The sequence below is a fragment of the Sphingobium sp. DEHP117 genome, from assembly GCF_030867385.1.
Lineage (GTDB): Bacteria > Pseudomonadota > Alphaproteobacteria > Sphingomonadales > Sphingomonadaceae > Sphingobium.
In genome coordinates this window covers 224,929-278,533 of record NZ_JAPFBJ010000003.1, presented here as the reverse complement: position 1 = coordinate 278,533, position 53,605 = coordinate 224,929, and the positions used below count along the sequence as shown (strand labels likewise).

The 53,605-nt window shown below is 60.5% G+C and carries 68 protein-coding genes and 1 pseudogene (2 of these 69 running past the window's edge); 29 read left to right on the top strand and 40 right to left on the bottom strand.

Annotation, left to right across the window (positions count from 1 at the left end; translation table 11 throughout):
* From OOT33_RS13935 to OOT33_RS13920, 4 genes are all read right to left on the bottom strand, one after another.
* Positions 1-337: the beginning of a TonB-dependent receptor domain-containing protein gene (locus tag OOT33_RS13935; RefSeq protein WP_307751004.1), read on the bottom strand. 1,949 nt of this gene lie to the left of the window's left edge; only the first 337 of its 2,286 coding nucleotides appear in the window; the start codon lies at positions 335-337; the stop codon falls past the left edge of the window.
* A gap of 99 nt (positions 338-436) precedes the next feature.
* Positions 437-2,449 carry a TonB-dependent receptor domain-containing protein gene (locus OOT33_RS13930; protein WP_307750625.1) on the bottom strand — a complete coding sequence of 671 codons (2,013 nt, stop codon included), beginning with the start codon at positions 2,447-2,449 and terminating at the stop codon, positions 437-439.
* An 87-nt stretch (positions 2,450-2,536) separates the two neighbouring features.
* Positions 2,537-3,928 carry a porin gene (locus tag OOT33_RS13925; protein ID WP_307750624.1) on the bottom strand — a complete coding sequence of 464 codons (1,392 nt, stop codon included), beginning with the start codon at positions 3,926-3,928 and terminating at the stop codon, positions 2,537-2,539.
* 133 nt (positions 3,929-4,061) lie between these two features.
* On the bottom strand, positions 4,062-5,027 hold the full coding sequence (locus OOT33_RS13920) for a PQQ-dependent catabolism-associated beta-propeller protein (protein WP_307750623.1): 966 nt from the start codon (positions 5,025-5,027) through the stop codon (positions 4,062-4,064).
* A gap of 152 nt (positions 5,028-5,179) precedes the next feature.
* Here OOT33_RS13920 and pedF point away from each other — a divergent pair, with 152 nt between their 5' ends.
* The 4 genes from pedF to OOT33_RS13900 all read left to right on the top strand — a co-directional run bounded on the left by pedF (position 5,180) and on the right by OOT33_RS13900 (position 9,077).
* On the top strand, positions 5,180-5,620 hold the full coding sequence (pedF, locus tag OOT33_RS13915; protein ID WP_307750622.1) for a cytochrome c-550 PedF: 441 nt from the start codon (positions 5,180-5,182) through the stop codon (positions 5,618-5,620).
* Positions 5,607-6,485, top strand: a complete 879-nt coding sequence (locus OOT33_RS13910; protein ID WP_307750621.1) for a transporter substrate-binding domain-containing protein — start codon at positions 5,607-5,609, stop codon at positions 6,483-6,485. Before pedF ends, OOT33_RS13910 begins: the two co-directional genes overlap by 14 nt.
* A gap of 115 nt (positions 6,486-6,600) precedes the next feature.
* Positions 6,601-8,337 (top strand): PQQ-dependent dehydrogenase, methanol/ethanol family, encoded by a 1,737-nt coding sequence (locus OOT33_RS13905; protein WP_307750620.1) that lies wholly within the window; start codon positions 6,601-6,603, stop codon positions 8,335-8,337.
* 83 nt (positions 8,338-8,420) lie between these two features.
* Positions 8,421-9,077: a response regulator gene (locus tag OOT33_RS13900; RefSeq protein WP_307750619.1), complete on the top strand. Its 657-nt coding sequence runs from the start codon at positions 8,421-8,423 to the stop codon at positions 9,075-9,077.
* An 11-nt stretch (positions 9,078-9,088) separates the two neighbouring features.
* Here the strand turns inward: OOT33_RS13900 and OOT33_RS13895 are convergent, their stop codons facing one another.
* From OOT33_RS13895 to adh, 4 genes are all read right to left on the bottom strand, one after another.
* Positions 9,089-11,335, bottom strand: a complete 2,247-nt coding sequence (locus tag OOT33_RS13895; protein ID WP_307750618.1) for a NahK/ErcS family hybrid sensor histidine kinase/response regulator — start codon at positions 11,333-11,335, stop codon at positions 9,089-9,091.
* Positions 11,332-12,474 (bottom strand): FIST N-terminal domain-containing protein, encoded by a 1,143-nt coding sequence (locus tag OOT33_RS13890; RefSeq protein WP_307750617.1) that lies wholly within the window; start codon positions 12,472-12,474, stop codon positions 11,332-11,334. Before OOT33_RS13890 ends, OOT33_RS13895 begins: the two co-directional genes overlap by 4 nt.
* 70 nt (positions 12,475-12,544) lie before the next feature.
* Positions 12,545-12,937: a DUF779 domain-containing protein gene (locus OOT33_RS13885; protein WP_307750616.1), complete on the bottom strand. Its 393-nt coding sequence runs from the start codon at positions 12,935-12,937 to the stop codon at positions 12,545-12,547.
* Positions 12,938-13,061: 124 nt separating this feature from the next.
* Positions 13,062-14,582: an aldehyde dehydrogenase gene (adh, locus tag OOT33_RS13880; RefSeq protein WP_307750615.1), complete on the bottom strand. Its 1,521-nt coding sequence runs from the start codon at positions 14,580-14,582 to the stop codon at positions 13,062-13,064.
* Between the two features lie 462 nt (positions 14,583-15,044).
* Here adh and OOT33_RS13875 point away from each other — a divergent pair, with 462 nt between their 5' ends.
* From OOT33_RS13875 to OOT33_RS13760, 24 genes and pseudogenes are all read left to right on the top strand, one after another.
* Positions 15,045-15,257 carry a hypothetical protein gene (locus OOT33_RS13875; protein WP_307750614.1) on the top strand — a complete coding sequence of 71 codons (213 nt, stop codon included), beginning with the start codon at positions 15,045-15,047 and terminating at the stop codon, positions 15,255-15,257.
* Positions 15,258-15,434: 177 nt separating this feature from the next.
* Positions 15,435-15,989 (top strand): hypothetical protein, encoded by a 555-nt coding sequence (locus OOT33_RS13870; protein WP_307750613.1) that lies wholly within the window; start codon positions 15,435-15,437, stop codon positions 15,987-15,989.
* A gap of 302 nt (positions 15,990-16,291) precedes the next feature.
* Complete coding sequence (locus OOT33_RS13865; protein WP_307750612.1) at positions 16,292-16,471, top strand: hypothetical protein; 180 nt, start codon at positions 16,292-16,294, stop codon at positions 16,469-16,471.
* A gap of 37 nt (positions 16,472-16,508) precedes the next feature.
* Entirely contained in the window at positions 16,509-16,715 is a 207-nt protein-coding gene (locus OOT33_RS13860) for a hypothetical protein (RefSeq protein WP_307750611.1), read from the top strand.
* Positions 16,712-16,933: a hypothetical protein gene (locus tag OOT33_RS13855; RefSeq protein ID WP_307750610.1), complete on the top strand. Its 222-nt coding sequence runs from the start codon at positions 16,712-16,714 to the stop codon at positions 16,931-16,933. Before OOT33_RS13860 ends, OOT33_RS13855 begins: the two co-directional genes overlap by 4 nt.
* Before the next feature lie 1,063 nt (positions 16,934-17,996).
* Positions 17,997-18,152: pseudogene (locus OOT33_RS13850) on the top strand (DfrB family trimethoprim-resistant dihydrofolate reductase); the annotation flags it as partial.
* Between the two features lie 197 nt (positions 18,153-18,349).
* Positions 18,350-18,631, top strand: coding sequence for a hypothetical protein (locus tag OOT33_RS13845; RefSeq protein ID WP_307750609.1), 282 nt, complete (start codon positions 18,350-18,352; stop codon positions 18,629-18,631).
* Positions 18,628-19,170, top strand: coding sequence for a hypothetical protein (locus OOT33_RS13840; protein WP_307750608.1), 543 nt, complete (start codon positions 18,628-18,630; stop codon positions 19,168-19,170). Before OOT33_RS13845 ends, OOT33_RS13840 begins: the two co-directional genes overlap by 4 nt.
* 175 nt (positions 19,171-19,345) lie before the next feature.
* Positions 19,346-19,570: a hypothetical protein gene (locus OOT33_RS13835; RefSeq protein ID WP_307750607.1), complete on the top strand. Its 225-nt coding sequence runs from the start codon at positions 19,346-19,348 to the stop codon at positions 19,568-19,570.
* Complete coding sequence (locus OOT33_RS13830) at positions 19,567-19,767, top strand: hypothetical protein (protein ID WP_307750606.1); 201 nt, start codon at positions 19,567-19,569, stop codon at positions 19,765-19,767. Before OOT33_RS13835 ends, OOT33_RS13830 begins: the two co-directional genes overlap by 4 nt.
* On the top strand, positions 19,764-20,084 hold the full coding sequence (locus OOT33_RS13825; protein ID WP_307750605.1) for a hypothetical protein: 321 nt from the start codon (positions 19,764-19,766) through the stop codon (positions 20,082-20,084). The genes OOT33_RS13830 and OOT33_RS13825 overlap by 4 nt, the downstream gene beginning before the upstream one ends.
* A 43-nt stretch (positions 20,085-20,127) precedes the next feature.
* Positions 20,128-20,427: a hypothetical protein gene (locus OOT33_RS13820; RefSeq protein ID WP_307750604.1), complete on the top strand. Its 300-nt coding sequence runs from the start codon at positions 20,128-20,130 to the stop codon at positions 20,425-20,427.
* Between the two features lie 279 nt (positions 20,428-20,706).
* Positions 20,707-20,949, top strand: coding sequence for a hypothetical protein (locus tag OOT33_RS13815; RefSeq protein ID WP_307750603.1), 243 nt, complete (start codon positions 20,707-20,709; stop codon positions 20,947-20,949).
* Complete coding sequence (locus OOT33_RS13810; protein ID WP_307750602.1) at positions 20,949-21,179, top strand: hypothetical protein; 231 nt, start codon at positions 20,949-20,951, stop codon at positions 21,177-21,179. Before OOT33_RS13815 ends, OOT33_RS13810 begins: the two co-directional genes overlap by 1 nt.
* 91 nt (positions 21,180-21,270) lie before the next feature.
* A complete protein-coding gene (locus tag OOT33_RS13805; protein ID WP_307750601.1) occupies positions 21,271-21,597 on the top strand; it encodes a hypothetical protein in 327 nt (108 codons plus the stop codon).
* Positions 21,598-21,694: 97 nt separating this feature from the next.
* Complete coding sequence (locus OOT33_RS13800; protein ID WP_307750600.1) at positions 21,695-21,901, top strand: hypothetical protein; 207 nt, start codon at positions 21,695-21,697, stop codon at positions 21,899-21,901.
* Positions 21,898-22,146, top strand: a complete 249-nt coding sequence (locus tag OOT33_RS13795; RefSeq protein ID WP_307750599.1) for a hypothetical protein — start codon at positions 21,898-21,900, stop codon at positions 22,144-22,146. The genes OOT33_RS13800 and OOT33_RS13795 overlap by 4 nt, the downstream gene beginning before the upstream one ends.
* A gap of 25 nt (positions 22,147-22,171) precedes the next feature.
* Entirely contained in the window at positions 22,172-22,399 is a 228-nt protein-coding gene (locus tag OOT33_RS13790; protein ID WP_307750598.1) for a hypothetical protein, read from the top strand.
* 97 nt (positions 22,400-22,496) lie between these two features.
* Positions 22,497-22,799, top strand: a complete 303-nt coding sequence (locus tag OOT33_RS13785; protein ID WP_307750597.1) for a hypothetical protein — start codon at positions 22,497-22,499, stop codon at positions 22,797-22,799.
* 62 nt (positions 22,800-22,861) lie between these two features.
* Complete coding sequence (locus tag OOT33_RS13780) at positions 22,862-23,395, top strand: hypothetical protein (RefSeq protein WP_307750596.1); 534 nt, start codon at positions 22,862-22,864, stop codon at positions 23,393-23,395.
* A gap of 3 nt (positions 23,396-23,398) precedes the next feature.
* Positions 23,399-23,644, top strand: a complete 246-nt coding sequence (locus OOT33_RS13775; protein WP_307750595.1) for a hypothetical protein — start codon at positions 23,399-23,401, stop codon at positions 23,642-23,644.
* 76 nt (positions 23,645-23,720) lie between these two features.
* Positions 23,721-23,906, top strand: coding sequence for a hypothetical protein (locus OOT33_RS13770; RefSeq protein ID WP_307750594.1), 186 nt, complete (start codon positions 23,721-23,723; stop codon positions 23,904-23,906).
* Complete coding sequence (locus tag OOT33_RS13765) at positions 23,903-24,580, top strand: hypothetical protein (RefSeq protein WP_307750593.1); 678 nt, start codon at positions 23,903-23,905, stop codon at positions 24,578-24,580. The genes OOT33_RS13770 and OOT33_RS13765 overlap by 4 nt, the downstream gene beginning before the upstream one ends.
* A gap of 21 nt (positions 24,581-24,601) precedes the next feature.
* Entirely contained in the window at positions 24,602-24,931 is a 330-nt protein-coding gene (locus OOT33_RS13760) for a hypothetical protein (RefSeq protein ID WP_307750592.1), read from the top strand.
* Positions 24,932-25,595: 664 nt separating this feature from the next.
* On the opposite strand, the gene OOT33_RS13755 is transcribed toward OOT33_RS13760, so the two are convergent.
* The 7 genes from OOT33_RS13755 to OOT33_RS13725 are packed head-to-tail and all read right to left on the bottom strand — an operon-like array spanning position 25,596 to position 28,481.
* Complete coding sequence (locus OOT33_RS13755) at positions 25,596-26,390, bottom strand: hypothetical protein (RefSeq protein ID WP_307750591.1); 795 nt, start codon at positions 26,388-26,390, stop codon at positions 25,596-25,598.
* 3 nt (positions 26,391-26,393) lie between these two features.
* Complete coding sequence (locus OOT33_RS13750; protein ID WP_307750590.1) at positions 26,394-26,768, bottom strand: hypothetical protein; 375 nt, start codon at positions 26,766-26,768, stop codon at positions 26,394-26,396.
* Entirely contained in the window at positions 26,768-26,899 is a 132-nt protein-coding gene (locus OOT33_RS13745) for a hypothetical protein (RefSeq protein ID WP_307750589.1), read from the bottom strand. The genes OOT33_RS13750 and OOT33_RS13745 overlap by 1 nt, the downstream gene beginning before the upstream one ends.
* Positions 26,900-26,903: 4 nt before the next feature.
* On the bottom strand, positions 26,904-27,335 hold the full coding sequence (locus tag OOT33_RS13740) for a hypothetical protein (RefSeq protein WP_307750588.1): 432 nt from the start codon (positions 27,333-27,335) through the stop codon (positions 26,904-26,906).
* Entirely contained in the window at positions 27,335-27,643 is a 309-nt protein-coding gene (locus OOT33_RS13735; RefSeq protein ID WP_307750587.1) for a DUF6527 family protein, read from the bottom strand. The genes OOT33_RS13740 and OOT33_RS13735 overlap by 1 nt, the downstream gene beginning before the upstream one ends.
* Positions 27,643-27,909 (bottom strand): hypothetical protein, encoded by a 267-nt coding sequence (locus tag OOT33_RS13730; protein WP_307750586.1) that lies wholly within the window; start codon positions 27,907-27,909, stop codon positions 27,643-27,645. The genes OOT33_RS13735 and OOT33_RS13730 overlap by 1 nt, the downstream gene beginning before the upstream one ends.
* A complete protein-coding gene (locus OOT33_RS13725) occupies positions 27,906-28,481 on the bottom strand; it encodes a hypothetical protein (RefSeq protein WP_307750585.1) in 576 nt (191 codons plus the stop codon). Before OOT33_RS13725 ends, OOT33_RS13730 begins: the two co-directional genes overlap by 4 nt.
* Before the next feature lie 90 nt (positions 28,482-28,571).
* Between OOT33_RS13725 and OOT33_RS13720 the strand changes: the two genes are divergently transcribed.
* Complete coding sequence (locus tag OOT33_RS13720; protein ID WP_307750584.1) at positions 28,572-29,084, top strand: PEPxxWA-CTERM sorting domain-containing protein; 513 nt, start codon at positions 28,572-28,574, stop codon at positions 29,082-29,084.
* On the opposite strand, the gene OOT33_RS13715 is transcribed toward OOT33_RS13720, so the two are convergent.
* From OOT33_RS13715 to OOT33_RS13595, 25 genes are all read right to left on the bottom strand, one after another.
* Entirely contained in the window at positions 29,074-31,944 is a 2,871-nt protein-coding gene (locus tag OOT33_RS13715; RefSeq protein WP_307750583.1) for a hypothetical protein, read from the bottom strand. The genes OOT33_RS13720 and OOT33_RS13715 overlap by 11 nt on opposite strands.
* The gene (locus OOT33_RS13710; protein WP_307750582.1) at positions 31,944-32,810 is read right to left on the bottom strand and encodes a cadherin repeat domain-containing protein; all 867 of its coding nucleotides are present in this window, start codon (positions 32,808-32,810) and stop codon (positions 31,944-31,946) included. The genes OOT33_RS13715 and OOT33_RS13710 overlap by 1 nt, the downstream gene beginning before the upstream one ends.
* The gene (locus tag OOT33_RS13705) at positions 32,807-33,625 is read right to left on the bottom strand and encodes a hypothetical protein (RefSeq protein WP_307750581.1); all 819 of its coding nucleotides are present in this window, start codon (positions 33,623-33,625) and stop codon (positions 32,807-32,809) included. Before OOT33_RS13705 ends, OOT33_RS13710 begins: the two co-directional genes overlap by 4 nt.
* A gap of 3 nt (positions 33,626-33,628) precedes the next feature.
* Positions 33,629-34,132: a hypothetical protein gene (locus OOT33_RS13700; protein ID WP_307750580.1), complete on the bottom strand. Its 504-nt coding sequence runs from the start codon at positions 34,130-34,132 to the stop codon at positions 33,629-33,631.
* A gap of 72 nt (positions 34,133-34,204) precedes the next feature.
* The gene (locus OOT33_RS13695; protein ID WP_307750579.1) at positions 34,205-34,636 is read right to left on the bottom strand and encodes a hypothetical protein; all 432 of its coding nucleotides are present in this window, start codon (positions 34,634-34,636) and stop codon (positions 34,205-34,207) included.
* A 28-nt stretch (positions 34,637-34,664) separates the two neighbouring features.
* Positions 34,665-34,937: a hypothetical protein gene (locus OOT33_RS13690; RefSeq protein WP_307750578.1), complete on the bottom strand. Its 273-nt coding sequence runs from the start codon at positions 34,935-34,937 to the stop codon at positions 34,665-34,667.
* Positions 34,934-35,482 (bottom strand): hypothetical protein, encoded by a 549-nt coding sequence (locus tag OOT33_RS13685; protein ID WP_307750577.1) that lies wholly within the window; start codon positions 35,480-35,482, stop codon positions 34,934-34,936. Before OOT33_RS13685 ends, OOT33_RS13690 begins: the two co-directional genes overlap by 4 nt.
* Positions 35,483-35,562: 80 nt before the next feature.
* Positions 35,563-39,003 (bottom strand): hypothetical protein, encoded by a 3,441-nt coding sequence (locus tag OOT33_RS13680; RefSeq protein ID WP_307750576.1) that lies wholly within the window; start codon positions 39,001-39,003, stop codon positions 35,563-35,565.
* Positions 39,003-42,650, bottom strand: coding sequence for a phage tail length tape measure family protein (locus OOT33_RS13675; protein WP_307750575.1), 3,648 nt, complete (start codon positions 42,648-42,650; stop codon positions 39,003-39,005). The genes OOT33_RS13680 and OOT33_RS13675 overlap by 1 nt, the downstream gene beginning before the upstream one ends.
* A gap of 3 nt (positions 42,651-42,653) precedes the next feature.
* Positions 42,654-43,358 (bottom strand): hypothetical protein, encoded by a 705-nt coding sequence (locus OOT33_RS13670; protein WP_307750574.1) that lies wholly within the window; start codon positions 43,356-43,358, stop codon positions 42,654-42,656.
* Positions 43,355-43,504 (bottom strand): hypothetical protein, encoded by a 150-nt coding sequence (locus tag OOT33_RS13665; protein ID WP_307750573.1) that lies wholly within the window; start codon positions 43,502-43,504, stop codon positions 43,355-43,357. Before OOT33_RS13665 ends, OOT33_RS13670 begins: the two co-directional genes overlap by 4 nt.
* Before the next feature lie 14 nt (positions 43,505-43,518).
* Positions 43,519-44,265, bottom strand: coding sequence for a hypothetical protein (locus tag OOT33_RS13660; RefSeq protein ID WP_307750572.1), 747 nt, complete (start codon positions 44,263-44,265; stop codon positions 43,519-43,521).
* Positions 44,266-44,321: 56 nt separating this feature from the next.
* Positions 44,322-45,509 carry a hypothetical protein gene (locus tag OOT33_RS13655; RefSeq protein WP_307750571.1) on the bottom strand — a complete coding sequence of 396 codons (1,188 nt, stop codon included), beginning with the start codon at positions 45,507-45,509 and terminating at the stop codon, positions 44,322-44,324.
* 12 nt (positions 45,510-45,521) lie between these two features.
* The gene (locus OOT33_RS13650; RefSeq protein WP_307750570.1) at positions 45,522-45,689 is read right to left on the bottom strand and encodes a hypothetical protein; all 168 of its coding nucleotides are present in this window, start codon (positions 45,687-45,689) and stop codon (positions 45,522-45,524) included.
* Between the two features lie 23 nt (positions 45,690-45,712).
* The gene (locus tag OOT33_RS13645) at positions 45,713-46,171 is read right to left on the bottom strand and encodes a hypothetical protein (RefSeq protein WP_307750569.1); all 459 of its coding nucleotides are present in this window, start codon (positions 46,169-46,171) and stop codon (positions 45,713-45,715) included.
* Positions 46,164-46,502: a hypothetical protein gene (locus OOT33_RS13640; RefSeq protein ID WP_307750568.1), complete on the bottom strand. Its 339-nt coding sequence runs from the start codon at positions 46,500-46,502 to the stop codon at positions 46,164-46,166. Before OOT33_RS13640 ends, OOT33_RS13645 begins: the two co-directional genes overlap by 8 nt.
* Complete coding sequence (locus OOT33_RS13635; protein WP_307750567.1) at positions 46,502-46,870, bottom strand: hypothetical protein; 369 nt, start codon at positions 46,868-46,870, stop codon at positions 46,502-46,504. Before OOT33_RS13635 ends, OOT33_RS13640 begins: the two co-directional genes overlap by 1 nt.
* A gap of 62 nt (positions 46,871-46,932) precedes the next feature.
* Complete coding sequence (locus OOT33_RS13630; RefSeq protein WP_307750566.1) at positions 46,933-47,943, bottom strand: major capsid protein; 1,011 nt, start codon at positions 47,941-47,943, stop codon at positions 46,933-46,935.
* 83 nt (positions 47,944-48,026) lie between these two features.
* Positions 48,027-48,689 carry a head decoration protein gene (locus OOT33_RS13625; protein WP_307750565.1) on the bottom strand — a complete coding sequence of 221 codons (663 nt, stop codon included), beginning with the start codon at positions 48,687-48,689 and terminating at the stop codon, positions 48,027-48,029.
* Between the two features lie 35 nt (positions 48,690-48,724).
* A complete protein-coding gene (locus OOT33_RS13620; RefSeq protein ID WP_307750564.1) occupies positions 48,725-49,255 on the bottom strand; it encodes a hypothetical protein in 531 nt (176 codons plus the stop codon).
* On the bottom strand, positions 49,252-50,208 hold the full coding sequence (locus OOT33_RS13615) for a S49 family peptidase (protein ID WP_307750563.1): 957 nt from the start codon (positions 50,206-50,208) through the stop codon (positions 49,252-49,254). Before OOT33_RS13615 ends, OOT33_RS13620 begins: the two co-directional genes overlap by 4 nt.
* Positions 50,205-50,780, bottom strand: coding sequence for an HNH endonuclease (locus OOT33_RS13610; RefSeq protein ID WP_307750562.1), 576 nt, complete (start codon positions 50,778-50,780; stop codon positions 50,205-50,207). Before OOT33_RS13610 ends, OOT33_RS13615 begins: the two co-directional genes overlap by 4 nt.
* Positions 50,780-52,378, bottom strand: a complete 1,599-nt coding sequence (locus OOT33_RS13605) for a phage portal protein (RefSeq protein WP_307750561.1) — start codon at positions 52,376-52,378, stop codon at positions 50,780-50,782. Before OOT33_RS13605 ends, OOT33_RS13610 begins: the two co-directional genes overlap by 1 nt.
* Position 52,379: 1 nt before the next feature.
* Complete coding sequence (locus tag OOT33_RS13600; RefSeq protein WP_307750560.1) at positions 52,380-52,622, bottom strand: hypothetical protein; 243 nt, start codon at positions 52,620-52,622, stop codon at positions 52,380-52,382.
* Between the two features lie 7 nt (positions 52,623-52,629).
* On the bottom strand, positions 52,630-53,605 hold the end of the coding sequence (locus OOT33_RS13595) for a terminase gpA endonuclease subunit (RefSeq protein WP_307750559.1). Its footprint extends 1,196 nt past the window's final position; 976 of the gene's 2,172 nt are visible here — the last part of the coding sequence; its start codon lies beyond the right edge, outside the window; it ends in the stop codon at positions 52,630-52,632.

The window sequence follows — 53,605 nt, the reverse complement described above, 5'->3', positions numbered from 1 at the left end:
ATGGCTGGTTAAAACGCCCGCCATCGAGATAGACCGCAAGTCCCTGTGCCTGACCCTGAAGCGGGGAGGCGACGAAGCCGCGATACACAAGGTTCGGCTGCCAGGGATTGCCCTGCGAGTCCTGAAGGGTGATCCCGGCGATCGAGCGCGTGAGGCTCGCTAGCAGGTCGGGCTGCCCGGTCTTCGAGATTGCTTGCGTGTCGATTTCCAATGCGTCGTCACGATCCGCGCCGCCACCCGGGGCGGTTACGATGATGGTGTCGATCTCGTCAGCGCTTGCCTTCTGCAGCGTGGCTGTTGCACCCAGAACCAGTCCAATGGGCGTAGCGCACAGCATGAAGCCTTTCACCGCTCCCTCCCTCTTTTGCTCTGTTTGAGGCAAAGCCTAAAGGCACAGGGTGGGGAGTAATATTGGACCTTAGGCCAGTGCCGTCGGTCAATGCGCGAATCGAATGCCGATCCAGAAAGTCTGGGGCGTACCGAGGTCGATGGAGCCTCCGGCATTGCGGGTGTACACTGCCTTGTCGAACAGATTTTCCACCCGTCCGACCAAGGAGGCGTGATGGCCCAGCGGTACACTTGCCGTGGCGTCCACCGTGAGAGCGTGGGGCAATGCGTCGGTCTGCAAATCGTCCTCATATTGCCTGCCGACGTAGCGCAGCGTAGTGGACAGTGACGGGCCGCCATTGGGCGCCCAAGCGAGCGTGCCGCTGGCGCTGTGACGCGGCGTTTGTGCCGGGCGGAGATGATCGAACAACTGTCCCGGCGCTTTGACCGTGCTGTCAGTATAGGCATAGCTGGCCGACAGGGTGAAATCCTGGAGCTTCGCGCTTGCGTTGAGCTCAATACCTTTGGCTACGATCGAATCGACGTTTTGGCGTTTGCGGGTGGTTGCGTTGATCGTCGCGTTGGCGATGGCGTTGCCCAGCCGATTATAGAATACGGTCGCGGAGAATGTGAGGCCCACAGCGGGCTGCAAGTCGAACCCTGCCTCCACGCCTTTGAGTTTCTCGGGCTTGAGCCCCGGATTGGCCTGCGTGGCGATCGGGAAAACAACGAACGAACGATACAGTTCATTCAACGTGGGCAGGCGGAAGCCGGTATAGGCGGCGGCGCGCAGGGCCATGCCATCATTCACCTGCAGGAGCGCGCCAGCGCGCCCCGACACCTGCCAATCAGAACGGCTCGCGCAGGCAGTAGCGGCGGCGCAGGGATTGACCGGGGCAACCCCTGAGAGAACAGTCACATGGTAGAAACCATCGCTGATCTTCCAGTGATCCGCGCGCACGCCTCCGGTCAGCACCAGCGAACCAAGAGTCCAGTCATCTTCCGCAAACAGGCCCAATGTAGTCTGCCTCGCGCCAGCATGCCGCAAATTGGTGCGCGGGTTGGTGGCGAGTGTGGCGTTGTATGCATCCTCGAACATATCACCAGTGCTAATGCGCAGATCCGAGCCGAGCCGCAGCACATGTGCATCGTTTAGCGGTGGGCGCAGCTCGATTTTGCCTCCGACGCCGGTGGATGGTGTCTTGCGCTGATCGAGAGATTTGCGAAAGGGTGGGTTGGACGAAATAACTACATTCCCGAAATCCCGCGCCTGGACATAAGCGAGCGCATCGATCTTCCACGCGCCGCGACCGATAAGGCGGATGCTGGCGTCCTCGCCTTCGCTGAAGCTGTCCGCCCCGGCGAAGCGCAAAGTGCGGTTGTCGCGAAATACCGTGGCTCGCGCCTGAATTTCCAGGTCGGAGCCGAGGGGTGCTACTGCGCGTATCGAGGTGGACCAGCTTTCATAGCGTGCCGGCACACTGGCGCTGACCCGCTGGCTCTTGGGCGTGGTCCAGAACCCGTCGCCACGATCCCATCGCCCTGAAACGGACAGGAACCCCGCCCCAAGATCGGGAGAGAATGCTGCCGAAAGCTCGCTCGAATCCCGGCTCCCGTAAAAAGCACCTGCGGATAGCAGGGGAAGATCGGCGCGGGTGGCGCTGCCCAATTCTATGGTTCCGGCAACCGCCCCGGCACCAAAAGCGCCGACGCCGCCACCGCGCGTCACACGGATCAAGGACAGCCGCTCAGGGACCAGCGCGTTGAAGGGAATATATCCGAAAAAGGGATCGGCTACCGGAACGCCGTCGAGCAGCACGAGCGTACGGCTGGAGGCATTGCCGCCCAGAGCCCGCAAAGTCGCACCCTGGGCCGACGGATTGGCCGAGCGGCTATCCGAACGCCGGAACTGCTGAAACCCCGCAACGTCGGTGAGGACATTTTCGATCCTGCCCGAGGCGCTGTCCGTCAAACGGCTGCGATCAATCGTGACCGAGCCATAAGCGGGCGTTCCCGGCGGGAGCGGCAGGACGCTGCCCAGCACCACGATCGTGTCATTTTCCTGTGCGGCGGCAGGTAGCGCGAAGCCGAGCGCGGCCAGAGTCAGCAGATGTTTTTTCATGGGAACAGCCGTCTAGGCGCAAAACAAAAGGTTGGGAAGACCGATCAGCCAATGGAGGCTGACCGGTCCTTCCTGCTCAGCTCAGGGTCAGAAGAACAATATGGCGCCTGCGGCGATCGCGTCCGACTCAGCCTTGTTGCCATTGTGTGCCTTCGCGCTGCTGCTGACATACTCGCCGATCAGCGTGACCCAGTTGTTCAGGCCATAGCGGAGCTGACCCACCCAGCTGCTGTTCTTGTCAACCAGCGCGGGGTTGGCGAGAGCGTCGGCCGCATTGGCATAATCCAGCCTGCTCTCACCATAGCTGCCGCCGACCGAAAACTTGCCGAAGGTTGCCATTGCCTGACCATAAAAGCCGTGGCTGTCGCGCTTGCCGCCCGCGCCATCGGAATCGAACAGGTTGAGCACCGTGGTCCCGAGCCCGCTGCCGTCGTAATAATAGCCGGTGAGGGTGAGGGGCCCAACGCCGATCTTGGCACCCGCATCAAAGCCGCTGCCGGTATAGCTGGTGCCCGGCGCAACGCCGTCATGCTTCTGGGTGATGCCCGAAAGCCATAGGCGCGTGCTGACGCCGCCGAGTTTTCCATCATAGGTGACTTTCGCCTGAAAGCCGGGGCTGCTGTTGTTCTCGGCGGGGCCAGTGAGCGAGCTGAGTGGCTGGAACACACCGACTGAGAGCTGCGCACCGCCAAAGTTAGGCGAAGTATAGGTGATCTGCGGCTGGAAATCGGTGTAGATATAGCCGACCCCGATGCGGCCCAGCGTCGTATTGCCCGGTGCGACATTGCCGCCCGGCGTGCCCGAGGACAGCAGGGTGATGTCGTTCAGGATACCTTCTGAGCCAAACAGGCCGATGTCGCGGCCGATCTTAAACTCGCCGAGCTTGGTCTTGCCGAAAGTCAGATAGGTCTGGCGGAAGTCGATACCAGCGGTGGCAAGAGCCGTCGGCTGCCCACCGTTGTTGGCCCCAAGAGCGCCCCACGCCGTGCTGTTGATGCCGGGATACATGCCGAAATGCGCGCCGACATCCCATCCGCCCTGTGTTGTCGTCACGTCGACCTTGAGGAAGCCGGGCAGCAGCCCGTTGCGAACGGCGGAACTGTTCTTGGTGCCTACGCTCGCCACACCGCCGACCACGGCCGTGTTGGCCCCGGGGGTGTCCGGATTGTCATGCACATAGAAGCCATTAACCGATCCGGAAAATTTGAGCGCGACGTCGCCGATTTGAAGGCCCACGCCGCTGTCGGTCATCTTGACCAGATGCTTGTCATCCAGCGCACCTTGCGCTTGTTGCATCGCAGGGGCGGGGGCCTGGGCCTGCTCCTCGCGCATCAGTTCGTTATATTCTTCGTCTGTCAGTATTCCCTTTTCGTGGAGCCGTTTAAGCAGACCCTCGGAAGTGCCGGCAAAAGCCGGAGCGGCGGATAGCGCCATAGTGGCGGCGATTGCTGAACTGAGCAGCAAACGTGCTGATTTCATTGCATCCTCCCTTATGCAGAATTCGGCCCGTTTCGGGCTCGGGGAAGAATGCGACCTGCTTTACCTGAGGGAAATTAGACTAAGGTTCTTGTACCAATGGCCGAAAATTGGCGAGGTGACGACTGCGCAACGTTCACGGAGTGACGGCAATTCCCCATGGACCTGCACCTATTCCGATGGTTTGCGTCACTTTTTCCGTAGCGAGATCAACCACGCTCACATTGTCCGAAAGTCCATTAGCCGTATAGACACGCTGGCCGTCTGCCGAGATCGCCAGGTGCCAGACGCGCCTGCCGACAGGCACGTAACCCCGCACCTTGCGGGTTGCGACATCGACCAGGGCGATGTGATCTGAACGGCCCAGCGCAACAACTGCCGTCTTGCCATCCGGCGTGAAAGCGATGCCACAAGGCAGTATTTTGTAAGCCGGAACGCCTTCGATCGAGAAACTGAGCGTCTGGACCACCGCCTTAGATGCTGATTCGACGATCTGCACCGTTCCACCTATCTCCGCAGCGACCCACAACTCCTTGCCATCCCTTGTGAACTCCACATGGCGCGGCCGCATGTCTGTCTCGGTGGTGGCTACCTCGGTCCGGCTCGATAGATCAATCCACGACAGGCGATTGTCTTCCTCAGATGTGACGACCACCATCCTGCCGTCAGGGCTTTGCGTCACGCCCTCCGGCTCTCCACCTACCGCAACCTGGAAAGCCACCGTGCCCGAGGCCAGATCGATTGCGGTCAGTGCCGCGTCATTTTCATTGGCTACGAACAGAGTTGCGCCATCGCGCGATAGAAAGAACTGTTCGGGGTCTTCCCCGGAAGGCAGCTCCTTGAGTATCTGTCCGGTCGCTCGGTCAATGATCTTCACACTATGCTCGTTGCTGACGCAGACATAGATGTAGCGGCCATCACGAGAGAGCGTGATGCCGCGGGGACGGGCTCCGACCGGCCACTGCGCGATTTCAACCCCCCGGTCCAGATCGACGACGGATATGTTGTTGCCACGCTCGTTCGATATATAGGCCGTTGCTGCATGCGCTGCTGCGACCGGGATTACGGCGCAAGTGCAGAGTGATGCGAAAAATTTTTTCATGACAGCGTCGTATACCCTGCGCGGTCTGCCATAGTCATTAGACCAATGGCCTATAGGAATAGCACGCCCGGGCAATCATTATTGATGGGGACAGGGATAAACGATCAGCGCGGCGCCGGCTGTCGGCCATGCCTGAAATCGGGATGTGCAGGATGAGGAACTTTTCAAAGGTAACGTTTGTTGTGGCTGCGGCCGCGTTTTCACTGTCGCTCGGGACCCGCCTGTCTGCTCATGGCGATGTTACGCCGCAGCCGGTCGATACGACAGCGCTTCCTGACATCCAGCCCAACAACGATACGTGGCTTGAGCACAACCCTTATCGCGGCAACGCCAAGGCCATAGAGATCGGGCAGTCGGCCTATGCCCAGAACTGTGCGCGGTGCCATGGCCTCGGTGCTGTCTCCGGCGGCATAGCTCCAGATCTTCGCTATCTTGAACTGGGTGATGAGGGGGACACATGGTATCTGGAGCGCTACCGCCATGGCTCGGTGCGGGATGGCAAAGTCTATATGCCACCGATGGCAGAGGCGCTCGGCCAGAAGGCCGGTTGGGCCATTCGCTCCTGGCTAGAGACGGTGCATGCGGACGACTGATCGTCGTGCTTTCCTCCTTGGTCTGAGCGGTGCTGCGCTCGGCGGTGCCCTTGGCGTCTGGCCCGGCGCACTCTCAGCCGCCCCGCTCGACAAGGTCAGGCAAACTGGTGTGCTCCGCGTGGCCGTCTACAAGGACAACAAGCCCTGGTCCTGGGAAGAAGGCGGCCAACTTCGCGGCATAGACTCGGATATCGCGCGCGCACTGGCTGAAGCGCTCGGAGTGCGGCCTGATCTGGCTGAACTGATGGCTGATGAGAGCGTGGAGGATGACCTGCGCAACGGCGTCTGGAAAGGCGGATTGCTCGGTTTTCAGCCTGCCGATGTGATGATGCATATTCCGTTCGATCGCACCTTTGCGGCACGAAACGATCAGGTTGCGATTGTTGCGCCCTATTATCGCGAGAAGTTCACCCTTGCCTGCGCATCGGGCAGCGGCATCGATTGCGAAGCCGTGCCGCGCGAATTTCGCGGTCGCAGGCTGGCCGTTGAACTGGACAGCATTCCCGACAACTATTTCCTTAGCGTCTTTGGTGGCCTGCTGGCCAAGGATGTCGTCCATTATCTGAGCGGCAGCGCGGCTGTGCAAGCCATGACCGAGGGGAAGGCGGATCTGGCTCTGACCACCGCAGCGCAAATGGAAAATGGCTTGAGTGAGGTCGGCGCTGAGCGTTTCGTTATCCGCAAGTCCGCATTGCCGCTGATGATGTCGCCTGGCTGGGACATAGGCCTGGCGGTGAAAGAAAACAGTCGCAGCCTTGGCGATGCTCTTGAGGACAGCCTCGGCAGGATGGCCAGCAGCGGCCGGTTGGCGGAGATTTGCAGCCGTTACGGAGTGCACTGGGTCGCGCCGCTCGCGGGTGGATGACCCGACCTAAGGTCCAATTGCCCACAAGAGGCAGGCGCATAAGTTTCGATTTGAGCCGATGCCGCTCAGGGGGCCGGCGAACAGGTTTTCAGTCGTATAACGGGAGGATGAGATCATGAAAGCACGATATTGGTGTTCTGCTGCGGCGCTGGCGACGTTTGTCCTGGCGACCCCTACACTGGCGAAAGGCCCGACGGACGCGGACCTTATGGCGGACGCAGCCAGCACGGGCGACGTTCTGACTTATGGCATGGGACCACGTGCCCAGCGTTTCAGCCCGCTAACCGCAATCAATGCCGGCAATGTATCGCGCCTGGTCCCGGCCTTTTCCGCATCGCTTGGTGGAGAAAAGCAGCGCGGGCAGGAGGCGCAGCCTATCGTGTATGACGGCACGATCTATGTGACAGGCTCCTATTCGCGCCTGTTCGCGTTCGATGCGCGCACCGGCGAAGAGAAGTGGCAATATGATGCCCGCCTGCCCGACGGCATCATGCCGTGCTGCGACGTCGTGAACCGCGGCGCGGCGATTTATGGTGACAAGATCATCTTCGCGACGCTTGATGCGCGCCTCGTGGCGCTCAACCGCGAAACCGGCAAGGTGATCTGGAACAAGGAGATCGGCGATTACAAGGCGGGCTATAGCGCCACCGCCGCTCCGCTGATCGTCAAGGGCATGGTCATCACCGGCAATTCCGGCGGTGAATTCGGTATCGTAGGATCGGTTCAGGCGCGGGACGTGAACACTGGCGAGCTGATCTGGAACCGCCCGATGATCGAGGGCCACATGGGCACCTTCAAGGGGCAGGACAACGGCATCACCGGCAAGACCAACGCCTCTTGGCCGGGTGACCTTTGGAAGACGGGCGGCGGTGCGACCTGGCTCGGGGGCACATACGACCCCGAGACGAATCTGCTGTATTTCGGAACTGGCAACCCTGCGCCGTGGAACAGCCATCTGCGCAAGGGCGACAATCTCTATACCAGCTCTACCGTCGCGATTAACCCGGATACCGGCAAGATCGTGTGGCATTACCAGACCACCCCCCATGACGGGTGGGATTTCGACGGTGTGAACGAGTTCATTCCGTTTGATGCTACCATCAACGGCAAACCGATGAAGCTTGGGGCCAAGGCAGACCGCAACGGCTACTTCTTCGTGCTCGATCGCACTAACGGCAAGTTCATCGGCGCGCATAAGTTTGTGATGCAGACGACCTGGGCCGATGGCTTCAACGCCAAGACCGGACGGCCCAACTACATCGAAGCCAACCGACCGGGCATGCCATCAGCCGACGGCAAGGGGTCGCAGGTTTTCGCGTCGCCCTCGTTCCTTGGCGGCAAGAACTGGATGCCGATGGCATACAGCAACGACACCGGCCTGTTCTATATCCCGTCGAACGACTGGGGCATGGACATCTGGAACGAGCCGATCGCCTATAAGAAAGGCGCGGCCTATCTGGGTGCAGGCTTCACGATCAAGCCGATCGCGGAAGACCATATCGGTGCGCTTCGTGCCATGGACCCCAAAACAGGCAAGATCGTCTGGGAGTACAAGAACAAGGCACCGCTGTGGGGCGGAGTGCTCACTACTGCGGGGAATCTCGTATTCACCGGTACGCCCGAGGGCTATCTGAAGGCATTTGACGCTAAGACCGGCCAGGAACTGTGGAAGTTTCAGACCGGCTCCGGCGTGGTCGGCTCGCCTGTAACCTGGGAGCAGGATGGCGAGCAGTATATCGCCGTCATGTCCGGCTGGGGCGGCGCGGTGCCGCTCTGGGGCGGCGAGGTCGCCAAGACCTTCAAGGATATCAATCAGGGCGGTGCGCTCTGGGTCTTCAAACTTCCGAGGTAAATATGATAGTCAGGGGACGCAGTCTAAGTTGGGATCCGCTGCGTCCCCGCCCACCTGTATCTATCACACAGACCAGAGTTGCCATGATCGATCACCCAACACTGGACAGAATTCTCATCGTAGACGACCATCCGCTGGTTCGTGATGGCCTCCGTAGTCTGATTGCAGTGACATTTGACGAGTGCGACATTCTCGAGGCTGCTAGTATCGAGGAAGCACTGACCACACTTTCCCGGCAGGACGAGTTCGATCTTGTCCTGCTGGATTTCAACGTACCCGATACGTCGCGGCTCGAGGGTTTGAAACGCATTCGATCCGAATATCCGATGGTGCCCATCGTGATGGTGTCGGGAGAGTTCGACCGCAATATCGTGCGGGAAGCCGTCGCTATCGGCGCGGCGGGCTTCATTCCCAAGTCGCTCAAACGCAGCGCCATCGTCGATGCGTTGCATCGCGTGATCTCAGGGGAAATCTACATTCCTGACATGGTAATGGAAAGTACCGCCGAAAGTCAGGAAGAAGACGACATACTCCGCCGCATCGAAAGCCTCACCCCCCAGCAGCGCGTCGTGCTTTCGCATCTCGTTCGCGGGCGGCTGAACAAGCAGATCGCCCATGATCTTGATGTTTCCATGACCACGGTGAAAGCCCATGTGTCGGCAATATTGCAGAAATTGGGTACCTATAGCCGGACACAGGCGGTCATTCTGGCGAACCGCGTCCATTTCGAAAACCCCTGAGGTCCTGCCCCTCAGCCATTCAAAGTATGAAGCAGGGCACGCAGCTGCGCGGGTTTGACCGGCTTACGGAGGACGGCGAGGTTCTGTTGTTTGAGATGAGCCTTGAGGTCGTCGCTGCGATCGGCGGTGATGATGATGGCAGGAATTTTTGCACCCAAATGGTCGAAGATCGACCGGATAGCCTGCTCGCCGGTCAGCCCATCATCCAGATGATAATCCGCCAGTATGACATCCGGTACGAAGCCTTGGTTCAAATGCTCCAGCGCCGTATCAGCGTCGACCGCTGTAGCCACCTCACACCCCCAGCCGGTGAGCAGCGTCTGCATCCCGACTTGAATTTGCGGTTCATTGTCGATCGCCAGTACACGGCGCGCGCGGATTGAATTCCCTCGAGCGACGCGGGTATCCTGTGTTTCCTTCGACATCGGCTCGCCTAGCGGAACCGTGACCGAAAAACTGGAGCCCTTTCCAAGCGCCGACACGAGCTCGAGCTGGGATCCAAGCTTTTCAGCCGCCCGCTTTACGATGGCAAGGCCAAGCCCCATGCCCGGTGTCGTCCGGTTCACGTCCAGCCTGCGAAATTCCTCGAAAATAGCTTCGCGATGCTCCGGCGCTATGCCGGGCCCTGTGTCGGTCACGGTAATTTTCACGTCTCCGCCGACTACCGTCGTGCGGATTTCCACTGAGCCTCTGCGAGTATATCGGATGGCATTCGAGACGAAGTTCTGGAGGATACGGCGCAGCAGCCTAATATCTGAATATACCCAGTCGCCGCGATTGGTGACCAGCAATTCCAAGCCGTTTGACTGAGCGATGGGCAGAAACTCCGTTCGTAGCGGGTCCAGCAACCAGTCGAGGTTGAAGTGTGTCCGCTCGGGCGTGACCGCCCCAGCATCCAGCCTTGAGATTTCCAGCAGCGCCTCGAGTAGATCATCCACGGAGTCCAGCGCCGTCGAAGTCTGGTCGATCAGGGTCCGGTTATGGGCGCCATGCCGCCGCTCGCCGAGCGAACCGATGAATAGGCGCGCGGCGTTCAGGGGTTGCAGAAGGTCGTGGCTGGCCGCAGCGATGAAGCTTGTCTTGGAGAGATTGGCTTTCTCCGCGGCCGTCTTGGCTTCCAGAAGTTGCGCCTCGATCGCGGTCTTTTCGGCGATTTCCGCCTCCAGCCGGCGGTTGACATGCATGAGTTCGGACGTTCGCTCCGCGACGAGGCGTTCCAGCACGTCTGCGGTCGACTGCAATACTTCGCGCGCGCGCAGCGCCTCGGTCACGTCGATAAAGACGACCACCATCCCGCCCCTTGCCAGCGTTGTAGTACGCACCTCCCATCTGGAATCGCCGACGGCGCACAATTTTATGTGCGGCTCGGCCGTATCCTCTTCGCGCCAGCCCAACACGTCCAGCGGTTCCATTCCTAGCGTATTGCGGCAATACTGGAGCAGGTCCCCGTGCGTTGCGATATGTGGTTTTGCATCGCCCGTAACCCCCAGCAGGCGTTGGAGCGAGCCGTTCCAGGCGGTCAGCTTCTTGTCGGCGTCAAACATGCAGACGCCCTCGGAAAGATTGTCGAGGATGGACTGCAAGGCTAGGTTCTGGGAAGCGAGCTCGAGCGTGCGCTGCAGGGCGTCCTGAGCCTTCACCTCCGTAATGTCGGTATAGATGCCGACTATGCCGCCTTCGCTTGTGCGCAGCTCGTTGATCTGTAGCCAGCGGCCGTCGCTGAGCGCCTGAACGTGTACCCCCTCGGCGATATTGTGTCGCGCCAGTCGATCCGTCACCCATCGGTCCGGAGCAACCAGTGCTCCGATGGGCCGCTGGCGCATGGCGATAAGGTGGGCGATATCATGAAAGGTTGGCCGTTCATGAATAACCTCCGCGACTTCGGGCCAGAAGCCGATATAGGCCTTGTTGCAGAGCACGAGCCGGTCTTCGGCATCGAACAGCGCAAAACCTTCCTGAATGGATTCGATCGCCTCGCGCAGGCGCATGCGCGCAGCGTCGGCATTGGCATGAGCTTCGGCCAACTGCACATTGACCGTTGCCAGCTTGGCCAAGGCGTCTTCCAGGGCGTGGGTGCGCTCTCGGACGAGCTGTTCGAGCGAGATTGCCGTTTCGAACATCGAGAACGCGCTGCCTTGCATGTCGGTCGAACGCTCGACGCGATCCATGAGGACGCTGTTAATCTTGCGAAGCTTGCGGACTTCCTCTCGCAAGTCTTCCAGCTCAGAAGGTGCGCTTGAGAGAGGCACGGCGCTCATCGACCGATTGCCAGCCCGCTGAACGTCTGGTTGACATGCAATGCGTGATATTGCTCGCCATAGGTGCTGAAGCCGACCACCCGATGCTTCTTCATCATTGATGAGACTTCTCTCGATATCTGCCGCTCGGAAGCGACGATACGGTTCAGCACACAGTCGAAGCCGACGATATGATCGATCCCGCCGACGCTGGAATCGATCTCGTTCAGCAGCGAGTTCAGATTTGCTACAACGTCTATCGGCTCGCCGATCGTCAGCACGATGCCCTCGTCGATCGCGCAATAGAAGGAAAGGCTGCCATCTTCATGAGCCGCCTGAATCGATCGAACATGATACTCGCCGCCCGCCCGCACCATGGGAGGATGAGCGGCAAACAGGGAGGTGCTCAGATCTGCAGGTGACCGGCCTGCAAGGCGGCAATATTCCTGTACCGCTGGTTCTGCGTTGATCTCGATGACGCGGCGCTCGGCGGGATCGGCCTCGGTCACCACCATTTTTGTCGAGCTGGCGCGGTAATGCTGCGCCTTGAAAGCCCGCAGGGGCCGCGTGGTCGAGAGAATCGCGACGACTGCGCTCGACGAGTGGAAATAGCCATCATGAAAGACGCTGGTTTCGCGGAACAGCAGCCCGTCGCCAGAGGACCCGCCGATCAGCGGAATTTCGCCCAGCGCCTCCTGAATGGTCATCGTCAGCAGTTCCTCTCGGTGCGACAGACCATCGACCAGGAACAGGGCAGCATGATTGACATTGCCCTCCAGCGCGCGCGCATCGCTCTCGGCCTGCGCCGACAGGGATCTGACCGCTTCTCTCGCCGAAGCGGGTTCGAACGCTTCGATGTCCGGGAACCTGTGCGTCAGAAACTGGAACACCGAGGACTTGAAACCGATGAACGCGATGCTGTTCTCGTCATAACCGGTTTCGGTTAGTTCGCCTGCGCTGGTACAACCGATTACCGGCAGCGCGCCGCACACGGTGCGAATGGCGCTCGCCAGAGCGTCCTTGTCGAAGCGGTAGGAGCAGAACACGAGTGCCCCTGCCAGCGCCGAAAGGTCCAGTTGCGCGGCAATCGCCTTCATCGCCTCCAGCGGATCGGCATCGTGCGACGACGCAAAGGCCACGCCAGATGTGCTTGCTTTCATTGAGCCGCTCTCCCGCGTCATCCATAATCTTTTTTTGACGCTACTCCAATCCGGATTGTAGTGCTGGCAGTCACGCGCCCCGTGGCGGTTCGCCTTTTTGATCGAGCAGTTGTGCTTCCGCATCGGTGAACACGCGCGAGCGGACGATAAACCTCAATCCTTCAGGACTTTCGAGCGACATGCCTGCCCCTCGCCCCGGCACGCAATCTATGGTCAGCTGTGTATGACGCCAATATTCGAACTGGGCTGCGCCCATCCACACCGGGATATCTCCCGCGACATGGCCCAGAAAGACATCCTGTGCTCCGACCCGAAACTCTCCGACAGGAAAACACATCGGGGATGACCCATCGCAGCAGCCTCCCGACTGGTGAAACATAAGCGGCCCATGAAGCGCCTTCAGTCGCTCGAGCAGGGCATCGGCGGCGGCGGTTGTCAACACGCGAGGCGGAGCTTCGGTCATCGCAGTCTCCTAAAGCTGGTACGCAATCGGGGCGATTATCCTCTTATTGCGAAAAGAAAGCGGGCGCCTGAGGGAAAGAGGCGCCCGCCATTATATGATCGATCAGCGGGTTCCGAGCTGTCGATCAGAAGAAGCCAAGCGCCTTCGGGCTGTAGCTCACCAGCATGTTCTTGGTCTGCTGATAGTGATCGAGCATCATCTTGTGGGTCTCTCGCCCGATGCCGGACTGCTTGTATCCGCCGAACGCGGCATGCGCTGGGTAGAGGTGATAGCAATTGGTCCACACACGGCCCGCCTGGATAGCCCTGCCGAACCGATAGGCGCGTGTCCCGTCGCGGGTCCACACGCCCGCTCCCAGTCCGTACAGCGTGTCATTGGCGATCGCGAGCGCCTCGGCGTCATCCTTGAAGGTGGTGACGGAGAGGACCGGACCGAAAATCTCCTCCTGGAAGATCCGCATCTTGTTGTGACCTTCGAGCACGGTCGGTGTCACATAATAGCCGTCTGCAAGCTCACCGCCGAGCGAGGCCCTGCCGCCGCCGGTCAGCACCTTTGCGCCCTCGTCCCTGCCGATGTCGATATAGGAGAGGATCTTCTCAAGCTGATCGTTCGATGCCTGTGCGCCGATCATTGTTGAGGGATCGAGCGGGCTGCCCTGCTTGATCGCCTGGACGCGGGCAATGGCGCGCTCCATAAACTTGTCGTAGATGCTTTCGTGCACCAGTGCACGGCTGGGGCAGGTGCAGACCTCACCTTGGTTCAGCGCGAACATGGCGAAGCCCTCAAGGCTCTTGTCGAAGAAGTCGTCATTCTCGTCGAGCACATCGGCGAAGAAGATGTTCGGGCTCTTGCCGCCCAGCTCCAGCGTGCAGGGGATCAGATTCTCACTCGCATACTGCATGATCAGGCGGCCGGTTGTCGTTTCGCCGGTGAACGCGATCTTGGCGATCCGCTTGTTGGTCGCCAGCGGCTTGCCCGCCTCGATACCGAAGCCGTTGACGATGTTCAGCACGCCCTCGGGCAGGATGTCGGCGACCAGCTCGGCCAAAATCATGATAGACATCGGCGTCTGCTCTGCCGGCTTCAGCACGACGCAGTTGCCGGCAGCAAGTGCAGGCGCGAGCTTCCATGCCGCCATGAGGATCGGGAAATTCCACGGGATGATCTGGCCGACGACGCCGAGCGGTTCGTGGAAATGATAGGCCACGGTGTCATGGTCGATTTCAGCTATCGAGCCTTCCTGCGCTCTCACGCAGGCAGCGAAGTAGCGGAAATGATCGATCGCCAGCGGAATATCCGCAGCTGTGGTTTCGCGGATCGGCTTGCCGTTGTCGATCGTTTCAACCATGGCGAGGAGGTCGAGATTGTCTTCCATGCGCTGCGCGACCCGGTTGAGGATGTTCGCGCGCTCCGTGGTCGACGTGCGGCCCCAAGCGTCTTTCGCCTTGTGGGCAGCGTCCAGCGCAAGCTCGATATCTTCGGCCGTCGAGCGCGCGATCTTGCAGACGCTGGCTCCGGTCACAGGCGAAATATTTTCAAAATACTGTCCGCGCACCGGCGCGACCCATTTGCCGCCGATGAAGTTGTCGAATTTCTCCTGGATCAGGGTCTTGCCGCTAAACTTGGCCATGGCTTGCTGAAGCATTTTCACTCTCCCGTGCCGAAATACCTATTTCTCGTCGCGAATGATGGTTCTCTGCGCGATCAAGGACAATTGGACTTTAGGCCAGTGAGAGGGGAAGGGCTGATCAGCTCGCTGGATCTGGTGATGGGGAGACGGCTCTTCGAGGGGCCACGACCGGTTGAATCATGCCGTATCAGCGGACGCGGCGCGCCTGTCCCCAGCAGCGGCGCATCGCTTGGCTTGGCTGGCTCATTACGTAAGACGTAGAGAAAATATGTGGTCGGGGAGAGAGGATTCGAACCTCCGGCCCCTGCCTCCCGAAAACGGCGATCCTGCGCGCACATGGCGGAAAAGCTGCACACAGCTGTGCACACAAATGCCGATCAGGGCATGATGTTCCCGCTTTGAGCACGGTGCGAGGTTCAAGGCGAACCTCTGGCCCCTGTCTACACACCACCCCCAAGCAAGTGATGGAGGGTTGTGATGGCGTTCTGTGATTATCACGCCTGCGATAACTGCGGCGAACGGAAGACGTTTTACGATGCCGACCACAACATCACATGCGCAGATGGCGATTGGCTGTACGACTACAACGCTCCAACATATCCAGGCTATCGTGTCTATGCGCTGTGCCATGAGTGCGCCAAGACGCATCGCATAGCTATCCTTCCCACCACCCCCGGAGCGCCGCTGTGATGGGCGCTCTAATCTACCACGGCACGCCAATGACGCCACGCGCTGCGCTAGAATCAGTGCTTCCCGGCAGGGGGGCATGCGTGTCGTTTTATCACCCTTATGATGTGGAGGCAGTCGAGGGCGTATGCCCCGACATAATGTTTCGACAATGGCGCTTATTCAGAGTGGCAAGCAGCAGTGAAACGCGGCGAGGAATGGTTCGTCCGCGACGATTGGACGCCGTATTTCCGTTGGCTCGAACCGAGAATTTACCATCCCGGCAGATGGGCGGTGATACCAGACGCACCCGGTGCTCCGTCCCAGCTCAACGATGGCCTGCTGAACGATTGGCCCTTCGGTCAGAAGGGTGCGCCGCTATTTCACTTCTCAGCCGAGGAGTTGAGGTTAGATCGCCTGCTCCGGTTATGCGAGCGATACGACCGGGTATGTCTGGGCTGGGTCGGCCACAAGAAGCTGGAGCCGGTAGGGTGCTCTGCCTATCATCGGCAGATGGCTCATATCGCCCACGCGCTCGGCAACAGATGGCCGGTGCTTCACATGATGCGCGGCGTGGCGGTAGCGTTCGATTATCCCTTCTTCTCCGCCGACAGCACCTCTCTGGCGCAGAACGGTCATCGCTATGACTGGCTCGATGCACAAGGCGACATGTTCGCACCGGCGGGCAGGTGGCGGGGGCGGAACCTGTATGCAGACCGGCTTGAGCGGAAATACCATGAAGCGATTGCGGCGTGAGATGTGTCGGTTGCGATTGGCTCAGCGATTGGCTGTCCGAATGAATAAGGCTGATGCCCGAAAGGGCTTCGGCATTCCGCATGGCGCATTAGTGCGCGCCTCCCACCCCAACGAGAGGAGAGGGTAGATGCCTGACATAGCCATGTGCAACGCGCAATGCCCGGTTTCCTTATCCTGTCGTCGCCATACGAACAGCGGAACGAAGCCGAGCTATCGGCAATCGTGGATGATGTTTGAACCTGAGAACGAGCGGGGATGCGGCGACTATTGGCCTACCCGCCCCACCAACGAAAGGACCACCCGTGGATAAGTTGAGCGACGAAGAATTGGGCAAGGCATTAGCGCCGGATTGGCCGCTGGATGCTCAACTGAAGCTAGTGGCCGCCATCCCGCCTGAAAAGCGCGCTGGGTACGAAATGCTGGTGTGGGTTGGAAACGAACTCAATGAGGGCCGGATACCTCCCGGCGTAATGGTGGACTGATGGATAAGTTGAGCGACCGCATAGGAAGGAATGGATGATGAGCCTACCACAATACATTCGCGGAACGGCTTTAGCTGCCGCTATTGACGCTTATGATAACGCGCGTTGTGCATTTCATGCGAGTGAGCATCAAATGTCAGACGCTAATAAAAACACGATTGCACCGATGATCCTTGAGGCAATTGCCGCTTGGGAGAAAGCAACCCAAGGATCAACAGAATTGCGCGGAGGGTTGATAACATGACCCGCCTATCAGACAAGCTGGAAACCGCGATGAAGGCCGGGACGCAGGGGGAGTGGAAATTTGTCCCGTGGCACATTGAAGAAGGTCCGCCAGCGGTGCGAGCAGAGGCTGGGTGGATAATCGCTACAACATCGAGTGACGCCGACGCGCAGGCTATTGCCCTGTTCATGAGCAACGCCACCGCCATCATCGCCGCACTTCGCGAGAGAGGAGAATAGGGATGGAAGAAGGATACGGCTGCATGATTGTCCTGCTACTTTTCATCATCGCTCTGAACACATGTCATGGAGGTTAAATCCAATGACTAATCAACCAATGACCCCCGAAGCTTTAGACCAATGGCGCTGTTTCCATTGCGATGAGGTATTCACCGATCGCTTCGAAGCCGCTCGACATTTTGGGGCAGACGAAAGCGCAACCACTGCATGCCAGATTAAAGGGGCTGAGGGCGGGCTGGTGCGCGCGCTGCGGGACGCTGAAGCTGAAACGGAGAAGGCTTATCGGTTAATGCATGATGAAAGTAACGACTTCGCCAAGGCATTTTATGCTGCGCAAACGCGTCATCAACAAGCATTGCTTCGAGCGGAGGAGCTTGGTTACGAGCGCGGACTTGACGACGGACGCCGCCTCGTCCGCGAGGATGTTAGGCCTGAGGTGGAAGAGCTGGAGATGTGCGACCAGTGCGATGGGTCCGGCTCCGGCGTGGCTGATACTATCTGCTTAAAATGTAACGGTAGTGGCGGAATACCGCAGGGGGCCGATGGTCGGCAAGCCCCTAGGCCACCGTTTCAGGATCGGGTAGCGCCGTGGATGCTGGAATGCTTCAATGCCGAGATTGCGGCAGATCAGATCGAGCGCACTGACCGCGCAACAGAAGAAATGCTTGAACTGTCTCAGGCGATCTGCGCTGCTAATGGCATTGACTTCGCGCCTCGCGCCCATGCGCTTGTGGACTATGTGGCGGGCAGACCAGTTGGCGAACCGGGGCAGGAGGTTGGCGGAACGATGGTGACGCTTGCTGCCCTGTGCTTAGCTTGCGGCCTCAGTATGGATGCTGAGGCTGAGCGTGAACTTGCTCGGATCATGCAACCAGAGATCATCGAAAAGATTAGAGCCAAGCAGGCTGCGAAGCCGACAGGATCAGCACTGCCTATCGCCCCCTCTCCAGAGACAGCCTTACCACAATCAAAGCGCAACAAGGCCATCATCCGAAAGATTGACGCATACACAGAGCAAATGGTGTTGCGTAATACCAAGCCAGAGACAGCGGAGCCGGTTGCTTTCCGCCTTGGCGACAATGTGCGCAAGAAGAAGGGCTCTTCATGGACCGGAACCGTTGTCGGCACCTATGCGACCGCTCTTACACCAGAAGGATACGCGGTCGAAAGCTACTATGAGAAAGGCAGTGTGCAGATATATCCTGCATCGGCGCTGGAGCCTTGGGAACCCGGCCCACAACAGACTGAGGTGGTGGAGGTTTTGGAGAAGGCGGACGCGGCCATCCGTGAAATGTTTCGCTATTACGATGGAGGCGAGACACGCGGCTCTTATGACGGGAAGCCGGAGCGCGCTCAATTGCGCAAGGCAGGCTATGCCACAACTAAAGCCCTCGCCGCCCTCAAAGGTTCGCGCCCATGACAGAGCCTGTTGAAGACGAAGCCATGTCCATCATTAGGCGAGCCGCTATTCTTCTTAAAGAAAGAGGCGATGGGTGTTGCACGCCCGGCGCGCATTACGAAATCAACCTTTCGCTTCCCAATGAGATGTCGATCAAGGTTACGCTGTCGGAGGAGCAATCTGCTCGGCTGCAAGAGCAGATCGAAAAGCACCCCTATCGTGTACCTTACATGGACAACGCGCTGCACGACTATTTTCAGGTGGCAGTCGCCAAGATTCTCGCCGGAGACATCATATGACCCAGATTACAGACAGCGATCGTGAGGCGATGGCCTTGGTCCTGAAAAATTCAGTCATAACCTTCGGCGGGGTAGTGCAAACCAACCTCGGAGAGGAAGCGGCAGAGGCTATCCAATCAACCACAGCCATGGCCGCCGAGATCGAGCGGTTGAAGGGGGTTGCCGCTAAGGCCGATCACGCACGAACATGCTACGCCCGTGCCCTCGAAAAGATGAGGATTGCGCTAGTCAATATCAACGATGGCTTAGAGGATGAAGGCGACCGCATATATCTCGGCAGCACTAATCATGCCGATGATATAAGGGCTGCGTGGCAGATTGCAGACAGCCTAAAATGGGATGAACTTTTAGAGCATACCCAACCTGAAACGCCTATCGCTGACACCAACCTGAAACTGCAAGCCGAGCTAGATCAACTGCGCCGCGAGAAGGCGGCGGCGGTGACGCTGCTTGGCCGGTCACTGGCCTATCTTCAATCTACCCTCGGCGTGACACAAGATATTCGCGCCTTCCTCGGCAAGCAGGAGCAGCGGACGTGAAAGAGAAGCAAGTATGGATATGCCCTAAATGCGGGCGCGCGTGGTCACCTTTTGTACAGGGGTGCGCCCCGTGCAGCAACAACTCTCCGCTACCGGTTGCGCCCAATACGGGGACGCCGCTTGGGCCTAGGGGAACTGCTGTTGTCACAGCACCTCGGCGGCGGATCATTCAATCATGACCGACCCCGCAACCATAGCGAGATCGCTGAGCGACAAGCAACGAAATGCCATCCTTTATGTCGGCGATAGTATCTGCTTATATCGCGAAGTGCACGGCAAAATCCGTATGTCCCTATTCAGAAAAGACATATTTATGTGCGCCCAGACGATTCCCGCAATGATGATGCTCACTGAGCTTGGCCTCGCCGTGCGCGCAATATTGCAGGAGGAGCAGAAATGACCGAAACGAAGTCGCTACAATTTTCGAGTATTGGGGTCGGCAAGTTAGGTGCGTTTATCACCGGCTTCGGAGACGGCGTTGAGCCTACAATGCTCAGAGCCGCGCAGCTTGACATGATCGAGTGCCGTATCCTGCGTATTGAAATGGCGCTGAGGCAGGCGGGTATCGAAGTCGAGGCCTTGGAGTTGCCGAAATGAAGGTGTCTCAGGAAGCGCTGATCGAACTAATATCCCGCGCGATCCAAGGCGAAATCCGCAGGCAGGGTGAACTGTACGAGCTTGAGGAAGGCGTAGAGGATCTGAACCGCCTCAGGATGTCAACAGGGGCTTCTGTCGATTTGCCACTGGTATCCAAGGCGGTGCTTGATGCGATCCGTGACAAGGTGAAGGAGGAAGCTGCGGGGGTGGCGGAGAGGCGTGTAGATCTTCTCGCAAGACTCGACGGGGCGAATGCTGACCAAAGACGCATGGAAGCCGCACACATCGCCGCCGCCATCCGGCAGATAGGGGAGTGAGGATGGCACCATCCCCGCAAACATGCTATGGAGGAAATCGACGATGTGTATAATCTGTGACGTTGGAAATGAACTCGGCGGCGAGTTCCTCGGAGCCGAGCTCCGTGCCCAGCAGGCGATGCGCGAGGCTGAGGCTGCGATGCTCAAGATCACAAAGATGTCGCCGGCGCTGAAGAAGAAATACGACCACTTCCACAAAGCGCTCGTCAGGGCTCGCAAGGAATATAATCGGGTTCAGTATCTCAGGGAGATACACCAACTTGAGGGCGAGCGAATTGCGCCTAAAGGCTGGTCACATGGGGACACCGTTCAGATCCCGGTGATCCGCGGCGGCGCGACTTAGTAAGCGTATGAGCAGACTTCCAAAGCAATTTTTGCCGCCTCTGTGCGGCATTTTTTTGTGTTATTCTCATACCACTGACTAACGCAAAGTATAAAATACAACACACGACAGAAAAAAGCGGTTCCTCAGCGCTTGCATCTTTCCATTTGCCTAGGTAGGACCCGCATTTATTTTGCATATATTTGCACTATTCACTTGCATTTAACGATTGCCCGCATATTTATAGTGCATCAGCAACGATGGACTGACCGGCCAAGCGGTCATTGAGTGGAGACATTTATGCAATCAGTCACAATCATGAAGGCCGGGCCATATGAGCTGATCAGCTTAGGCAATGGCCTTGCTTATGAGTTGAACAACCACGGCAATGAGAACGGCGCGCCGTGGTCATTATTCGTGCAAGGCGATGACGCCGCGCAATTCCGCCAGGAGATTGACGCCATGGAAGCCGCGCACCCCTCTATGCCGTCCCGTGACGTGCTAGGCTATATGTGGGCGACATACTGGCAGGGGGCGGAATGATGCACGTCAATGTCAAGCCGCCCAAAGGCGCGATATATGAGACGCCAGCACAAGCTATTCAGCATATATGGCTTTATGGCCTATTCCCGCAACGGCATTGGCAAGATGTCAGTTTTGGCCGCGACATAGCCGCAATCAGGCGCGTGCATGAAGCTATGAAGGCAAAAGACTATGGCGCATTCATCGCCCATAAGCGGCGCGGCTTTTGGCGCGTGGAATTGGCGCAATGACTCGCCCGCTATCCCTAGCCCGCCATGCCCTACGGCATGACTTCCCCGCATTCATCGGCCTTGCCGTCATCATCATAGGAGCTTGCTTGATATGATCGCGCAATCCTGCACCATATATTTCCTTGGCGCCTATCGCCCCTGCTACATCGAGGCAGAAACATCGCTGGAACTGGCGCGAAAGATAAGCGCCGCTATCGCCTCCATGCCGGAAGATCTGCGCGCGTTTCTGGCGCAGGCGTGGCAGGACATAACCAAAGAGATTCAGCGCAAGAACTATGCCGCGATGTCTATTGAACATTGCAACAAGGGGATAAGCTGGCAGTCTAAGCCAATCGACGATTGGACACGCGGCCTAGCCGCCTCGCTGGGCGATATGCCTGCCGCTCCCGGCCTAGACTATGATCAAGGGATTGTCTGACGTGATACCTATTAACCGCAACACATTCGCCGTTGGCACGGTGGCGTTCTGGCGTAGTGCCGCCCCTCATTACGGCGTCCGGTCATGGCGTAGCGCAATGGACCGCTTTGCCGTTCAGCACGGCAAGGCAATCGCCATGCTCGCCAATGACGGCGCCGTTATCGTGGAACGCGGCCCTATGCGCCGCAATGGCACATTCCAGCTTGCCCGCCATGAATTTAGCCCGGCCGATGTCTTTTGGCATGAAGGCAATTGCGGCGATGTCTATGCACGGATCACCGAACGGGAAAGGGCGCAAGCATGAAGCGCATTGATCCCGCCACACTATCCCGCGCCGATGCAATTGCCTTCCGCGAAAGCGAGATGGCCCGGCTGGAAAGCGCCCGCCTTGTCGCTGGCATAGCAGGCGGCCCATTGAAGCGGCGCGCCAAGCAAGCCGCGTCCGCTCATCATGCGAACGTCATGGCCCTAAGCGCCCGGATTGACGGCCCTATCCCGCCGGACGTGCAAGCGATGACCGATGACGAATTGCTGGCCGCGCTGGCCTGAACCCTCTTTCATAGGAATAACGACGATGACCGTATACAACCCCATAGAGGCCATGAACCGGCTTAAGGCGGCGGGCCTGCCTGCCAAGCAAGCGGAGGCATTGGCGAACGAGCTGCATGGCGTTATAAACGACCTTGTGACGACCGAGCAGCTTAACCACGCGCTGGCAAAACAGGCGCTTTACATCATCGGCATTCTTGGCACGATGATCGTGGGAGCTGCCACTGTGCTGGGCGTCATCCTCTCCAAATAAGCCGAAACCTACCCCCTTTGATGGAAATAAGGGGGTAGGTCCGGGCGCACTCGCCGCGCGTCCGCTGATGATGGCAGGCGATTGAATGGAATGAGACATGCAACAGGCAATCGAAACGAAATATCATGGCCCTACAAATAGCAGCGGATCGCGCATTAGCGCCAAAGCGTGGGCAGGCTCTACACGAGTGCACTACAACCATGCACTTAACGCGGACCAAAATCACTTGGCCGCAGCTAAAGCCCTCGCTGAGAAAATGGAATGGCGCGGTCTTTGGATTGGTGGGGGCAAGCCGGACCAGCGCGGTTACGTCTTTGCCTGCCTGCCCGGTTCCTACAGCCGTGAATGGCTTGAGAAGTATATCAACGGCGTAGAGGATGTGGACTGGTTCTGCATCTAACCCCCTCCCATAGCAAGCCGCCCCTTTCGTGGAAAAGGGCGGGCAGGACAAGGAATTGAGACATGACAAAGTGGAAAGTGATTTGCGCCGCACGCGCAACGATACAAGAGGTTTGGCACGTTGACGCCGACAGCGCCGAAAGCGCCCGCGAGATCATGGAGGATTACGCGGCCAACGGCGGCGAAGGCGTGGAATTTATCGGCCAGGATGTTGACGGAGAGGAGGAGGGGCGGGAAGTCCGGTGTGTGCTGGAATTGCCGGAGGATTTTGCGCCCACCCCTTGCCCTGAATGTAACGGTTTAGGTGCCAACCCTAAGACCGGAGAAATGTGTGACCCCTGCCTAGGTGGCGGCGAGCGCAGGCATACGCCCGATTGCCCTGCAACTGACGGCTTCGGGTGCCGGTGTGATGATCTGCGCGCCGCGCCTAATCTATTAGCCGCCGCACAAGCTGTGCTCGATGGCGGCTCATGGAACGACGACGGATCATTTGTCTATTGGCCGCCCGATGGCGCTGCCGATGATGATGAGGGCGCGATAGGCGATTTATCGGCGGCGATTGCCAAGGCGACCGGCGCGGCAACGGTGAAGGGTTGAGCTATGTCCGAACCGATAAAGATTGCCGTCATCATCGAGGGCGGGCTTGTGCAAAGCGTCCTATCGGCTGGCGTTCCGGTTGAATATGTCGTGATTGACTATGACACGGAAGGCGCGGACGACGCGGACTTGCTGGATGTGCCCCAGGACGGCGGCGGGACGGTGCGAGCCTTTGCCCATCGCCGCGATGCTGAAATTGACGGGCCGTTCGTTCTGGCCGCATGGGACGCGGCGCGCGATCTGGCGTAAGGCGAAACACCACCTTTCCCGGTTTAGGGCCGGGGGAGGGGCAGCATAGGCCCGCTCGTGGGAATAGGAGGAAGATATGATCGTGTTGTCCGCGCGTGAAGAAGTTGCCGATCTTGAAGGAGCATGCTTCCAAGTCGTTGATCTGTGCAATCGCCTTGGTGTTGGAATCGATCTGGATTTCAAAGGAAACCTGATAGCAGCGCGACCGGGCGCACATCCGTACAATTTGGTGCAGACGTATAAGCGCGAGAATGGATTATGACCCCCCATCCCGCTCTTTCACGCCGCCCACGCGAGCTGGTTGCGCTCGCCGGCGAGTGGCGCGGCAGCCTGCCCGATGGCGGGGCGATGGTCGAGGAAAAGAAGGACGGTGTCCGCGCCCATTACATTGGCGGCACACTGCGCACCCGCGAGGGGATCGAGATCGGCGGGGCAGGACATATCTTGCACCGCCTCGCCGGGATCGAGCGGGTATATGGGCGGCCTCTCATGTTTGATGGGGAATTCATCGCGCCCGGCGGCTATCTGGCAACGCTCAGGCACATAGGGCAGGGGCTACGCGCGCCGGAGGGTGGCACTCTCCACTTGTTCGATTGCCTTCATGCATATGAGTGGCAGACTAACGATTGCGACCGCCCCCTGTATGAGCGGAAGGCCATGCTATCCTCTCTCGTGAGAATACAGAGTGATTCCGATGACGGGTGGACGTGGAGGGCCGGGACGTATGGGAAAGAGCCTGACGGGCCTCCTGTGGCCATTATACCGGATACATGGTGCGCGACCCAGGCCGAGGTGGAGCAGATGGCATCCGAGATATGGGCGCGGGAAGGGGAGGGCGTTATGCTAAAGGATGCGGAATCGGTTTACCGGCGCGAGCGGTCGAACGCCTGGCGCAAGTACAAGCGCAACGGCTGGGCAACGCGCAAGGTCGCGTGACCCCCTTTCGGGAGTGAGACAGTGGAATACGAACTGCAGGAGATCGAGGCCCACCAAGGCCCAGATGTCACCTTTGAGGGCCGCCTGCTGGGCAAATATTCAGCGCGCAGCAAAAGCTCGACCCGCTGGACCGATTACGAGGTGTGGGAGACGCGCGGCGGGGCTTGGATCGTGGTGATCATCGGCCGCACGAGTGAGGAGAGCGAGCAGGACTATTACAGCGTCAAGGTGCTGGCGCCGGGCGACGATCAGGCTCGCGTCATCGAGGCGATGGACTTCATGCGCTGGGGCTATGGCCCGCGAGCGCTGGCGAAGAAGCTGGGGTGGAATTTGAAGGTGAGGGTGGATTGATGTCTATACTATTGGAAGCAAGATTGGCCCCGGAGAATGCCTTGCGGGCTGCGCTTGATAAGATGAAAAGCGCTGGCCCTTGGTCTGAGCGCGACGTTGAGGCAATGGAGATATTGCGGGATGCATTACGCCAATTCGATATCTGCCAAGATATTGACGAAGCGAAGCTCCAAGGGGGCTCATTGAATGATGTCCGGATCAGGAAGGGCAAAGACCCATTGTAATGAGGGTTAATTAATGACCGGGCTTTGGGCTGCGTTCTCTCTGATATATCGGCTTGTGCCTATCCGGAGATTCACCGGCCCCGCTGCCTACTCACCCGTTTCGTCTGTCAGTCCGGTTGCCAGAATCCTTAGACCGCCTCGGTGGCAACACTGTACGGATTTGGTAAGGCGCCGTCCTCTACATCCGGGGATGCAACACGCGCCGCCTCCTGAACAATATATCCCCCTTTCGTGGGAAAGGGAATCCCTCATCGGCGGAAAGCACTGACGAAACGTCCGACACTGGCGCAATCTCTGCACGCACATGGAGACGCATTATCCGGGAAAGCGCAGATTTGCGCCATTCCACTCAACTGACGTTTCTTATATAACTGACACTAGCGGGCGCTGGGCCAGCCGTGACCCCAACCCAGCGCCCTACCGGCCCGGAGCGCCGGATCTCAGATGAGAGACAATATTGAGAACGAGCGGCTATAGGTGCCCGGCTTGCTCTGACCGCCGACCGCAAACGGGTTTGTCCGCACCACGCCGAAGTAGGTTTTGGCCTGACGATAGACCGTGGACTCAGGGTCGAAGCACCAGAGTGCAGGATTGCGTGTCCCCAGCTTCTTCATCAGCGGCGCGAACATTGTCATCTCCTCAGCCTCGGTCAGCCATTCGAGATCGAACTTGAGCGTGCGCAGGATGACGCCGCTTGTCTGGTCGGCAACGCCCCAGCGGCCGAAGTCGATTTCGCCCTGATCCTCCACCCCCATCTCGAAACCTGCTGAGTAATAACGGCTCGGAGTGACCTTCTGGCCGAGGATCAAATTGGCGGCTTCAAAGTCCCCGGTGTGGGATCCGATGTCGATGCGCCACCATTGCTTCGTCTGGACCGACGGCAGCGACCAGTGGGAGTGATAGAGGCCATCGTCGCTGGTGATTGACGGGCTGATGAAAGGCTGCGCGCTGCTGTCATAGTCCGCGGTTCCGTCCACCTCGGCCTGAGTGTCGCCCAGCCGAATGCGAATGGTCGTTGCGGATATTGCGTTTGCAGCCTGCATCTGCACGAAATCGACCGGCTTTGCGGAGCCAAAATTACCTCGCACCCAAAGATTGGTGTTGCCGTTCGACTTCCACGTCATCCCAATGTCGACGAACTCATTGAGGTGCGCCGCGGGCTTCGCGCTGATCTCGTTACCTGTGGTTATCGTCCCCAGCGGTGTGGGCACGACGACGAATGGCAATTGCGGCATATGTTATCCCCAGGTCATGACGGATGACTTCTCCGCCTCGAAATCAATCCCCAGCTCGACGATCGCGGCCGACAGGTTGGCCATCCGCTCGGTGTCCGACACTGTGACGGCCGGAGTGGTCTGGTTGTAGGTGAGCCCGAGGGCAAAAGATTCGCCGGATATGCTCTGCTGAAACCTGCGGCGGTCTGCGCTGAGCAGCGCCTTGCGGGCGTTGCACACGGATTGCGCATCGGCCACGTCGTCGAAATACGTCTCCAGCGGCGCATCCGTCTTGCGCGCGAGTTTGCCGTACTTCGTGTCGACGGTGGAGTCCGGCCCGGCGGTGACGGTTCGGAACTCCTGCGTGATGAAGCCGATGCGGGAAGCGGTGGCGGGCATCAGTCTTTCCTCTCATTCCACTCGATCGCGTCGGCGCGCGCATCGGCATGGGCATTCACCGCGTGGGCGTGCTTGATCGAGCAATCGTCGAGCAGCTTGATCGCCTCCTTGAGCTTCAGCGCCATCGCCATCAGATCAAGGGTCTGGAGTGGGGTCGGTCTTGAGCACGGCGCACGAAATTCCGCCTCGATCGGTGCTGGCACAGGCGAGAGCCGCGAGGGCGCGGTTGATTTCGGCGCGCACGCCGGGAGGGTAGCCAAGAGCAGGATCGGTATAACGGACCTCATGGGTCATCTCCTTGATGATGCGCGCGTCTCCGGCGGCGGTGTTGGCGGCGATGGTGGCGAGGGTGGCGCGGTCTTGCGCAGAGCGCCGGTTCTCGCGGGCGATGGCGCGGGCTTCGACATCGCGCACAGCGACCAGCACCCGCGTCGTGAGCCGGGCGGTGCGGGCATCGGCGGCACGCTCCGCCGCGTCATGCCCCGAATCGTAAATCCACCACACGCCGAACAGAACGGCGCAGACGATGCCGATATGGGGCAGGTAGCGCAGGAGGAGGGCGGGCATCAGCAACTCCGCCACTCGCCAGCGGTCAGAAAGCCGTGCCATTTGCAGGGTAGGCCGCTGTTGTAGACCGATGGCGTCAAGGTTGGAGATTCCTCGTTGCCATCCCATTCCCACTCCGAGGTCTGCGTACGCCCCTCACCCTTGGCCCTGATCGGCAGATAGCCCTCCTGCCCACACCCGCAGGGGCAACGAAAGCCAATACCCGCTATCCCTTCGGAGCGATAATGGAGGCGCATCTCGATTGCGCCGGGCGTCTGCCCCGCATCGCTGTCAATGTCGTCAACAACAACTGCTTTCAAACCGGCCATCACAAATCTCCTTGCTGCTTTTCAGTGGTGACGGGCACCGGATCGCCGGGCGGATTGTCGATGCGCACATGCCCACCCGAAACGATCGTCTCTATCTTGCCGATCATCTCGCGGATGGCGAGAAACGTGGCCGTCATCCACCCGGCCTCGGTCTTGCCGATCCCCTCGTTGCCCGGCCAGAACACCATCCACAAAAAGCCAATCAGCGCCGCGCACAGCAGGGCGAGCAGCCACACCGCCGTGTGACGCAGGCGGGTGCCGGTCATCGCGCCCACTCGCCCGTCTTGCCATGCAGCCAGGTCAAAAACTGCCCCACGGTCTTGCCCTGCAATATCGAGGGATTGGCGCGCGTGGCCGCCTCACCAGCGATCTGGTCCGCCCGCGCGCTCACATCCGCGCCGATCACCTGCGCCGCCATGCCAGCGCCGAAGAAATGCGCGGCATAAAGCGAGGCCTTGTTGATGGGGATGCCCTTGTCCCGCAGCACGGCGGCATTCTTGGCGGTGAATGTCTTGGCGCGGGCAATCTGCTCCTCGCGCGATGGCAACAGACCGCCGAACGCCTTGGCCGGGTCATTGCCCCATTTTCCGCCCTCGGCAATCCATGTCGTGCGGATGAACTGGAACAGGCCGGAGGCGGACGAGCTGTTGGCCTTGACGTAAGGCCGGTCGCCACTCTCGATCTTGGAGAGCATGGGCCAATAGTCATCCGGGATCTCGGTGGATGGCGCTGATGCGGTCATGCCCAGCGCCTTGGCGATAGCCTCCAGCGTCGCCGGGCCGGGCACGCCATCGGCGTGCACGCCCACCCGGCGCTGAATATCAGCCCAGCTCGTCATATTACCTCCATTTCGGTGTATCCGTCCCGAAGCGGGACAGATTTCGGGGATGGACACTCCGCTGCACCGCAGCGCATGGTGCGCGCGGGCATGGAGGAGAATGTTATGCGATTCGTCAAAGGCTTGGCGGCGATGGCCGCGTTCGTGTGTTCAACGGTGGCCGGGCAGGCCGGGGCGGTTACGATTTACCGATACACCTACACTTCTGGGCCGACTGCGGCCGCCCCTGTCAGTTTCTGGTTCGAGTATGCCCAACCCGGCGTTCCCAGCGGCAGGATCGATCGTTACAGGATAAAGGGTCCACAGAGACCCGCCCTCGTTTATGCTTTTACCCATACCAACGGTCCAATTGAAGCGCACATCACCAACATCAGCTATGAGTCTTACACGAGCGCAGGCTATATCTTTGGGGGCGGAACTTTTCCCAAGATAGATACTCTGGCACCCGGCGAATACATCGACCCTAAAGCAGGCTCCAAACTCAAGCTGGAGACCACCTCCTACGTCCCAGAGCCCGCCACTTGGGCGCTTATAATCCTAGGCTTCGGCGCGACGGGGATGGCATTGCGCACCCGCCGCCGCGCCGCCCCTGTTATGGCGTGATCGTCAGGGTGCGGGTGGCGCTCGCACCCGCGCTGTCCTGTATCGTTATGGGGTGATACTCGGTCGCCCTGCCGCCTGCGTTTCCGCTCAGTGGATGCATGATCTTGGCGAGGTCGGAGATCACTACGTCGATCGGGTTAGTGCCATCCTCCACCAGTGCAAAGCCATAGCTGCCGTCTGACCGCTGGGTGAAAGGCCCGGTGAGCAAATCGGTCGGGCGGCGACCGTTAGCTGTACCGCTGGTGAAGTCCACGATGAGGTTGCCCTGGTGAGCAAAACCCCCGCTCCCGCCGCCGTTGAGATTAAGACCGCCGGGAGTTGAGACCGTTGGGCTGTAACTCAACACATTGTTGAAAGCGCGCACCGTCCCTGCATCGATGTACTGGTTTGACAGTGTCACCGCTACGCCCTGGACTATCGGGCGCTCCGCAGGACCGACGAGTGAAGTCAACTCGACGTGCGCGACGCCATCGCCCCCAGCATCTATGCCTCTTCCGGCGCCGTTCGCATAGATGCAGTTGATGACGACCGCCTCGATCGGGCAGAGCATTCCCACGTTGCTAGCGATCATGAGCTGATGGCTTGGGGCGATGATGTTGGAGAGGGCTGTATCGGCCGAGTAGGACATTCCGTCGTCGTTCGCGAACTCGTTCTCCATCAGGATGTTGAAGGGCCCCTCGTGGTAGTAGTCCGTCTCGTACCGCCAGGTCACGCCCCCGTCGACGATGTCCCCTGCTGCGGCACCACCAGACGGGCCGGGATTACCCTGGCCACCGACAGCAACTCCCGCAGCGTATCCGCCATTTGCCGCTCGCGCCACCACCTTGTAGATCTTCTTCTCAACCTTGTTGAGGCACCGTGTCTGCGGGCTGATGGTCCAGGACGAGCCGGTGTTGCCATTTGGATAAGCTGAGTAGGGATACAGATAGCCATCGCCGGCGCGGCCCACCTGAAGCTTGTCGCCGTGGTTGATGCTCTGCGCGCCCGGAGGAGGGTTGGTTCCGTACTTTCCGGTGAATGTGTCGGGGTTATTGATGAGCCGATTGCCGCTCATATCGACCCAGCTCTCGTCGTCCGCGAACACTCCGCGCGGCACCTGAAGCGGTACACCGCGGGAGGTACGCAGCAGGTCGGCTACTGGCCACATGACGAAGTCATTGTCTCTGATGGCGGTTATGCGGCCACCACTCGCAAGTGCAAGGAAGTTAAGACCCCAGACCGTGTTATTCCGTATCGTGATCTCCTCATAGAACCGATACAGCAGGAAAGTATTCCAGTTATCAAAGTTGGATGCCAATTCCCCAGGCACAAACATGTGACCGATGCGATTGCCCTCGATGAGGATGCGCGCATAGCTCGAAGCTGTCGATGCCAGCGTGCCGTTGAAGCAATAGTTGCCTAGCGGCACGAGGATCGAATTGCGCCAGTGGATGCCACGGCCGACAAGATTGTCCCACTGCGCCGCGATAATCGGATCATGCCCTGCGTCGGGCTCTACCAGAAGACCGCCCGCGCCAAAATCCTTATACCCAGAGACATCCTGGATACCGGTCCACATCGTGCTGCCCTGCAATCGGATCCGATACCAGCTTACCCCGTCCGGTGTAATGGCCTGATAGGCTGCCTTGAATTCGGCAGGGGTCGCAGCAGCAAAGTCCCGCGCGGGAGCTATCGCCTGCCCCTGATAGCCCGCCCAATTGTTGACCTGAGTCACAGCGCGAATGCGCTCGCGGCGCAGCCACGTCCTCGTCGTGAGCAACGCGAGGCGGCCCGTCGTCGGCTTGGTGGGCGCGGTGACGAACGTCGGCAGCGGGATCACTGTGTCGCGCGTCTCTGCCGTTGTCGTCTGCCGGATCGTGATGCTCGAGAGCAGCGCGGGCAGGTTGTCCGGCATCGGCGTCCCGGTCGCGACCATCCAGGCCTCGCCGTCGATCTGGGCTGTGGTGAGCCATGTGGCCGCCGGGCCAACAACAGAGAAATTCTGTGCGCCGATCGTCGAATATATCCTGCCGATCTTCTTGCCCTGCGGCTCCTTGGCGTAGAGGGTTGAGAGCGTCCCGGTCCCGTTCTCCTCGGAGATGACAGCATTGACGAGCGGCGTGACGACATATTCCAGCTCGATGCAGGCGAGGTCCATGCGGCTTGATGGGCGCTGAAACTTGAGCGCGGTTTCGGTGGTGGTGAACTCGAAATAGCCGCCACCGCCATCGCAGATGCTGTAGCCGCTGGTGGCATCCGGCGCGGTCGTCCATGCGCTGCGCACGGTCGCCTGCCTGCTCGCGCCGTCGTAGGCGGTGATTTCCTTGTACTGGCCCGAGCCGGTGCCGGAGGTGAGCAGCACCGTCTTGCCGACATAGAAGCCATTGACGGCACTTGCTCCCGCCGCAAGCGTGATCGTGGCGATGGCGCCCGCCTGCGCAGTGCCGGTGGCGCTGACATTGGATTGCAGCCATGCGGCGACGCTCATCACCGCGCCGGTGGCGTCCATGACCTGGTTCGCCGCCACGCTTGTCTGGGGAACGATGTGCAACTCGCTGTCATCGCTGGCGCGCAGCACGCGGCAGCCAGGTGTCGATGATCCGGTGATGCGCCCGATGCCGAGATAGAGCCGGTAGGTGCCCGGCCCGTCGTTGAGGTCAATCCGCACCGTCTGTCCGGCGCTCGTCGCCGCGATGCTGCCAGAAATGCGCGCGCTGCCCGATGCGGAACTGTCGTTCGCGCTGCTGATCGTCGCCGCGCGCCCGAAGGTCAGGCCGTTGCGGGTGGTGGGATAGGCATCGGTGTTGAGCACGTAGGTGTGCGGATTGGCCTCGGCCCATGCGCCTGCGCTGGCGCGGAAGTGATAGGAATAGCGTGCCATCAGCGGGGTGTCCCTGTAAATGAGATGGTGCCGCCGGAAACATTGGCGGCGGGGGCGTAAGGCGGAAGGCCGGAGACCGAATAGGGCGGCGCACCGCCTGAGACGGTGAGGCTGTCGGAATAGGCGGCGTTGAACTGCGCCGGGTCGAGCGTGCCGGTGACCGCGAACGAAAGGTTCACATGCTGCACGTTGATGATGAGGTCGGTATCCTTGGGCGCAGGCGCATCGGGATGGGTCTGCCGCACCGTTACCGTGAGCGTCGGCGTGGCCTGCCCGTCAATGTCGGTCGGGCCGACGACCAGCGTATCCCCGCTGAGCGCGATGCGGCCTCCGGCATTGTTGAGCAGGCTTGTGGTGACGCCCGCGGTCAGGCCGCCCAGCGTCCCTATCAGGCTGCCCTGCGCCGCCGTGTCGAGCACGCTATTGCTGTCCAGCACCGCATCCGAGAGCGCGGTATCGAGGAGGTTCACGACATCGACATGCAGGGTGGACTGCCGCCCGGAGTTGGTCGCTGTGGGGTGGATCTGCTCAACTATGAGGTCATAACCCTGCGCCGCCTCATAGTTGGTGGGCACCAGGCCGGTGACGATGCCGGTGCCGAAACTGTTCAGGGCAAAACGGCCGCCGCCATCGTCGAGCAGAATGAGGGTAGACCCCGGCGTGCGCCCGGCCACCAGGCCAACGGCAACGCCCGGCCCGGTGTTTTCCGGCACCGTGAAGCTGGTCAGGCTCAGCGGTTGCAGCGTTGGAGCAGGAGGAGGTGCTGGCGTGCCGCTGCGCGCGAGGCGCAGGAGGTGCGCGACAAGAAACGTCATGAAGGAGTCCACTTCGGTCTTGAGTTCGTTGATCCAGGCTTCGTCGATCATGCAAAGCCCCACAGGCCCACGCGAAAGGTGTCGGCGTTTGGCGTCGGCGCGATAATCCTTGCGCTGAGCCGCGAACCTGCCGGGATACTTTTGCGGATGACCGGCGGAACAGCGGAAGCCAGATAGGGCGAAGACGTAATGACGTTCAGGATTGTACGATAAAACTCCACCTCACTGCCCGCTGCCCCGGTTGCGAGACATAGGACCGAACGCTGCGCGGTGGCAGGCACAGAGTCGTTGCAGGCGGAGGTCATAATTGCGCCGTAATCTGCGGCGGTACTGGCTATCAGTTCGGTCCAAGCGTGGCCTGATGTTCCGTCGCCATTGCCTACCGGCTGCGCGTGAGGATAGGTGCCGCCGGTGCTGACGCTGAGGCCGGTCGCAGCGGCGAAACCCGGCGCGGCTAGGGAGTTGGCGCGGATTGGCACCATGGCGGCGCGCATGGCCTGACTAGCAGCCTGACAGCGCAGGGCGACCTCGACGGTGTCGTTTGTAGCAAGCGCAAGTGGAAGGTTGATACGGTTCCAGCTATTGGTGCCGGGGTTGATGTGCAGGTCTGGCATGAAGACAGTCGAGCCATTCTTGCGCAAGCTCCACTGGCACCGCATGGTCGCCGTGCCGACTCCGCCGACCTCCAGGATAAGGCCGGAGCAAGCCTGATCTATGTCGCCAAGGGAGACATAGTTTCCCAGCGCGTGCGAACCACCGCCGCTGGTGACGGCGATGGCATCCGCGACGAGATCATCCAGTTCATAGCTGTGATTGGGGTTGCCGGGCTGAGAGGCGCCGCCCTTGCGAGAGGGGAAAAACAGCATGGATCAGGCCTTCTTGATGTAGGCCCAGCCAGTGACCTGCACCGCCGCGCTGTTGGTGATGACGAGGTTTGCGTCGGCGGGCAGGGTGAACCAGGGGCGGCCCTGTCGCGGCAATCCGCCTCCGGCGCCGCGCAACAGCATGGTCAGGTCGCCCGTGGTTGCGCCGGTGAGGATCACGTCCTCGAACGTGATGTTCGTATCCGCCGCATTGGTGAAGATGAGGCCATGCACGCGGATGGTCTGCCCGCCACCGCCAAGCTTGATCGTGTGGGAGGTCGCCGTGCTGAAATTGAACGGGACAATTTCGAGGTCGAGCAGGTCGTCGAGTTTCTCGTGCGGCATGCTATCCAGCGGGACGCCCATCAGCCCTTCCATATTGGAGAGCGAAGACGCCATCGCGGCGGAGTTCGGATCCTGCACCGGCAGCGGATGCGCGCCGTCGACATAGGTTGCATCGCCGCTTTCGGAGCCGAACGCCACGGCGCGCGGGAGCATAAACTTGGGCATGTCGCATTCCTTTCGTTGCAATAAAAAAGGCGCCCCGGAGGACGCCCTGAGATTGTGTGTCTGTGCGCGGACTCAGCCGTCGCTGGTCTTCATGTCGATCACGGCGCAGGTGGCCGCCATGTCCTCCGGCACATCGAGGTGCAGCGGGAAGGCCTCGGCCAGAATGTCGCGCGCCTCGCGCAGCGCGGCGTTCTTGCTGTCGCGGCGGAACAGCTCACCCGCCACGATGCCGAAAGCCCGGCGATATTTATCGACCTGATGGGCAAACTCAGCCATCTGATCCCGCATCATATCCATTTGCTGCGCGATATCGGCCTTGAGCGCGCGTTCCCGCTCGGTCAGCTCCTCGTGCCATTTGTCGAGCTTGGCGGAGCGGGAGCTGCCGGTGTCGCGCACCGCCCCCCATAGCCATTGCACCGCCCTGCCGAGCGCCGCGCCGATTGCCAGCGCGCCCGCCACAATCCCGCCGACTTCGCCCGTGCTCAATCCCCCCGTGTCTGCCACCGCCGCGGTCTCCTCGTGTCAAAAAAAATCAGTCGGCAAAACCGGCGTAGCGGTTCGCCATCAGGATACAGTGGCTCTTGCCCATCACCGCGTCGATCACCCTGGCGGCTATGCGCGCCCAGCGGTGGCCGTTCAGAGCCGCGCGGCCGACATAGCTGCTGATCATCTGCCGCCCGGTCGGCCTGTCGGCGAGGCCGACAAGGTAGAGCGGCGCGAGCCAGATGTAGCACACCGCAATGTCGATCACGATCAGCAGGCCTTGGACGACATCGCCGATACGGCGGAGCAGGGCGGGGATCATGGCCAGCCCACCTCGATGTCGATCACATCAATCGCCGCCTGGTCCGCCGCAGTTGCAACCGAATCCTTCAAGTCCCAACTGTTCCGCATTATAGCCTGCCCCCAAGCCGCCATTTCCATCAGTACTGCAAAGCCTTCTGAATAGCTGATCGTGTATGTGTTGTTCGTGAGGGTACGGAACTCTGCGCCCAAAACCGCCCCCTGCCCCGCCGAAACAGCAGCGGCATAGGCGGCCTGGCTGGTGAGCCAGTTGGTGCGATCTTCTGCATCGCGAACCTGCAAAATCTCGTTCGCCGTGCCCAGCGCGCCGATCGTAGGCGCGAAGCCCGCCGCGAATACTGCGTCCCGACGCTGGTCGATAAGGCTGCATTTCGACGCTTTCAGGTCATCCAGCGTGCGCGGGTCTACCCATGCGCTGGAGGGATAATCCCAGATATGATGCGGGGATGGTTGTGGCGGAAAGGCTATCGCTACGCCGCCGAAGACATAGTGACTCAACCAGCTTATGCTTCCCTCGATAAAGCCCTGCGCATTGTTCGCAACCATGTTGGCTTCAATCTCGGTATCATCACATGTCACGTGGGCCAGGATTTTTCCCTGCCCGTCATGAAGGGTGAAATCTTTCCTCATTTGTAGCTCGCAAGTAATATGATGGTGGCGTTGAACCCCTGGACATTGTCTGTGGAATAACATTGAAAATCATAGGTTCCTGCCCCCAGGTCGGTGCGGTACAGCATAGCGGGAATAGACCCTCCGATCACGCTCTCGGTCCTCACATTGACGCCATTGATGGCAAGAAACTGATTGAAGCCCGTCCTTGGGCATGAAACACTTCCGATCATGGCGATGGACGCTGGCTTGGTCAGCGTAACCGTAACCACTGCGTTGTTGCTCGCAGAGAAGGCCGATCGCTGCATCGTCGCGCTTTCATCGACCATCGAATTGGTAATCACCTTGTCGTTCTTGATCGTGCCATCCGAATTGACGCCTGCGTTCGCCGCGTTCGCGCCGCTTTCCACCGTGGTTGCCGCTGTGCCGCCCACGTTGGTGCCAGCCGGCGCGCCGACCGTGGCATTGTCGGCGGGCTTGCCGGTGCCCGAAATCTGCGACCAGACGTTGACGTTCGCCGCCGCGATGCCGTTTACCGTGCCCGTCACATTCCCGCCAAAGGCAACGCTCGCCGATGGGCGATAGGGGTTCTCCCCGCTGCCCGTCGCCTTCACCAGCGTCGATTTGATCGCGCCGGCGGCGTTGATATCCTTGTCGACCGAGCGATAGGCCTGCACCGCAAAGCTGTAATATTGGTCCGGCGCGGTGCCGAACAGGATGAAGGCGCGTTTGCTGGCAGGCAGGGTGAAGACCGTCTCTGCCGCAGGCGTGGTGCCGAAGCTATAGGCCGCGCTGCTGCTGCTCTGGTAGAGATAGACCAGGAAGCCGTCGATATCGCCCTCGGCTCCACCCCAGCTCCATTCAAAGCTGATATCGGCCGAACCGTTGGATTGCAGCGTGTGATCCACCGCCGTGCCATCGGTGGCCACCGTGGGCGCTGCTACCGCCGCGCTGTTGCGGTCGTTGCTGGCGTTGAAGTTCGTGGTGGCTGTGGCCACCGTGCTTGCGGATACCCCAGCTACCAATGTTCCTACGGGCGCGCCATTGGTGGCATTGAGATCCCCAGAATATCCCAGCCCGGTGATCGTTACCTGCCCGCCGCCAGCACCAGAGAGGGTTCCATCTGCCGCGATTGCCACAGCCTTGTTGTCGGTCGAGGAGTCGAACAGGCCGAAGCGGATATCGCCGAAGATCACGTCGCCGGTGAAAGAACCGCTCGGGAATGCGGTCCAGCTCGCCATCGCGTAGATGCGGATGCCGTAGATCTGCTGCGTCGAACCGACCCGAGCGGTCCAAGGCACACGCTGCCACGCTACTGTCGTTGTGCCGGGCTGCACGGTCGTATCGACAAAAGTAGTTCGCGCGGAGTTTGTGTACAGCCGCACCAATATGCCGGGCAATCCGGAGGTTCGCGCCGCGAGATAGAAGTCGACTGCTCCGGAGAGAAACGTTCCCACCGGAAACGGCGTCGAGGTGAAGCTGATCGCGTCGCACTGGATGCCGCGATCCGATCCCGAGGCCGTCATGCGCACCGCGTTGCTGCCGACGCGAACAATGCTCGTTTCTTTGGTCGGCGCACCACCGGTCCAGTTCGACCAGTTATCCGGATAGAGGCCGCTCCACGCCGCGAAGACAGGGTTAAAGCCCAGCGTTACATCATCGTCGGAATTGAAAATCTCGTCATAGGGCACGCCGTTGAGTTGCGACCAGTCCGCCCGCTTCGCCGCCTCCGCCGCGATCTTGTTCAAGAGCGCCTGCCGCGCCGCATACACATCGAGGAACTTCTGGCGGAATGTCGCACCCACGATCGTGGTGTTGCCGGTCAGGTTAGACCACAGCACCGGGCTGGTCAGCGTCGCCAGATAGGTGGTGAGCGCCGAAACGGCGGTGTCGTAGGTCGTCTTCTCGGTCGTGATGGAAAAGGCGCTGGCCTGTGCATCGATGCCCGCCTGCTCCGCCACGATGGCGTCGCGATCCTGAATGACGCGCGGCTTCTCATCCGGCGTCAGCAGGCTATCGGACGCGATGTTGGTGAGCGTCGTCAGCGCTGCGTCGGCATCGGCCTGCGCGGCGTCTGCTGCTGCCTGGGCGGCGGCAATAGCTGCGGACTGCACCGCATTCGTCATCCGCGCCCAATTGGTGTTCACGTCTGTCGGGGCCGACCCCGCAACCGGCGTTGCGCCCACGAACAGCCAACGCGAGCCATCATCGAGCGAAACGATATTGCCGTCCCGATAAACAACCGAGGCCGAATAGAGACCCTTGTCGATCAACTCGGCCCCGAACGCGATCTCGTCGAAGGTATGCACCCTCCAACACTTCTGCGCGCCCATCTGGATCTTCGTATAAGGCGGAGACACATCCGCCTCTATGCAATCGGTCACGCGCGGCAGGCGCTTCTGCTGCGAATCCAGCGTTGCCACCGGGCTGCCAATCGCGGCGCGCGTCATGAACAGCTTTCCGGTCCACGATATCCCGGCTTGCGCGTTGAATGTGAGCGCAAGCTTTTGTGCCAGATCCAGAAAGGTCAGCTGCTCGGTCAGGTAGAGGCTGATGTTGCCGCCAGCGGGGAGCGTAGCCGCGTAGGTGTCGATCGCGCCCAGCGATGTGCTGTCAATCACACCAGAGGATATAGACAGGGCCGTTGCGATGCGCTGGAGGATGGCGCCGGGCAGGCGTGTCCACACCGAGCCGTTATAGTCTCCCTCGATATCGGCCGTTATCAGCCCGTAAGGCGGCGCGCCCAATCGGATGAGACCAGAGGCGAGGCACGTCGCCCAACGCCCGGCGGGGATGTTGGCGGCTACAAGCGCGGCATAGTCGGCATAATTGCCGAAGGATGCGCTGAACGGCGCTCCACGCTCATAAAGGGCTGTGACCGCCTTGATCCCGCTCCCATAGGCGCTGACCTGAAACACCGAGTTGAGGCTGTCGATAAGCACGGGCTCGACATTCTTCGGAGCGCCAAACGCCCACGGCTTGGGCTTGCCCTTGATGTCTGCGCCGCCCTCCAGCCCGCCAGTGCCCGCATAGGTCGCCGACGGCACCTGCACCGAGAATGGCTCATCATCGACCGTCGCAACGACCGAGAGGCGACTTGCCGCCGCGCGGAAGGTCTTGACCTTGCCAGCAAACACCGTTGTCCACGGCCACGCCTGTCCGCTGGTCCCGGCGTAGATCGTGATGGAAGCCCCGGCCCACACGAACCGGCGCGCGTTGCTGTTGAGCTTTTCCAGCGCCGTCAGCGACAGTTCGAGACTTGCCTGTCCCACATCAATGCTCGAAGAGAAATCCCCATCAAACAGACTCATCGAAAGCGAGGGCTTGCGGATGATGCCCGGCCACCAGCGCACGCCATTGAGGTCGGCTATTGTCCTGTCCTGCGCCGATGACAGGCGCAACGTCGTTCGCGTCCCCGCGACAGGATCTAGGGGGGTGAGCTCAATAAGGACGTGCATCAGAAGTTAAGCCGACCCAGAGAACCGCGCGCGCCGAGCGCTTGCAAGGCGGCCAATATGCGGGCGGCGTTGTCGTTGGCCGCTTGATTTTGCGCCCCAAGCGCAGTGACAATTGCATTGGTCTGCTGCTGCGTAGCGTCGACGATGGGCTGCGTATCGAACGGAGAGGCGGACCCGGCCGCACTCGAATACAGCGCCTTCTGTCGATCGAGCTCGCCCTTCGTCAGCGCCGTGACCTGATCCAGCACCGCGAAATATTCCGGCGCAGAGCCGCTATACTCCCGCTGCAATTCGATCAGCGTCTGCGCGGCGGCGGCGAAGTCGTTATAGGCCGTGCTGTCTCCCGCGGCCACGCGCGCAGCCAGCGGGTCATAGTTCGCCCGTGCGTTGCTAAGGCGGGTGCGGACTGAGTATCCGTTGTCGCCGATGGTCAGGTTCTTGTAGAGATCGTCCAGGCTGCCCGTGAGTGACCTCAAAGCCTCCTCGGTCGCCGACTTGCGCTTGATCTGGTACAGTTCCTCCAACTGCCCCCATTCCGCAGTAGTAGCCCCGGCCTGCGTGAAAATGTCCTTGAGCTTGTTGTACTCAAGGTTGAGGTCGTTGATCGCCGAGCCGACAGGATCCTTGAACTTGGCCAGATCACGGAACACACCCTCGAAACTAAGCGCCTTGCTCAGCTTCTCCTGCATGTCGCCCGCCGCCTTGAGCAGATTGTTCGTGCCGTTGCGCAAGCCCGTTACAGCACCCCGCTCAAGCGCAATCTGCACCGCATACGCAATCGCCGCCTCGCCATCGCCGTTGAAGTCGGTTGCGCCCTTCTTGACCTTGAGGCTGGTGCCGCCCGTGTTGACGCGCCAGTCTCCATGTCGCTGGCCAATGGTGATGTTGCCGAAGTCGCCGATCTTGCCACCCAGGGCATCGGCAATCTTGCGCAGCTGGCTATCGAACGCGCCACCCGCCTGCACTGCCGCGCCGATCGCGCTGCCGCTGTTGCCCGAGCCCTGGGACACGCCGCCGGAGTTGACCGTGACGGCGCCCCATTTCGTCTTCTTGAGCATACCGCCGACCGTGCCGCCGAGCACACTGCCCACCACTGCCCCTAGCGGGCCTGCGACCGCGCTACCCAGCGCGCCACCAAGCTGCGCTCCCAGCGTGCTCTGCTTTACGCCGAGCGACTTGAGGACGCCCGATGTCATCGTGCCGACGGCGGCGCCCTGCATGGCAGCGCCCGCCACCTGCCCGAACTTTGCGGCCCCCTTCTCTCCGAAGATCGCCTTGCCGATGTCCTTGAGGCCATCTTTCAAGGTCTGGCTGACTGTGCGGCGCGCGGTCGCAGTTATGGTGTTGGAACCGTTGTCGTTTGCTGCCGTCGGCGTAGTAGGAGCGTCGCTTATCTCGCCCGCCGCCGTGCTGACCGACTTGGTGAGCGAGTCGAGCGCCTTCTTGAGTTCATCGATCGAGCTCGCCATCCGCTTGCCCGCGTCGCTCAGATGGGTCTCGCCCTTGATCCGGTCGGTCTGCTTCTGAAAGAAGTTCGCGGTCAGGCTGTTGGTGATCTCGTCCGACAGCGCGCGCAGGTAATTGTTGAACACGCCTTTGACGAAGCCGCCGACCGAGGAAAGCCCTTTGCCGCTCAGCAGGTTGTAGACTAGGTCATTCACCGCCTCGCGCTGCGCCTGCACGAAGTTCAGCAGGTTGCGCTGGTAGAACTGCTGCCGCTCGAGCTCGCGCGTCTGGGCGCGTAGCGCGACATTGCTTTCGAGGATAGCGTCCTTCTGCGCTTGAGTTAGCGGGCCGCGATCTTTTTCCTTTTGGAGAATTTGCTGCAAGGCCGCCGCCTCGGCTTCGCGACCGCGCGCCTGCAAATCGTTGATCACCAACTGCTGCTGCTGCGCCTCCAGCAGATCATTGACCGGCTGATCCAGCCCATTCTCCTGGATAGCCTTGCGCGCCTCGGCGATCATCGTGACGATCTCACCATAATTGGGCGGCTTCTTCTTCGAGAAGTCGTCGGCAAGATCGTCGAGCTCGCGCAGCGCCGCATTCACGCTGCGCACCTGCGGCGGCATATCGGAGAAGCGATCGGTGATGTTGGCGATCTTCTTGGCCACATCCTCCCCACGCTCAGCGAGGGTCGCCAGTTCCTTGGAGGTGTCCTTCGGCTTGTCGGGCTTGAGCAGTAGCTTCCGGTCGGCTGCGGTGCCCTTGCCGCTCAATAGCCTCTCAGCCGCTTCCAGCGACTTTATGTTCGCCGTTTCAAGGTTGAAGTTGGCAACAGCTGCGGCGGCCTCAGCGAACGCCTCTTTCGTCATCCGTCCGTTGTCAGCCAGCAACTTCAACCTGTTGATGGTTTCCTCCGCGGAGGATTTGCCGGCAAGGAACTCGTTTGCGAACTGGCCCCGCAATCCGGCAGGCCGCCTCCCCACGTACAAGCCGCCGCCCATACCGCCGCCATATTCCATGGTGGGTTTGGCCAGGTCGCCAACCTGGCCGCGAGCAGCATCGGCGCGCGCCCGCGCCTGCAACTGGGCAACCAGCAGCTGCGCCTTGGCGAGATCCAGCAGCTCCTGCCGCTGGGTACTGATCTTGCCCGTGGTGATGTCCATCACGTTGCCGAGGATGCCCTGCGCGCTCTGGACGGCATCACTGGCGAACTTGACCTTGCTCAGCGCGTCCTCGAGCTGCAACGCCTTCTGCGAACTGTTCATCAGTGCAGGAATCAGCTGCCCGACCAGAGCGACGCCGGCGAAGACAATTGCACCCTGCCATCCGGCTAGCGCGCGCGCGACCGCGCCGACCTTGCCCTCAGCCTCCGTCAGCGCGAACGCCATCTGAGAACCCTGCTGGGCAAGGATGACGAAAGCATTGGTGCCCATCTGCGCCTGGATGACAACGTCCTGCAACTGCTGACCAAGCTGGACCGAGGCGAACCGCATCTGGCGGGTGGAGGCGGCGTTGAGAGCCATTTCGCCGCGCAGGAATGCGAGGCGCTTGGCGTATTGGTCCGCCGTGATGTCACCCGCCCTCAATGCCTGATCGGCGAAGGCCAGTTCCTGATTGAACCGCTTCTGAGCGAAATAAGCCGGGTCCACCTGCTGGCGGATGTTGAACAGCGCCTGCTCATATTCCTTGGCGAATTGCGCCGCCTCGCGCATCTTCTGCACGTCGCGGAACGCTGCCGACATTCTGCTTTCGGCCGACGAGGCACCATCCATCGCCTGCTGCAACCGCGCATAGGTGACAACCTGAGCCTCCGCCTCCTCGCGCGCACGTTGGGCCTCGATCGTCTGCGCGGAGAGCGCCTGCACATAGCTGGTGGTTGCCCTGCTGGTATCACCGACCTCCACGGCAAGGCGACTCGCTGCGGTGTGCATCTCGCGCAGCGTTTCCTCATAGAGCCGCGCTTCCGCCGCAGCCATCTTGAACTGACCCACGCCCAGATCCAGCCCGCCAGCATTCGAGACGCCGCCAGCAATCGCCTTGGAGGCGACCCGGCCAACCTCCTCAAAGCTCCGGGTGAACTGACGCAGTCTCCCTTCAACCTGACCAATGCTCGCATTGGCAGCGCGTTCGAACGCAGGAAAGCCGTCGCCGCGACCGTCATATTCAATGCTGAGGAAGGCGGGGAACTGGCTGGGTGCGCTCATGGCTCAGATGGTCCCTATTGCTTCGTGCCAGTAACGGGGCAGCAGCGCCTGCTGTTGACGGTGGCGCGCGGCGGGGTCGACGCGCTGGGTGCGGCTCGTGCGGCGGATGCCGACGAACATGACGATCATGTCCTGCACCTCGCGTCCGGCGCGCGCCCGACCACTGCGCGGCAGGCGGCGCGGATTGGACCGGCCAGACAGTCGCGTGGTGACATTGCGCACCACCAGCAACGCCTCGCCACTGTGCCGCCCCTCAATCTGCACAAGCGGGCCGATCGAGGAGGCGAGTGGAGATGCCATGTAGCGCTTGGGCGTCATCTTGTAGCGGCCGACGCGCTTGGGCACATTGTCGGTCGGCATCCAGAGCCAGCCCTTGCGGGGAAGAATCTCGCCGCCCTCGGTATAAATCTGGATGGTGCCAAGGGTACGCTCGGAACGGGAGCGCACGAAGATCCAGCCTGAAGCCCGGAAGCCGCTTGCGCCGAAGCGATGGACTTGCCCATTCTTCTGGAGGTCGGAGCCGGAGCCGAGCGCGAAGCCGAGACGCCCAAGCCCAGCACCAGCCATATCCTGTCGGTCTCCCACTTTGCCGGCAGATGACGCGCGATCGGTGGCAATAAGCGCCGCGCGCTCCGACCGCTGGATGGCAAAGCGGCGATAGTCCTGAAAGACGCCGGGGCTGGGCCGGCGCAGCGCGGCGCGCATCATGTCTTGCGCACCTTAGCCACGGCGTCAGCAATCACGGAAAACGCGCGCACCAGTTTCACGGGCTGATCAAGCAGCGAGCCGCCATCGGGCCAGATGCGGCCCGCCATCCCCATGTCGCATCGGTGGAACATGTGCACGATATCCATGTCTTCCTCGTCGATCAGTTCGCGAGGGTTTCGCTGGAATTTTTCGCCGCCGATGACCCAGCCTTCTGTTCCTTCCCACTCGCCTTCGAAGTGTTCGGGGTGGTGGAGGACTTCGACGGCGATTCGGAGTTTTTTTCCTCGGCCTTGCTCACGCTGAACAGGCGGATGCAGCGCACGATAAGCTGGCGGAATGCCGTGCCGTGGCCGATAACTCCGTCGACCTGATCGGTCATTGCCTGGGCTTCGACGGCATCCAGCGCCTTTTCCATCTCGTCGAGGCAGTCGAGGCCCACAATGCCCTCGCTGCGCTCATAGCGGGCGTCGAGATCGCGCCAGCCGGCAACGGTGATCGACGCGATGAGCTTGGGCCACGTCTCGTCCCACTCGTTATTGTCGGCCACCATGCGCAACAGCGGCGCCCATGCGCGCGTGATGCGCTCGCTGAGCTCCATCATCGCGGCTTTGTCGGGGTGCTCGAATGGCTCGGGATCCTCCTTGCCCTCCTGCTCCTGCTCGTGCTGGTCATAGGCATCCCAGAAGGCGCGCAGACGGCCCTCCTGCTCAGCAAACACCTGCTCCGACCAAAGCTCGCGAAGACCGTTCAAGGTCTCCTCGCGCAGTTTGGCGACATCGTGGCTGCGCAATCCCTCCTGGATGGCGAGCTTGCGCAGTCGGCGGCGCTCCCGCTCGGTGACGGGACGCAGGAAGAATTTGGGAGGCTCAATCAGGTTGACGAGGGAGTCGGGCGTATATTCGACCAACTCCCCGCCTTCGACCGGGTATTTTGTCACGGGAAATCTCCGGGGTGAGGGAAGGTTCAGTACGGAAAGATGAGATTCAGAGCCTTGTCGGAATCGTCGATCAGCATGTCGATCGTCTGACTGATGAACTCACTGCCATTGTCGACATTGGCGTAGGCGAAGCGACCATTGGGGATGATGAAGCTCACCATGTTGCCAGCGACATAGCCATACTGTGCCCAAAGCGCGTGTTGTGCCTGAGCCAGTGCCAGCGCCTCGAAGTCGATCGTCGCCTTCAGGTTGTGGTTGAGCGTGATCTGCGCGGTGCGCTTGGTCATCGTGATCTGCGCCGCGTCGTTGCCAGACGCCTTGTTGGGGTTGGGCGCATAGCCGACCTGAATGCCCATGTCGGCGGAGAAGCTGCTGCCGCCCAGCGCCTTGCCGGCAATCCAGAAGTCGCCGTCCTTGAACGTCGGAATGCCGCCAAGAGCACCAACCAGGGGTGCTGCCTGATCTGCGAAGGCGTAGAGGTCGCCGTCGAGCGTCAGTTCCATCATCGGATATTCGGTCGAGTTCCGGGTCGAGACCGGGAAGTTGAACTTCAAACCCGATACCGTCATGTTGATGAGGTCGTACCGCACCGCGTCGTACCAGACGCTCAAGGAAAGCACCGGCGGCGTGCCCGATGCGCCACTCTGATAGGCGAGCTGCTTGGGGATCTGGTAGTTCGCCGCAGGAGCGCCACCCAGAGTTTCCGCGATCGTCGCGAGTTTTGCGGCGCTGTAATCGCGGATCGCTGTCATCTGGCGGTTATAGCCAGTGCCGTTGTCGGAGAGGGTGAGCGCCAGCCCCTTGTAGAGGTTGGCCGTGCCTGTGGCCGATGAGCCGAGCTTGGCCGCGGTGGTGGTGGACCCTGAACCGAGCGCTTCCGGCGAGGCCGGTATAGCCGAGGAAATGATGTTCTCAGTCCATCCGGCGGCGCGCAGGAAGCGGCCCGGAATGAACGCGCCGGCAGACGGCGGCGAGGCACCACCCGGAGCGCGCAGCGGGATCGAGAGTGTCAAGCCGACCTTCTGGCCGAGCACGAAGTCGCCGGGCTTGTCGACCGTGCCTAGATATTCCGGGTTCTCGGCAAGGATAGACTCCTTGGACAGCTTGACGTTGGCGCAAGGGAATACGTCGGTCGTGGACGAAGGGGATCCCCATGTGTCGACGGACGACTGAACCGCAACCGCCACAGACGTGAATTGCGAGCGAAATGCCATGATAAAGGCTCCTTATTCGGGCTTGGTGGCCGGGACGGGCTCGTCGACCAGCTTTTCGTTTTCGGGCACGATGACGACGCCCTTGAGCGGGTCGGCCACGCCCTTGGCGCAGTTGTCGTGCAGCTTGTTGAAGTCGACGCAGCCCACGGGCAGCGCCGGAGCAGTCTCCAGAGCAGGCATATGCAGATTCCTTTATGTTGAGGTCAGAAGTGCGCGCCGGTCAGTCCGACGATCACGAACGGATCATCTCGCAGCGTGAAGAATACGATTTCGGTTTCGAGGATCGCGGTGCCGACATCGGCGCCATCCTGTTCCGAGCCGGAAACGGCGGCGGCCTCCCAGCGATGGACCATCCCGCCAAGCGTGCGGTCGCTGGCCATGCGCTTCATCGTGTCCGCCACGTTGCGCTGGTTCTCCTGGTCGATCGTCTCACCGGCCGAACCGGAGCTGCAAAAGTCGAAGTGCAGCGTCGCGCGCACCATGTCGCCGCCTTGCGAGCCGTAATCCTCGAACGCCATGTGCGGCACCCGCACGATGACGCCGGGGAGCTCGCTCTCATCCAGCGGGTTGTCGTCGGTGCGATTGATGTGGAACGTCAGGGACGGCGTCTCGACCAGCGCCTTGATCGCGGCGAGAACTTTGGTGATGGCTGCGTCAGCCACCTTTCAGTTCCTTCAAGCCAAATTCCCAACGCCGCCCGCTCTCGTCGCGCTGGACATCGCGCGGCTCGAATGTCTTGCCGGGGACGAGGGGTAGGGTGACGGTCCAACCAGAGCCGGGTTTGCCGGGCACCTGTGCCATGTCGATGTCAAGCATCGCGTCCTGCACGGTGGCGGCGGACATGCCGAAGTCGGCGCGGCGGTCGCGGTGCGAGGCATGGACCTTGAGGGTGACAGGTGACGCGCTGGGCGGCGTGATAGTGATCGTGTCGCCCAGCATGGCGTCGCAGGTGGAAAAGAGATTGGAGGTCAGCGCCTCCAGATCGACAGGCATCAGATCGGGGCGTCTTCATCGGCGGGCGCTGCGTCCGCGATGCGCTTGCGCAGTTCTTCGGCGCTCCAGCCATTGAACGGGGCTTTGCCGATGGTATCCTTGTAGAGCTTGCGCAGGGTGGCAATATCGTCGCCGGTGGCCGAGATGGAACCCCCAGGATGGCCGTCGCCGTCATGATCGAGCTGGGGAAGACTGTCAGGATCGACTGGCTCGACCTTACCCTCGGCAGCTAGTTTTGCGACCGCTTCCTCTGGGACCATCGGGAACCGAGCTTTTTCGTCGGAGCCTTCGGGGTTGCCGTGCACCATGCCAAAATTCGACACGAATTCGGTGAACACGCGAATGGCTTTGCATTTCACTAGGGGCATCACGGTATCCTTGTGAAAAGAGAAGGCCGCCCGGTGAGGAGCGGCCTTTCAGGTTGGGAGGATTACTTGTTGCCCTGGAGCAGCGCGTCGGGGCGGGTGCAGATCGGGAGACGATGGCTCTCGATCTCGATCTCGGCCCATTCCTCGCGATCCTTGTCGACGATGATGCGGCTATACCATTCCTGGCCCATCGTATTGACGAGCGAGAAGGTCGGGGCCGGGGCGAACGCTTCCTGAAACAGGCCGCGCACGCCGATGGGGAGGAACTTCACCTTGTCGACGCCGATCGCAACCTTGGAGTTGTCATCGGTGCCGCGGTAGTTCAGCCAGGTAACGCCCCATGCGTCGACCGCATCGAACACGCTGTCCTCCAGCAACTTGCTGGCCTTCTCGGTGTTCTTGAAGGTGTCGCGATACTCGCCATTTTCCTGCATTTCGTCGTAGAAGTCGTCGCCGCAGAGGGCGAGGATGCGCATCCCAGGCGCCGCCCGTCCGCCCAGCGCACGAAGAATCGGGCGCTTGACGTTGTTGGCAACGAACTGTTTGCACTTGGTCCGCGCCGCCCAATTGAAATCGATCTCGGCGGGCTGGGAAATGCCGAAGGTCGCGTAATAGTCGTAGATCGTGGTGTCGTCGGCATCGAGAAGAACGCCGTTAATGCAAGACAGGCGCAGGCGTTCGACCGTGGCGGACATGTCGTCAATGCAATCCTGCTGACGCTCGGCAACCTCGGTCTGGAGGGTTTTCAGTTCCGTCTCCGAACCGAAGGCGCGGATGCCCTGCAACTGCTCTGCGGTGATCGTCGAGGACTCCTCGATGCGACGCACGCGCAGATCGCGAATGTCAGCCTTGTTGTTCGCGCGACGGGTGCGAGGCGCTCCCGGCTCGCTGGTCTGGATGATATTGAGCGTGTTGCCCTTCACCTCAACCGCAACCGTGCGGGTCCGCACAGGCTTTGGGGTAAAAATGCCGAGAGAGCCGATGAGACCGGGGATGGTCTGGGATTTGCGGACAGCTTCGGTCAGCGAAATTGCCGAGAAGGCGTCCTGCTTGAATACGTCCATGGTCAACATGGTGGGATTGTCCTTTCAAATGGGCACGAGAAAGGGCGCCGGAGCAGTGCCCCGACGCCCTTGCGTCGTGTCGTGATGGGTTATCAGCGCAGGATGATGCCGCGCCGCTTGAGGTCGGCTGTGCCTTTCGCCTTCTGGGTCGCGGTGATCCCGGACTTCCACACCACGATGTCGGCGTTGTGCTCGCAATCGCGCTTGTAGGCGACGCCGCGCGTGTCGGCGGAGGTGGCGTTGATCGCGCCGTAGAGGATGCCGGTCGCAATCTGCGAGCCATCAGTGCCCGCAGGGTTGTATTCGACCTCCTTTTCGGTCGCGACAGTTACGGTGATGTCGAAGCCGTCTCCCACAACGAAGTCGGAGGAGCCGTCGGCCAGAGCGCCTTTGATCTGCTCGGCAACGGTAGCCGCGCCAGCCGCCATCACGATATCGCCGAGCACGAGGCCATCCGGATCCTCGAGACGGAATGTGCCGTTATTGGCTGCCGCCGCAGTGCAGCGCAGGGTATAAACGCCCAGCTTTGCGCCAAGCAGGAGCGGCGTGGTGCCGTCGAGCGTGAAGGTGCCGTTGCCGGTATTTCCCCCCGATTTGGCTGCCGAAGCGACGGTGCCGGAAACGATGGTAGCGAGAACGGCGCAGGCCTTGAGGTTCTGGCCGGATTTGACAACGATAGCTTCACGCGAGCGATCGCCCGGCGCTTCGCTGATAAAGGACTCAGTGGCGTAAATGCCTTCGGTGAGAGTGGTCATGTGCAGTACCTTTCAAAGGATGAGTGGGCGGCCGATCAGCCGCGACGGGCGCGGATGTCGGCGTGGATCGCGTCCCATCCGTGGTTCGGTTCAGCCGACTTGCCGCCCGCATCGGCATCGACACCGCTGTTGCCCTGCTGGTTGAGCTGCTGGAGCATTTCCTTGCGTCCAGCTTCTTCAGCAGCGGCGCGCTGCTGATCCTCGGTCAGCGCAGCCGGCTCGACCTTTGGCATCTCGGCGAGCACTTCGACAATATCATCTGCCGACATCGCCTCTTTGCCCAACAGCTTCGCCGCCGCGCCTTCGCGCCCGGTGTAGTGCTCGCTGGCGAACACGGCATTCATGCGCTCGTTTGCGGCCTTGAAGCCAAGCGCTTGACCTTCCTTCTTCGCGGCCTCGATAGCCGCGGCATGGTTTTCGGCTTCCGCCATATCTGAGTCCTTTCGTTTCGATTTGGACGGAGCAGGAGCGCCGTCATTCTCAATGGTTTCTTCGTTGTCTTCGTCGTCGTCGACGGGCGCCTTGGCACCCTTCGCTGCCGCACGAATTGCTGCAATCCGGCTCATTGTGGTTTCCTCTTTTCGCGCTTGATGCGATCGACTTCGTCCTCGAGCAGAGCCCAGGCATCGCGTTCGGACACAATGGCATCGACGAGGCCCAAGCTCTCAGCCTCATCTCCTTCGAACCAATCGCCGCCCATCTGATCGATCGCGTCGAGGGTCAGATCGCGGCCAGCTGCAACAATGGCCGCCATGATATCGTCGGCCTCGTCTACGCTGCGCTGGATGCGCGCGCGCGTCTCATCGTCCATTGCCTCGAAGGGGCCGCCGCGCGCCTTGCGGGGACGTGACCGGAATATCTCCACGTCGACGCCGGCTTGATCGAGTGCACGATTGATCGTCCGCAAGGTTGCGACGCATCCAATCGAGCCAACCATCGCTGATGTGGGAGCGTATGCTTTGTCGCAGATACTCAGGATGACATAGGCGGCACTGCAAGCCTGCTCATCGACCCAGGCATAAACCGGCTTGCCGCCAGCTTCCGCCGTCATCTGTGCCATTTCCTCAACGAACTGAAACAGTCCGGCGACGGCGCCCCCCGGCGAGTCGATCACTACCCAAATGCCCAGTACGTCGGGGTCATGCATCGCTGCTTCGAACATGGAGAGCAGATAATTGTAGCCCACGAACCCGCAGGCTGCGTCTATCCAGCCACCTTTGTGAACGAGAACTCCGTCGATCTCTATCACCGCGATATTGCCGGTCATCCGATAGGGCTTGCGGTTTTCCGGGTCGAACGTGGCGTCACGTGCCATGGCGCTGCGCTCGATTTCCGCGACGCGCTGAGCGATAGCGCGGGCTTCTAGCGCAACGCCGTTGACGGCGGTCGAACTGACAATGCCCATTTTTTCATCAAAGACGTGCGCCAGAATCTCCGCGTGATGCTCGGTGATGGCAAGCGGTCGTCCGTAGAGTTGCGCCGCGATACGGGGGAAGCCTTGTGGTCTGGTCGTTCTCATACAGCCAGCTTCCCGTGGTTTGGGTGAAACCCGTACCGCTTTTCGGCGGCTTTTCGTGCACGCGCGGCATCAGCAATATTCGTGAAAAGGCCGAGGTGAATCTTGCGCCTATTGACTTTTATCTGCGCGGACCATTTCCCCCGGTGAGAAGCCCAGCTGACCCCCATTACTCCACTCGTGTTCGCTTTTGAAAATCGCTGGTTTTTCATATTCTCCGCCATCGTAGCCAAGCGGAGATTGAGGATCCGATTGTCAGCCCTGTTACCGTTTATTTGGTCTATTCCTGTCTCGGGCCAAAAGCCGTAGTGGATTGCCCAAGCAACCCGATGAGCCTTGTATCTCTTGGCTAAAATATCCCCGTGGCCGTAACCCTGCCGCTCCCTTGAGGCGAGCGCCGGCTTACCTGCGTAGCGAGCGTTCCAAACGCCTGCGCGATGAGCAGAACTGTGTTTGCCATCGATGAAATATTCAGGCTTGCGCGGAAGCCATGTCAATACACCAGTTTCGGGGTCGTAGGCAATGATCTCCCGCAGGAAGTCGATCGAGACACACTCTTTGCGTATCTGCGCCATCACGCACCTACCTTCTGTTTGCGCGCTTCGTTTGGAGCATTGTCACCAGATGCATCGGGGGCAGTCTTCACATCATAGTTTGGCGTGGGCAGCCCCCGTTTTTTACGCTCCTCCAGCCACCAGGCTTCTTCAGCCATAACGTCAGAGGGATCACGTCCCCGCTCGAGGATGTGCTCAACTGTGGACGCTCGACCAGCCGCCGCGTCAGCATTGTTGGCCGAACTTTCCTTAAGCGGATCCACCGAACCACGCCCGGGACCAATCCATTCAGCCATGCAGATTGCGGTTTTGTTTCGGTAGAAATTCACCGGCCCGCCGGGCACCTTCACCGTGCCCAGCGCAACCTCCATTTCCAGCCACGCTGCGTAGATCGGTGTCAGGAAATGCTGGGTGAAATAATGACGGTCCTCCAGAAATGACCTCCAGATTTCGTTCAGTAGTGCGCGCGCGCTCGAATAGTTGATCGCTGACCAGTCTCCGGACAGCTGCGGCGTAGCGACGCCCAACGAGCCGGCAATCTTGCGCAGGATGAATTGCGCGAATTCCGCATAGTTGGTGTTCGGGCTCGATCGTTCCGGCGTGACGACATCTTCGTCAGGCAGTAGGTGGTTAACCTGCGCGCCTTCGACCCGAACAGGGTTTTGCTTCCGCTGGTCGATGTAAGCCTGAATCCACGGATCCAGCGTGGATCCGCTACCCGATGGAGCAAGGGCTGCTTCGAGATCTTCTGTGGTTCCCGGCGACTTGATGAACAGCGAAAAGATTGCTGATTTCAGCGCCGCGTTGACCTCTGCCCGGTCGACCCGGTCAAGCATCTTGGCCGGCAGCATCACCTCAGCAAGGCGCGAGATGCCGCGGTTCTGTTCAACCCGCCGAGGAGAATAGATGTGTACGAACTTGGCGCGCCCGGTCTTCCCGCGTGCTGGTATGTAGTCCCACCGCAGGATCTGATTATCGGGCACAGGATCGTTCTGGTTGCCGCTGCGGACGTAATACCCGATCGCCGCGCCATTCCGATCGTAGCGTATGCCGCGGCGGAGCGTCGAGCTTTCCGCCTGGTTGTTGGGCTGACAGACTCGCTCGGGCTCGATCAGCAACACGTTGGTGGTGTTCTGGATACCACGCGCGTCATCGCGGATTTCCGCGCAGGCTTCGCCATCCCGCACGTAGGTCAGGTAGGCGAGTTTTGCCTGCGCACCGAAATTGAGACGCTGACGGGCATCATTACGATGCTCAATATCGTTCGCCCACGACTTGAAGCGGGCCTGCACGTCAGCGGTCCAACCCATCCGCCATTCATAGTCGCGGTTGAGCAGTTCATGCTGAGGCTGCGCGCTCAGGCGTATCTGGCCACCGATGACGGATTCGACACGACGGTCGATACCCGCGTTGACCCAGCCATTATTCTGGTCGAGGTCGCGCGCGCGCCCGGTGATGATGTCCCATTCCCCGAACAAGTCGGATCCAGCGAAACCCAGGCTCGGGTTCCAACCGCTGAATTCAGTCAGATCATACCGGGATGCATCACGGCGCGAGCCGGCGTAAGCCTGCTTTGAGGACACGCCGAACATCGAACGAAGCCCGTCCATGATACCCATGTCAGTTCGCCCAATTCAATGGAATGGCCCTGCGGCGCTGCCAACCGGCCTCTGCGGCGGTGGCGGCCTCCAGGTCGCTTTCGTAGATTTTGATCAACTTGTTGATCTCGTCCATACTGATCTCTGAGAAGATCAGCCGACGCCCATCTCGCCACACATCCTTGATGCGTTCACCCTTCGCCAATGACATGCGCGCGGCGCGCAGATCTACAAGATCAGCAGCGATTTCGGCGGCAGTTGCCATAGGTTGACTATCCTTCGTTGCGATTGAGAGCGTCGAACTGCTCAAAGATGTTTTTCCTGGTCGGAGGCGCTTCTACGGGCGCGCCCTCGCGCCCAACCGCAGGATCACCTCCTTCCACGTTGACGGGGATCGGTCGCGCCCAGGGCGGCAAAAGCCCTTCGTGCCAGCGGTGCCCCGTCGGCATGGCTGACTGATCCCATTTGATGTCCTTGCGGTCAGGCGCCAGCATAAGCCGCACCGCTTCCTCATAGCCGAAGAGGTCGAGGGATTCGTTCGGCTTGCCGCCGTCCCATTTCCCGTCGATCAATTTCTCGTTGAAATACTCTTCGAAATAATTGCTGTTGATGCCATCGGCGAACAGACACTGCCCCGGCCCGCCGTCGTTCACCGCAAGCCGCTCGATCGCGAGTTCTTTGAGCTTGTGCACGCCCAGCGTGTATTCCCTAATCTCGGGCAGCAGCGTCTGGCCCTTTTCGTCCCGGCTGATCTTCGTCGGCACAAGAGGCAGTTCCGGCGCCTTCGCGCTCGGGCTGCCCTGTATCGGTCGGACCCGCGCCCACGGATTGGAGGGCGGTCCCCAGTAATGCCCGGCGACGAGGCAGCGGCGCGCAAACTCGCGACCCTTCCATGTCACGTTGCCGTCGCCAACATCGATCGCCACCGCAGCGACCGGCATCTCCCATCCGGGGCGTCCGATCATCGGGAAGGTGCGCAGAATCACATTGTCGATCAGGATGTCCCAATCCTCAATGCGTTCCCGCGTCCTGATGTCGCGCCACTGGCCATCGGGCCATCGCCTTTGCCGCATGGTCAGGCGATCGAGCCACCAAGACCGGGCCTCCAGATCCCACGCCCGAAAGCTGACATCGAACTTGCCCGAACCCACGTCGACCGCAGCGGTAATGAATTTCGCGCCTTCCGGGAACTGGCCGATTTCCAGCACATTCTCTGTTCTGGCGCGCTTGATAAGCGCCGCGCTGTCG

Excerpts from the sequence above, each read along its gene's own strand:
- OOT33_RS13905 (WP_307750620.1), top strand. The coding sequence starts at position 6,601 with ATGAAAGCACGATATTGGTGTTCTGCTGCGGCGCTGGCGACGTTTGTC.
- OOT33_RS13630 (WP_307750566.1), bottom strand. The coding sequence starts at position 47,943 with ATGTTGACCATGGACGTATTCAAGCAGGACGCCTTCTCGGCAATTTCG.
- OOT33_RS13910 (WP_307750621.1), top strand. The coding sequence starts at position 5,607 with ATGCGGACGACTGATCGTCGTGCTTTCCTCCTTGGTCTGAGCGGTGCT.
- OOT33_RS13685 (WP_307750577.1), bottom strand. The coding sequence starts at position 35,482 with ATGGTTGCGAACAATGCGCAGGGCTTTATCGAGGGAAGCATAAGCTGG.
- OOT33_RS13730 (WP_307750586.1), bottom strand. The coding sequence starts at position 27,909 with ATGACCGGCACCCGCCTGCGTCACACGGCGGTGTGGCTGCTCGCCCTG.
- OOT33_RS13925 (WP_307750624.1), bottom strand. The coding sequence starts at position 3,928 with ATGAAATCAGCACGTTTGCTGCTCAGTTCAGCAATCGCCGCCACTATG.
- OOT33_RS13710 (WP_307750582.1), bottom strand. The coding sequence starts at position 32,810 with ATGATCGACGAAGCCTGGATCAACGAACTCAAGACCGAAGTGGACTCC.
- OOT33_RS13650 (WP_307750570.1), bottom strand. The coding sequence starts at position 45,689 with ATGCCTGCTCTGGAGACTGCTCCGGCGCTGCCCGTGGGCTGCGTCGAC.
- OOT33_RS13900 (WP_307750619.1), top strand. The coding sequence starts at position 8,421 with ATGATCGATCACCCAACACTGGACAGAATTCTCATCGTAGACGACCAT.
- OOT33_RS13785 (WP_307750597.1), top strand. The coding sequence starts at position 22,497 with ATGCAACAGGCAATCGAAACGAAATATCATGGCCCTACAAATAGCAGC.
- OOT33_RS13920 (WP_307750623.1), bottom strand. The coding sequence starts at position 5,027 with ATGAAAAAATTTTTCGCATCACTCTGCACTTGCGCCGTAATCCCGGTC.
- OOT33_RS13885 (WP_307750616.1), bottom strand. The coding sequence starts at position 12,937 with ATGACCGAAGCTCCGCCTCGCGTGTTGACAACCGCCGCCGCCGATGCC.
- OOT33_RS13775 (WP_307750595.1), top strand. The coding sequence starts at position 23,399 with ATGTCCGAACCGATAAAGATTGCCGTCATCATCGAGGGCGGGCTTGTG.
- OOT33_RS13635 (WP_307750567.1), bottom strand. The coding sequence starts at position 46,870 with ATGCCCCTAGTGAAATGCAAAGCCATTCGCGTGTTCACCGAATTCGTG.
- OOT33_RS13655 (WP_307750571.1), bottom strand. The coding sequence starts at position 45,509 with ATGGCATTTCGCTCGCAATTCACGTCTGTGGCGGTTGCGGTTCAGTCG.
- OOT33_RS13810 (WP_307750602.1), top strand. The coding sequence starts at position 20,949 with ATGCACGTCAATGTCAAGCCGCCCAAAGGCGCGATATATGAGACGCCA.
- OOT33_RS13795 (WP_307750599.1), top strand. The coding sequence starts at position 21,898 with ATGAAGCGCATTGATCCCGCCACACTATCCCGCGCCGATGCAATTGCC.
- OOT33_RS13790 (WP_307750598.1), top strand. The coding sequence starts at position 22,172 with ATGACCGTATACAACCCCATAGAGGCCATGAACCGGCTTAAGGCGGCG.
- OOT33_RS13800 (WP_307750600.1), top strand. The coding sequence starts at position 21,695 with ATGGACCGCTTTGCCGTTCAGCACGGCAAGGCAATCGCCATGCTCGCC.
- OOT33_RS13875 (WP_307750614.1), top strand. The coding sequence starts at position 15,045 with ATGGCGTTCTGTGATTATCACGCCTGCGATAACTGCGGCGAACGGAAG.
- OOT33_RS13825 (WP_307750605.1), top strand. The coding sequence starts at position 19,764 with ATGAAGGTGTCTCAGGAAGCGCTGATCGAACTAATATCCCGCGCGATC.
- OOT33_RS13625 (WP_307750565.1), bottom strand. The coding sequence starts at position 48,689 with ATGACCACTCTCACCGAAGGCATTTACGCCACTGAGTCCTTTATCAGC.
- OOT33_RS13780 (WP_307750596.1), top strand. The coding sequence starts at position 22,862 with ATGACAAAGTGGAAAGTGATTTGCGCCGCACGCGCAACGATACAAGAG.
- OOT33_RS13855 (WP_307750610.1), top strand. The coding sequence starts at position 16,712 with ATGACCCGCCTATCAGACAAGCTGGAAACCGCGATGAAGGCCGGGACG.
- OOT33_RS13830 (WP_307750606.1), top strand. The coding sequence starts at position 19,567 with ATGACCGAAACGAAGTCGCTACAATTTTCGAGTATTGGGGTCGGCAAG.
- OOT33_RS13715 (WP_307750583.1), bottom strand. The coding sequence starts at position 31,944 with ATGGCACGCTATTCCTATCACTTCCGCGCCAGCGCAGGCGCATGGGCC.
- OOT33_RS13725 (WP_307750585.1), bottom strand. The coding sequence starts at position 28,481 with ATGACGAGCTGGGCTGATATTCAGCGCCGGGTGGGCGTGCACGCCGAT.
- OOT33_RS13680 (WP_307750576.1), bottom strand. The coding sequence starts at position 39,003 with ATGCACGTCCTTATTGAGCTCACCCCCCTAGATCCTGTCGCGGGGACG.
- OOT33_RS13890 (WP_307750617.1), bottom strand. The coding sequence starts at position 12,474 with ATGAAAGCAAGCACATCTGGCGTGGCCTTTGCGTCGTCGCACGATGCC.
- OOT33_RS13705 (WP_307750581.1), bottom strand. The coding sequence starts at position 33,625 with ATGCTGTTTTTCCCCTCTCGCAAGGGCGGCGCCTCTCAGCCCGGCAAC.
- OOT33_RS13805 (WP_307750601.1), top strand. The coding sequence starts at position 21,271 with ATGATCGCGCAATCCTGCACCATATATTTCCTTGGCGCCTATCGCCCC.
- OOT33_RS13740 (WP_307750588.1), bottom strand. The coding sequence starts at position 27,335 with ATGCCCGCCCTCCTCCTGCGCTACCTGCCCCATATCGGCATCGTCTGC.
- adh (WP_307750615.1), bottom strand. The coding sequence starts at position 14,582 with ATGCTTCAGCAAGCCATGGCCAAGTTTAGCGGCAAGACCCTGATCCAG.
- OOT33_RS13765 (WP_307750593.1), top strand. The coding sequence starts at position 23,903 with ATGACCCCCCATCCCGCTCTTTCACGCCGCCCACGCGAGCTGGTTGCG.
- OOT33_RS13750 (WP_307750590.1), bottom strand. The coding sequence starts at position 26,768 with ATGCCCGCCACCGCTTCCCGCATCGGCTTCATCACGCAGGAGTTCCGA.
- OOT33_RS13840 (WP_307750608.1), top strand. The coding sequence starts at position 18,628 with ATGACCCAGATTACAGACAGCGATCGTGAGGCGATGGCCTTGGTCCTG.
- OOT33_RS13720 (WP_307750584.1), top strand. The coding sequence starts at position 28,572 with ATGGAGGAGAATGTTATGCGATTCGTCAAAGGCTTGGCGGCGATGGCC.
- OOT33_RS13615 (WP_307750563.1), bottom strand. The coding sequence starts at position 50,208 with ATGAGAACGACCAGACCACAAGGCTTCCCCCGTATCGCGGCGCAACTC.
- OOT33_RS13670 (WP_307750574.1), bottom strand. The coding sequence starts at position 43,358 with ATGATGCGCGCCGCGCTGCGCCGGCCCAGCCCCGGCGTCTTTCAGGAC.
- OOT33_RS13770 (WP_307750594.1), top strand. The coding sequence starts at position 23,721 with ATGATCGTGTTGTCCGCGCGTGAAGAAGTTGCCGATCTTGAAGGAGCA.
- OOT33_RS13745 (WP_307750589.1), bottom strand. The coding sequence starts at position 26,899 with ATGGCGATGGCGCTGAAGCTCAAGGAGGCGATCAAGCTGCTCGACGAT.
- OOT33_RS13820 (WP_307750604.1), top strand. The coding sequence starts at position 20,128 with ATGTGTATAATCTGTGACGTTGGAAATGAACTCGGCGGCGAGTTCCTC.
- OOT33_RS13845 (WP_307750609.1), top strand. The coding sequence starts at position 18,350 with ATGACAGAGCCTGTTGAAGACGAAGCCATGTCCATCATTAGGCGAGCC.
- OOT33_RS13860 (WP_307750611.1), top strand. The coding sequence starts at position 16,509 with ATGAGCCTACCACAATACATTCGCGGAACGGCTTTAGCTGCCGCTATT.
- OOT33_RS13835 (WP_307750607.1), top strand. The coding sequence starts at position 19,346 with ATGACCGACCCCGCAACCATAGCGAGATCGCTGAGCGACAAGCAACGA.
- OOT33_RS13895 (WP_307750618.1), bottom strand. The coding sequence starts at position 11,335 with ATGAGCGCCGTGCCTCTCTCAAGCGCACCTTCTGAGCTGGAAGACTTG.
- OOT33_RS13640 (WP_307750568.1), bottom strand. The coding sequence starts at position 46,502 with ATGCCTGTCGATCTGGAGGCGCTGACCTCCAATCTCTTTTCCACCTGC.
- OOT33_RS13930 (WP_307750625.1), bottom strand. The coding sequence starts at position 2,449 with ATGAAAAAACATCTGCTGACTCTGGCCGCGCTCGGCTTCGCGCTACCT.
- pedF (WP_307750622.1), top strand. The coding sequence starts at position 5,180 with ATGAGGAACTTTTCAAAGGTAACGTTTGTTGTGGCTGCGGCCGCGTTT.
- OOT33_RS13690 (WP_307750578.1), bottom strand. The coding sequence starts at position 34,937 with ATGATCCCCGCCCTGCTCCGCCGTATCGGCGATGTCGTCCAAGGCCTG.
- OOT33_RS13605 (WP_307750561.1), bottom strand. The coding sequence starts at position 52,378 with ATGGGTATCATGGACGGGCTTCGTTCGATGTTCGGCGTGTCCTCAAAG.
- OOT33_RS13620 (WP_307750564.1), bottom strand. The coding sequence starts at position 49,255 with ATGAGCCGGATTGCAGCAATTCGTGCGGCAGCGAAGGGTGCCAAGGCG.
- OOT33_RS13815 (WP_307750603.1), top strand. The coding sequence starts at position 20,707 with ATGCAATCAGTCACAATCATGAAGGCCGGGCCATATGAGCTGATCAGC.
- OOT33_RS13600 (WP_307750560.1), bottom strand. The coding sequence starts at position 52,622 with ATGGCAACTGCCGCCGAAATCGCTGCTGATCTTGTAGATCTGCGCGCC.
- OOT33_RS13675 (WP_307750575.1), bottom strand. The coding sequence starts at position 42,650 with ATGAGCGCACCCAGCCAGTTCCCCGCCTTCCTCAGCATTGAATATGAC.
- OOT33_RS13700 (WP_307750580.1), bottom strand. The coding sequence starts at position 34,132 with ATGCCCAAGTTTATGCTCCCGCGCGCCGTGGCGTTCGGCTCCGAAAGC.
- OOT33_RS13755 (WP_307750591.1), bottom strand. The coding sequence starts at position 26,390 with ATGCCGCAATTGCCATTCGTCGTCGTGCCCACACCGCTGGGGACGATA.
- OOT33_RS13735 (WP_307750587.1), bottom strand. The coding sequence starts at position 27,643 with ATGGCCGGTTTGAAAGCAGTTGTTGTTGACGACATTGACAGCGATGCG.
- OOT33_RS13665 (WP_307750573.1), bottom strand. The coding sequence starts at position 43,504 with ATGGATATCGTGCACATGTTCCACCGATGCGACATGGGGATGGCGGGC.
- OOT33_RS13610 (WP_307750562.1), bottom strand. The coding sequence starts at position 50,780 with ATGGCGCAGATACGCAAAGAGTGTGTCTCGATCGACTTCCTGCGGGAG.